This window comes from Mycobacterium sp. GA-1199, assembly GCF_001500045.1.
In the GTDB taxonomy this organism is placed as follows: domain Bacteria; phylum Actinomycetota; class Actinomycetes; order Mycobacteriales; family Mycobacteriaceae; genus Mycobacterium.
In genome coordinates this window covers 57,217-106,367 of sequence record NZ_LQIX01000014.1, presented here as the reverse complement: position 1 = coordinate 106,367, position 49,151 = coordinate 57,217, and the positions used below count along the sequence as shown (strand labels likewise).

At 67.2% G+C, this 49,151-nt stretch carries 45 protein-coding genes and 1 pseudogene; 13 read left to right on the top strand and 33 right to left on the bottom strand.

Annotated elements, in window-relative coordinates:
- Window positions 1-133: 133 nt before the first annotated feature.
- Both ilvA and AU198_RS12360 read right to left on the bottom strand, forming a co-directional pair.
- Window positions 134-1,414 carry a threonine ammonia-lyase IlvA gene (gene ilvA, locus AU198_RS12365; protein ID WP_064348421.1) on the bottom strand — a complete coding sequence of 427 codons (1,281 nt, stop codon included), beginning with the start codon at window positions 1,412-1,414 and terminating at the stop codon, window positions 134-136.
- Between the two features lie 29 nt (window positions 1,415-1,443).
- Window positions 1,444-1,881, bottom strand: a complete 438-nt coding sequence (locus AU198_RS12360) for a nitroreductase family deazaflavin-dependent oxidoreductase (RefSeq protein WP_064348420.1) — start codon at window positions 1,879-1,881, stop codon at window positions 1,444-1,446.
- An 88-nt stretch (window positions 1,882-1,969) separates the two neighbouring features.
- On the opposite strand from AU198_RS12360, the gene AU198_RS12355 reads away from it, so the two are divergent.
- Window positions 1,970-2,200 carry a hypothetical protein gene (locus tag AU198_RS12355; RefSeq protein WP_064348437.1) on the top strand — a complete coding sequence of 77 codons (231 nt, stop codon included), beginning with the start codon at window positions 1,970-1,972 and terminating at the stop codon, window positions 2,198-2,200.
- On the opposite strand, the gene AU198_RS12350 is transcribed toward AU198_RS12355, so the two are convergent.
- Window positions 2,197-2,610: an SRPBCC family protein gene (locus tag AU198_RS12350; protein ID WP_064348419.1), complete on the bottom strand. Its 414-nt coding sequence runs from the start codon at window positions 2,608-2,610 to the stop codon at window positions 2,197-2,199. The genes AU198_RS12355 and AU198_RS12350 overlap by 4 nt on opposite strands.
- A 30-nt stretch (window positions 2,611-2,640) precedes the next feature.
- On the opposite strand from AU198_RS12350, the gene AU198_RS12345 reads away from it, so the two are divergent.
- Window positions 2,641-3,324: a hypothetical protein gene (locus tag AU198_RS12345; protein WP_156431579.1), complete on the top strand. Its 684-nt coding sequence runs from the start codon at window positions 2,641-2,643 to the stop codon at window positions 3,322-3,324.
- A gap of 2 nt (window positions 3,325-3,326) precedes the next feature.
- Here the strand turns inward: AU198_RS12345 and dnaE are convergent, their stop codons facing one another.
- The 4 genes from dnaE to lspA form a co-directional block, all read right to left on the bottom strand.
- On the bottom strand, window positions 3,327-6,872 hold the full coding sequence (dnaE, locus tag AU198_RS12340) for a DNA polymerase III subunit alpha (RefSeq protein ID WP_064348417.1): 3,546 nt from the start codon (window positions 6,870-6,872) through the stop codon (window positions 3,327-3,329).
- A gap of 277 nt (window positions 6,873-7,149) precedes the next feature.
- Window positions 7,150-8,055, bottom strand: a complete 906-nt coding sequence (rarD, locus tag AU198_RS12335) for an EamA family transporter RarD (protein ID WP_064348416.1) — start codon at window positions 8,053-8,055, stop codon at window positions 7,150-7,152.
- Window positions 8,052-8,981 (bottom strand): RluA family pseudouridine synthase, encoded by a 930-nt coding sequence (locus AU198_RS12330; protein ID WP_064348415.1) that lies wholly within the window; start codon window positions 8,979-8,981, stop codon window positions 8,052-8,054. Before AU198_RS12330 ends, rarD begins: the two co-directional genes overlap by 4 nt.
- Window positions 8,982-9,578, bottom strand: a complete 597-nt coding sequence (gene lspA / locus AU198_RS12325) for a signal peptidase II (protein WP_502689285.1) — start codon at window positions 9,576-9,578, stop codon at window positions 8,982-8,984.
- Between lspA and AU198_RS12320 the strand changes: the two genes are divergently transcribed.
- Both AU198_RS12320 and AU198_RS12315 read left to right on the top strand, forming a co-directional pair.
- Window positions 9,577-10,512: an asparaginase gene (locus tag AU198_RS12320; protein ID WP_064348414.1), complete on the top strand. Its 936-nt coding sequence runs from the start codon at window positions 9,577-9,579 to the stop codon at window positions 10,510-10,512. The genes lspA and AU198_RS12320 overlap by 2 nt on opposite strands.
- A 36-nt stretch (window positions 10,513-10,548) precedes the next feature.
- Window positions 10,549-11,016 carry a hypothetical protein gene (locus AU198_RS12315; RefSeq protein WP_064348435.1) on the top strand — a complete coding sequence of 156 codons (468 nt, stop codon included), beginning with the start codon at window positions 10,549-10,551 and terminating at the stop codon, window positions 11,014-11,016.
- On the opposite strand, the gene AU198_RS12310 is transcribed toward AU198_RS12315, so the two are convergent.
- Window positions 10,998-12,368: a DNA polymerase IV gene (locus AU198_RS12310; protein WP_064348413.1), complete on the bottom strand. Its 1,371-nt coding sequence runs from the start codon at window positions 12,366-12,368 to the stop codon at window positions 10,998-11,000. The two genes, AU198_RS12315 and AU198_RS12310, sit on opposite strands and share 19 nt — an antisense overlap.
- Window positions 12,369-12,401: 33 nt before the next feature.
- Between AU198_RS12310 and AU198_RS12305 the strand changes: the two genes are divergently transcribed.
- Complete coding sequence (locus tag AU198_RS12305; protein WP_064348412.1) at window positions 12,402-12,635, top strand: RNA-binding S4 domain-containing protein; 234 nt, start codon at window positions 12,402-12,404, stop codon at window positions 12,633-12,635.
- Here AU198_RS12305 and ileS read toward each other — a convergent pair.
- Together ileS and AU198_RS12295 are read right to left on the bottom strand one after the other, a co-directional pair.
- Complete coding sequence (gene ileS, locus AU198_RS12300) at window positions 12,632-15,784, bottom strand: isoleucine--tRNA ligase (RefSeq protein ID WP_064348411.1); 3,153 nt, start codon at window positions 15,782-15,784, stop codon at window positions 12,632-12,634. The two genes, AU198_RS12305 and ileS, sit on opposite strands and share 4 nt — an antisense overlap.
- Window positions 15,785-16,057: 273 nt before the next feature.
- Window positions 16,058-16,702 carry a hypothetical protein gene (locus AU198_RS12295; protein ID WP_064348410.1) on the bottom strand — a complete coding sequence of 215 codons (645 nt, stop codon included), beginning with the start codon at window positions 16,700-16,702 and terminating at the stop codon, window positions 16,058-16,060.
- A gap of 136 nt (window positions 16,703-16,838) precedes the next feature.
- Between AU198_RS12295 and AU198_RS12290 the strand changes: the two genes are divergently transcribed.
- Both AU198_RS12290 and AU198_RS12285 read left to right on the top strand, forming a co-directional pair.
- Entirely contained in the window at window positions 16,839-17,210 is a 372-nt protein-coding gene (locus AU198_RS12290; RefSeq protein ID WP_064348409.1) for a hypothetical protein, read from the top strand.
- A 46-nt stretch (window positions 17,211-17,256) separates the two neighbouring features.
- Window positions 17,257-17,994, top strand: a complete 738-nt coding sequence (locus AU198_RS12285) for a hypothetical protein (protein ID WP_064348408.1) — start codon at window positions 17,257-17,259, stop codon at window positions 17,992-17,994.
- A 19-nt stretch (window positions 17,995-18,013) separates the two neighbouring features.
- On the opposite strand, the gene lipL is transcribed toward AU198_RS12285, so the two are convergent.
- The 4 genes from lipL to mutA are packed head-to-tail and all read right to left on the bottom strand — an operon-like array spanning window position 18,014 to window position 24,415.
- Window positions 18,014-19,288 carry an esterase/beta-lactamase LipL gene (gene lipL / locus AU198_RS12280; protein WP_064348407.1) on the bottom strand — a complete coding sequence of 425 codons (1,275 nt, stop codon included), beginning with the start codon at window positions 19,286-19,288 and terminating at the stop codon, window positions 18,014-18,016.
- Window positions 19,289-19,335: 47 nt separating this feature from the next.
- The gene (meaB, locus tag AU198_RS12275) at window positions 19,336-20,328 is read right to left on the bottom strand and encodes a methylmalonyl Co-A mutase-associated GTPase MeaB (RefSeq protein WP_064348406.1); all 993 of its coding nucleotides are present in this window, start codon (window positions 20,326-20,328) and stop codon (window positions 19,336-19,338) included.
- A complete protein-coding gene (scpA, locus tag AU198_RS12270; RefSeq protein ID WP_064348405.1) occupies window positions 20,329-22,596 on the bottom strand; it encodes a methylmalonyl-CoA mutase in 2,268 nt (755 codons plus the stop codon).
- Window position 22,597: 1 nt separating this feature from the next.
- Entirely contained in the window at window positions 22,598-24,415 is a 1,818-nt protein-coding gene (gene mutA / locus AU198_RS12265; protein WP_064348404.1) for a methylmalonyl-CoA mutase small subunit, read from the bottom strand.
- Window positions 24,416-24,514: 99 nt separating this feature from the next.
- On the opposite strand from mutA, the gene AU198_RS12260 reads away from it, so the two are divergent.
- Window positions 24,515-25,261: a TVP38/TMEM64 family protein gene (locus AU198_RS12260; protein WP_064348403.1), complete on the top strand. Its 747-nt coding sequence runs from the start codon at window positions 24,515-24,517 to the stop codon at window positions 25,259-25,261.
- Between the two features lie 48 nt (window positions 25,262-25,309).
- Window positions 25,310-26,506: a phytanoyl-CoA dioxygenase family protein gene (locus tag AU198_RS12255; protein WP_064348402.1), complete on the top strand. Its 1,197-nt coding sequence runs from the start codon at window positions 25,310-25,312 to the stop codon at window positions 26,504-26,506.
- 12 nt (window positions 26,507-26,518) lie between these two features.
- Here AU198_RS12255 and AU198_RS12250 read toward each other — a convergent pair whose 3' ends face one another.
- Window positions 26,519-27,727: an SPFH domain-containing protein gene (locus tag AU198_RS12250; protein WP_064348401.1), complete on the bottom strand. Its 1,209-nt coding sequence runs from the start codon at window positions 27,725-27,727 to the stop codon at window positions 26,519-26,521.
- Window positions 27,728-27,757: 30 nt separating this feature from the next.
- Window positions 27,758-28,189: an NfeD family protein gene (locus AU198_RS12245; protein ID WP_064348400.1), complete on the bottom strand. Its 432-nt coding sequence runs from the start codon at window positions 28,187-28,189 to the stop codon at window positions 27,758-27,760.
- A 60-nt stretch (window positions 28,190-28,249) separates the two neighbouring features.
- Here AU198_RS12245 and AU198_RS12240 point away from each other — a divergent pair, with 60 nt between their 5' ends.
- Window positions 28,250-29,098 carry an Rv1486c family protein gene (locus AU198_RS12240; RefSeq protein WP_064348399.1) on the top strand — a complete coding sequence of 283 codons (849 nt, stop codon included), beginning with the start codon at window positions 28,250-28,252 and terminating at the stop codon, window positions 29,096-29,098.
- On the opposite strand, the pseudogene AU198_RS12235 reads toward AU198_RS12240, so the two are convergent.
- The 10 genes and pseudogenes from AU198_RS12235 to AU198_RS12190 form a co-directional block, all read right to left on the bottom strand.
- Window positions 29,076-30,084: pseudogene (locus AU198_RS12235) on the bottom strand (ferrochelatase); the annotation flags it as partial. The gene AU198_RS12240 and the pseudogene AU198_RS12235 sit on opposite strands and share 23 nt — an antisense overlap.
- On the bottom strand, window positions 30,081-30,890 hold the full coding sequence (inhA, locus tag AU198_RS12230; RefSeq protein WP_064348397.1) for an NADH-dependent enoyl-ACP reductase InhA: 810 nt from the start codon (window positions 30,888-30,890) through the stop codon (window positions 30,081-30,083). The pseudogene AU198_RS12235 and the gene inhA, both read right to left, overlap by 4 nt.
- Before the next feature lie 29 nt (window positions 30,891-30,919).
- Complete coding sequence (fabG1, locus tag AU198_RS12225; protein WP_064348396.1) at window positions 30,920-31,699, bottom strand: 3-oxoacyl-ACP reductase FabG1; 780 nt, start codon at window positions 31,697-31,699, stop codon at window positions 30,920-30,922.
- A gap of 60 nt (window positions 31,700-31,759) precedes the next feature.
- Window positions 31,760-32,770 (bottom strand): VWA domain-containing protein, encoded by a 1,011-nt coding sequence (locus tag AU198_RS12220; RefSeq protein ID WP_064348395.1) that lies wholly within the window; start codon window positions 32,768-32,770, stop codon window positions 31,760-31,762.
- Between the two features lie 23 nt (window positions 32,771-32,793).
- On the bottom strand, window positions 32,794-33,801 hold the full coding sequence (locus AU198_RS12215; RefSeq protein WP_064348394.1) for a VWA domain-containing protein: 1,008 nt from the start codon (window positions 33,799-33,801) through the stop codon (window positions 32,794-32,796).
- A 21-nt stretch (window positions 33,802-33,822) separates the two neighbouring features.
- Window positions 33,823-34,770: a DUF58 domain-containing protein gene (locus tag AU198_RS12210; protein WP_064348393.1), complete on the bottom strand. Its 948-nt coding sequence runs from the start codon at window positions 34,768-34,770 to the stop codon at window positions 33,823-33,825.
- Window positions 34,767-35,915, bottom strand: a complete 1,149-nt coding sequence (gene moxR1, locus AU198_RS12205; protein WP_064348434.1) for a chaperone MoxR1 — start codon at window positions 35,913-35,915, stop codon at window positions 34,767-34,769. The genes AU198_RS12210 and moxR1 overlap by 4 nt, the downstream gene beginning before the upstream one ends.
- A 135-nt stretch (window positions 35,916-36,050) precedes the next feature.
- Complete coding sequence (ripB, locus tag AU198_RS12200; protein WP_082690990.1) at window positions 36,051-36,758, bottom strand: NlpC/P60 family peptidoglycan endopeptidase RipB; 708 nt, start codon at window positions 36,756-36,758, stop codon at window positions 36,051-36,053.
- Window positions 36,759-36,789: 31 nt separating this feature from the next.
- Window positions 36,790-38,214 carry an NlpC/P60 family peptidoglycan endopeptidase RipA gene (gene ripA / locus AU198_RS12195; RefSeq protein ID WP_064348392.1) on the bottom strand — a complete coding sequence of 475 codons (1,425 nt, stop codon included), beginning with the start codon at window positions 38,212-38,214 and terminating at the stop codon, window positions 36,790-36,792.
- A gap of 245 nt (window positions 38,215-38,459) precedes the next feature.
- Window positions 38,460-39,023 (bottom strand): Rv1476 family membrane protein, encoded by a 564-nt coding sequence (locus AU198_RS12190; protein ID WP_064348391.1) that lies wholly within the window; start codon window positions 39,021-39,023, stop codon window positions 38,460-38,462.
- Between the two features lie 160 nt (window positions 39,024-39,183).
- On the opposite strand from AU198_RS12190, the gene AU198_RS12185 reads away from it, so the two are divergent.
- Window positions 39,184-42,018: an aconitate hydratase gene (locus AU198_RS12185; RefSeq protein ID WP_064348390.1), complete on the top strand. Its 2,835-nt coding sequence runs from the start codon at window positions 39,184-39,186 to the stop codon at window positions 42,016-42,018.
- A gap of 20 nt (window positions 42,019-42,038) precedes the next feature.
- Window positions 42,039-42,632 (top strand): TetR/AcrR family transcriptional regulator, encoded by a 594-nt coding sequence (locus AU198_RS12180; protein WP_064348389.1) that lies wholly within the window; start codon window positions 42,039-42,041, stop codon window positions 42,630-42,632.
- Here the strand turns inward: AU198_RS12180 and AU198_RS12175 are convergent.
- From AU198_RS12175 to AU198_RS12150, 6 genes are all read right to left on the bottom strand, one after another.
- Window positions 42,629-42,820, bottom strand: coding sequence for a helix-turn-helix domain-containing protein (locus AU198_RS12175; protein WP_064348432.1), 192 nt, complete (start codon window positions 42,818-42,820; stop codon window positions 42,629-42,631). The two genes, AU198_RS12180 and AU198_RS12175, sit on opposite strands and share 4 nt — an antisense overlap.
- Window positions 42,821-42,914: 94 nt before the next feature.
- Window positions 42,915-44,543, bottom strand: coding sequence for an ABC-F family ATP-binding cassette domain-containing protein (locus AU198_RS12170; RefSeq protein WP_064348388.1), 1,629 nt, complete (start codon window positions 44,541-44,543; stop codon window positions 42,915-42,917).
- Between the two features lie 12 nt (window positions 44,544-44,555).
- Entirely contained in the window at window positions 44,556-45,392 is an 837-nt protein-coding gene (locus tag AU198_RS12165; protein ID WP_064348387.1) for an enoyl-CoA hydratase, read from the bottom strand.
- A gap of 26 nt (window positions 45,393-45,418) precedes the next feature.
- Window positions 45,419-45,784 (bottom strand): thioredoxin, encoded by a 366-nt coding sequence (gene trxA / locus AU198_RS12160; protein WP_064348386.1) that lies wholly within the window; start codon window positions 45,782-45,784, stop codon window positions 45,419-45,421.
- Window positions 45,785-45,824: 40 nt separating this feature from the next.
- Window positions 45,825-46,457, bottom strand: a complete 633-nt coding sequence (locus tag AU198_RS12155) for a hypothetical protein (protein ID WP_064348385.1) — start codon at window positions 46,455-46,457, stop codon at window positions 45,825-45,827.
- The gene (locus AU198_RS12150) at window positions 46,454-46,984 is read right to left on the bottom strand and encodes a hypothetical protein (protein ID WP_064348384.1); all 531 of its coding nucleotides are present in this window, start codon (window positions 46,982-46,984) and stop codon (window positions 46,454-46,456) included. The genes AU198_RS12155 and AU198_RS12150 overlap by 4 nt, the downstream gene beginning before the upstream one ends.
- Before the next feature lie 49 nt (window positions 46,985-47,033).
- Here AU198_RS12150 and AU198_RS12145 point away from each other — a divergent pair, with 49 nt between their 5' ends.
- Complete coding sequence (locus AU198_RS12145) at window positions 47,034-47,741, top strand: dienelactone hydrolase family protein (protein WP_064348383.1); 708 nt, start codon at window positions 47,034-47,036, stop codon at window positions 47,739-47,741.
- A 13-nt stretch (window positions 47,742-47,754) separates the two neighbouring features.
- Here AU198_RS12145 and AU198_RS12140 read toward each other — a convergent pair whose 3' ends face one another.
- Entirely contained in the window at window positions 47,755-49,047 is a 1,293-nt protein-coding gene (locus AU198_RS12140; RefSeq protein WP_064348431.1) for an MFS transporter, read from the bottom strand.
- Between the last annotated feature and the right edge of the window lie 104 nt (window positions 49,048-49,151).

Genomic DNA, 49,151 nt, shown 5'->3' with positions numbered 1-49,151 from the left:
CCCGGCAGAAGCGCTCGACGAACTACTCTCGAATCCGTCCAAACCACCCGCTATTGCATCGATCGCTTGAAACCGCCGGCGAAAAGTGCGACACAGCTTCAGTTTCGACGCAGGGCGCGCGACACCGACTGCATCAGAGCAGGTAGCGGTACGCCGGCGAGTCGGGTTCGAGCGCCTCGACGTGGATGTCCGATGCGCGCATGCGCTCGAGCAGGCCCTCGAAGTCGGTTGCCGAACCCAGCTCGATTCCGACCAGCGCCTCGCCGGTCTCACGGTTGTTGCGCTTGACGTACTCGAACAAGGTGATGTCGTCGTTCGGTCCCAGTATCTGGTCGAGGAACCGGCGCAGCGCGCCCGGTTCCTGCGGGAAGTCCACCAGAAAATAGTGCTTGAGGCCGAGATGCACCAGCGAACGCTCCAGTACCTCGCCATAGCGCGACACGTCGTTGTTGCCACCCGAAATCACGCACACCACAGTGGATCCCGGTGCGATGTCGGCCTCCATCAACGCGGCCACCGACAGCGCCCCCGCCGGCTCGGCGATGATGCCCTCGTTCTGGTACAGATCGAGCATCGCGGTGCACACGGCGCCCTCGTCGACGGTCGTCATCGACACCATGTCACCGGCGGCCGCCAGCACCTCGTACGGCAGCCGTCCCGCCCGGTTCACCGCCGCACCGTCGACGAACTGGTCGACGTCTTCGATGGTCACCGGCTCACCCGCCGCCAGCGCCGCGATCATCGCGGGCGCCCCTGCCGGCTCGGCGCCCAACACGGAGGTGCCGCCCGTCCGCTCGACCAGATACGTGGTGATGCCCGCGATGCATCCGCCGCCGCCGACCGGAACGACGACGAGGTCGGGCTCGGTGTTGAGTTGGTCGAGGATCTCCGCGGCGATCGTGCCCTGTCCGGCAATCGTGCGCAGATCGTCATACGGGTGAACCAGCGTCGCACCGGTGCGGGCGACGTCGTCGAGCGCGGCGGCCGCGGCGTCGTCGTAGGTTCTGCCGCCGACGATCAACTGGATGAACTCGCGGCCGTGGTACCGGATGCGGTCGCGCTTCTGCTTGGGCGTCTTGCCCGGCACATAGACCCGGCCGCGGACCCCCATCGAGCGGCACGCCATCGCGAAGCCCTGCGCGTGGTTGCCCGCCGACGAACACACGACGCCCGCGGCCAACTCGTCGGGGGACAACTGCATCAGCAGGTTGTGCGCGCCCCGCAGCTTGTAGGACCGCACGGGCTGCAGATCCTCGCGCTTCAGATATATTGCCGCGCCGGTGGCGTCCGAGAGCCTCTCGCTGAGCTCCAGCGGGCTGCGCAGTACGACGTCCGCAATTCGCTGAGCGGCCTCGTCGATATCCGTCGCACGAAGCGGCGACGTCCTCGGGCTTTGGCTCAGTTCAGCGGACACCGGTCAATGGTGCCACCAACCAGCGGTTTTCAAGAAATCGGGCTCAGCACGAACACCGGGATCTGGCGGTCGGTCTTCTTCTGGTACTCGGCGTAATCGGGCCATGCCGCCACGGCCCGCTCCCACCAGAGGGCCTTCTCCTCGCCGGTGACCTCGCGCGCGTCATATTCCCTGGTCACGGCCCCGTCCTGCAGTTCCACCCGCGGATGAGCCTTGATGTTGTGGTACCAGACCGGATGCTTGGGGGCGCCGCCCAACGAGGCCACGACCGCGTACTGACCGTCGTGTTCCACCCGCATCAACGGAGTCTTGCGGATCTTGCCCGTCTTTGCGCCGACGGTCGTCAGAAGGATGAGGGGTTTACCTTTCATGTCCACCCCCTCGGTGGTTCCGGACTCCGTGATGCGGTCGGCGTGTTCCCTCACCCAGTCCCACGGGCTGGGTTCGTACTCTCCGGGAAGTGGCATCTCATCAGCTTAGACGCGCTTGAGATCCGTCGACCGGATCCCGTGTTTCGGGTAGCCGAAAAATCGGTTACGAGTTATCGTGGACGTCATGACCACGGCAGGTAACTTCCGCACCGCTGCCGCACGCGCGACGTGCGACGTGTCGGTGGCGGGCGTGCCGTGGCCGGCGTACAAGCTGATCGCCCTCGTACTGGGCGCGGTCGTGGCGCTGGTGATCGGGATCGCAACCGGCACGGCGGCCACGGCGGTACTCGCGGGCGCCGCGGTGGGGACCGTCACCTGGGTGGCGTTCAGCGCGCTCTGCTCGGCGCGCCTCTAGTCCTCGATCAGCCTCTTCAGCGTCGCCAGGTCGGCGGCCACCGCTTCGCTATCGGCATCGAACTCCTCGTCGGTCATTCCCGGCCGCCGGCGCACGCTGAACACCACCTCGCTGCGCGCCTCGTCGGCGTCGGTCGGCACACTCCAGGGCTGCACCCGCATCGGGTTGTAGACCGCTTCCCCGGTGGGCAGCCGCACGATATGGTCGAGCACACCGAGGCCGTTGCGCGGCGAGAACTCGACGGTCACCTCCCCCATCGGTGAGTCGGCCACCCAGCCGCTCGGAGTCTGGCGGAGCCCGCCCTGCGCCAGACCGGCCGCCCAACGCGGCCACGTCTGCGGATCCGCGGCGAACTGGTAGACGGTCTCGGGTGGCGCGGCGATCCAGATGCTGACGTGTCGTGACTCCATCCGACCATCCTGGCGCATCAGAATGACGTGATGGAATCACCGCCGGAACAGCACCGCGCGCCGGCCTGGCTGCGGCGCGGCGATCCGGAGAGCACGCTGCCCGTGCTGATCGCGGTGGTGGCCGTCATGGGGTTGCAGCTCGCGATCCCCAAGGGCTACACGCTGGTCCCCCGCTGGCCGCTGGTGGTGTTGGAGGGACTCCTGCTGCTGGCGCTGCTGGCGATCAACCCGCGCGTCATGTCCCGGCGCACGCGGTTCGGCCGGTACACCACATGGGTTCTGCTGGCGGCGATCACCCTCGACAACACGCTCTCGGCGGTCGTGCTGGCGGTCGGCATTCTCAGCGGCGACGAAAGCAACGACGCGGCGGTGCTACTCGGCAGCGGCGCCTCGATCATCGTCACGAACGTAATCGTGTTCGGCATCTGGTACTGGGAGCTGGACCGGGGTGGGCCGTTCGCGCGGCACGCGGGAGAGCGGCCGTATCCCGATTTCCTGTTCCCGCAGATGACGACGCCGCATGTCGCCGAACCGGATTGGCGGCCGACCTTCGTCGATTACCTCTATGTCAGCGTGACGAACGTGATGGCGTTCTCCCCGACCGACACCATGCCGCTCGCCCGGTGGGCCAAGATGATGATGACGGTGCAGGCGATCGTCGCACTCGGCACCGCCGGGCTCGTCATTGCGCGGGCGGTGAATGTGCTGAACTGACGTCAGCCGCCCAGGCAGCCGGGCCCCAGCAGGGCCTTGAGGTCGCCCATCAGAGCCGACGACGGCGTGACACGCAGCGAGGTGTCCAGTTCCAGCGTGGTGATCCGCTCCCCGCTGATCAACCGCAGATGCACCTGCGACGTGCCGGGATGGCGGGCCAGCACCTGCTTGAGCGCGGTCACCTTGTCCACGGTGCACTGTCGGGTCGGCAGGCTCACCGCCAACGGGCGATCCAGTTGCGCGTTCGAAAAGTCGGGCACCACAAGGTCATTGGCGATCAACGAGATCCGATCGTCGCGGATCGCCACCTTCGCGCCGACGAGCACGACGGCGTCGTCGGCGATCTCGGCGCCGAACGTCGAGTAGGTCTGCGGGAAGAACAGCACCTCGATGCCGCCGGTCAGATCCTCCAATTGCGCAGAGGCCCACGGCAGCCCGTTCTTGTTGACCCTGCGGTTGACCGAGGCCAGGATGCCGCCGACACGCACCTGCGTGTCGTTGGGCAGGTCGCCGTCGAGAATGGCCGGGATCGCGGTGTCGACCTGGGCGGCCAGCAGGTGGGCGATGCCGTTGAGCGGATGACCGGACACGTAGAGGCCCAGCATCTCGCGTTCGAGCGCGAGTTTGTGCTTGTCCTCCCACTCCTCGTCGGGCACCTTGATGGTGAACACCGCGTCGGTGGCCGTGTCGGCGCCGCCGAACAGGTCGAACTGCCCCATCGCCTCGGCCTTCTTGGTGCCCAGAACTGAGTCGACGGCGTCGGTGTGAATCAGGAACAACCCCTTGCGCGGGTGCCCCAGCGAGTCGAACGCACCAGCCTTGATCAGCGACTCCGTGACCTTCTTGTTGCACGGGCCGATCTCGATCTTGTTGAGGTAGTCGGAGAAGTCGATGAACTTCCCCTTCTCGGTGCGCGTGTTGATCACCGAGGCAACCACATTGGCGCCGACGTTGCGCACTGCGCCCAGCCCGTAGCGGATGTCCTCGCCGACGGAGGCGAAATTCAGGTGCGACTCGTTGACGTCGGGCGGCAGCACCGTGATGCCGAGCCTGCGGCAGTCGGCCAGGTATACGGCGGCCTTGTCCTTGTCGTCACCGACCGACGTCAGCAACCCGGCCATGTACTCGGCCGGATAGTTGGCCTTGAGGTAGGCCGTCCAGTACGAGACGAGGCCGTACCCGGCGGCGTGCGACTTGTTGAACGCGTAGTCGGCGAACGGCAGCACGGTGTCCCACAGCGCCTTGATGGCGGCGGCGGAGAAGCCGTTGGTCTTCATGCCCTCGGAGAAGCCCTCGAACTCCTTTTCCAGAACTTCGCGCTTCTTCTTGCCCATGGCTTTTCGCAGAATGTCGGCTCGGGCCAGCGAGTACCCGGCAACCTTCTGCGCGATCCGCATGATCTGCTCTTGGTAGACGATCAGGCCGTAGGTCTCGGCGAGGATCTCGCGCAGCGGCTCTTCGAGTTCCGCGTGGATCGGCTTGATCGCCTGGCGGCCGTTCTTGCGGTCGGCGTAGTCGTTGTGGGCGTTCATGCCCATCGGGCCGGGGCGGTAGAGCGCGATCACCGCGACGACGTCCTCGAACCCCGTCGGCTGCATGCGCCGCAGCAGGTCGCGCATCGGCCCGCCGTCGAGCTGGAACACCCCCAGCGTGTCGCCGCGGCCCAACAGCTCGTAGGTCGCCTTGTCGTCGAGTGGAACGGATTCGAGGTCGAGCTCGATCCCGCGGTTGGCCCTGATGTTGTCCAGCGCGTCACCGATGATCGTCAGGTTGCGCAGCCCCAGGAAGTCCATCTTCAACAGGCCGATGGCCTCGCACGACGGGTAGTCCCAGCCGGTGATGATCGCGCCGTCCTGGGGCCGCTTCCACAGCGGGATCGCGTCGACGAGCGGCTCGGAGCTCATGATCACCGCGCAGGCGTGCACTCCGGCGTTGCGGACCAGGCCCTCGAGCCCGCGTGCGGTCTCGTAGATGGTGCGGACGTCGGGGTCGGTGTCGATCAGCCCCCGCACCTCGGCGGCTTCCTTGTACCGCTCGTGGTTGGGGTCGGTGATGCCCGACAGCGGGATGTCCTTGGCCATGATCGGCGGAGGCAACGCCTTGGTGATCCGGTCGGCGATCGCGAAGCCGGGCTGGCCGTAGTGTACGCGCGCCGAGTCCTTCAGCGCCGCTTTGGTTTTGATGGTGCCGAAGGTGATCACCTGGGCCACCCGGTCGCTGCCCCACTTGTTGGCGGCGTACCGCAGCATCTCACCACGGCGGCGGTCGTCGAAGTCGATGTCGATGTCGGGCATCGAGACCCGCTCGGGGTTGAGGAACCGCTCGAACAGCAGCCCGTACGGGATCGGGTCGATGTTGGTGATGCCCAGCGCGTACGCGACCAGCGACCCGGCGGCCGACCCGCGGCCGGGGCCGACCCGGATGTCGACCGAACGCGCGTAGTTGATCAGGTCGGCCACGATCAGGAAGTAGGACGGGTAGCCCTTGTCGCAGATGACCTTGATCTCGTAGTCGGCGCGATCGGTGTACTCCTGCGGTACGTCAGCGGAGGGGAAACGACGCTCGAGCCCGGCGCGGACCTCGTGGCGCAGCCAGGACTCCTGGGTGTGGCCCTCGGGCACGGGGAAGACCGGCATCCGGTCGCGCACCGTCCACACGTCCTCGTACGACGACACACGTTCGGCGATCAGCAGCGTCGAGTCGCACGCTCCGGGCACCTGGTCGTCCCACAGTGCCCGCATCTCGGCGGCCGTCTTGAGGAAGTAGCCGTCACCGTCGAACTTGAACCGGTTCGGGTCCGACAGCGTCTTGCCGGTCTGGATGCACAGCAGCGCCTCGTGATTCTGGGCGGCGTCGCGGGTGACGTAGTGGCAGTCGTTGGTGGCCAGCGGCGGGATGCCGAGCTTGCGCCCGATGTCGAGCAACCCCTCGCGCACACGGCGTTCGATGTCGAGGCCGTGATCCATCAGCTCGAGGAAGAAGTTGTCCGGTCCGAAGATGTCCCGCCACTTGGCGGCCGCGGCCACGGCCTCGTCATGGTGGCCGAGCCGCAGCCGGGTCTGCACCTCGCCCGACGGACAGCCCGTGGTGGCGATGATGCCTTCGGCGTGCTCGGCGATCAGCTCGGCGTCCATGCGCGACCACTTGCCGAGTTGCCCCTCGAACGAGGCGAGCGAGGACAACTTGAACAGGTTGCGCAACCCGGTGGCATTTTCGGCCACCATCGTCATATGGGTGTAGGACCCGCTGCCGGAAACGTCGTCGCCCTTCTGGCCCGGATCGCCCCACAGGATCCGCTTGGTGTCGAACCGCGAACCCGGCGCGATGTAGGCCTCGACACCGATGATCGGCTTGATCCCGGCGTCGGTGGCGGCGTTGTAGAACTCGCTGGCGCCGAACATGTTTCCGTGATCGGTCATCCCGATCGCGGGCATCTCCAGACGTTGCGCCTCGGCGAGCATCGGCTTGACCTTCGCGGCACCGTCCAGCATCGAGTACTCGGTGTGGTTATGCAGGTGCACGAACGACCGCGAATCCGAAGGGCTCATAGGAGGGCCAGTCTATGACCGCCTTCCGACAGTTCCCGGCGTGTCGGAAATGCGTGTCTTCGAGCCGCGGACAGAATTCCGGCTTCTCGCTAGACCGCGAGGCGCTTCGATGACTGGAGCAAGCCGCGGCGCAACAGTCTGTTCAGATGCTTGGCAACTGCAATTGCCGGTTCGGCATCCAGGTGTAGAAGTCGGCGACCACGGGGTGCCCCGCGAGCGCGGGCCAAGAGCCGGCTCCGCCCCGCCCGCCACGAGCAAACTTAAAGACATTGCTAGTTCAAGGTGAACCGGCAGTTTCGCAAAGTTGCCGATCGGCCCGCGACCGGCCGATGGTGTCGACGCTGAAAACCAGCAGCGCCATCCAGATCAACGTGAAGCCCACCCAGCGGGCCGGCGGCATCGGCTCCCGGCCGACGAACACGCCCCACGTCAGCTGCATCACCGGTGTCAGATAGAAAAGCAGGCCCATCGTCACCAGCGGCAACCGCTGCGCGGCCGCGGCGAACAGCAACAGCGGCACCGCCGTCAGGACGCCCGACAGCACCATCAGCGCGACGTGGTCACCGCCGTGGTCGGTGAACGTTGCGTGCCCGGTGGTCTGCAGCACGACGATGTACGCCGCCGCGAACGGCGTGGCGATACCGGCCTCCACCCCGACGCTGACCCGCGGGTCAGTCGTCACGACTTTCTTCACCGCGCTGTAGAGGCCGAACGACAACGCCAGACCCAGACCGATGTAGGGCGGTGCGTCCACTTCCACCGTCAGTACCACCACGCCGGTCGCCGCGACGGCCAAGGCCACGAACTGCGCGCGGTTGAGCCGATCCCGGAACACGATCAGCCCCAGCCCGACGACCACCAACGGGTTGATGAAGTAGCCGAGCGCCGCGTCCACCACGTGCCCGTTGTTGACGGCATAGACGTAGATCCCCCAGTTGATCGAGATCAACGCCGATGCGGCGGCCAGCAGCAGCCATGTGCGGCCGGTGATTCGCTTGAGGTCGCCGAGCCTGCGCACAACCGCGACCACGACGATCATCAGCAGGAAGTTCCACACGATGCGGTGCGCGAGCACCTCGAGGGCCGACGCGGGGTTCAGCAGCGGGAAGAACGCGGGAAACGTTCCCCAGCACACGTATGCGCCGACCCCGAACAGCAAACCGGGTCTGTGAGTGTCGCTCACAGTTCGTTGTTGCGCAGTGTGTCGAGGGCGTGTTGCAGATCGGCCGGATAGGGACTGGTGATCTCGACACGGCGCCCGTCGGCGGGATGCGCGAAGGCCAGCGATCGTGCGTGCAGCCACTGCCGTTCCAGCTTGAGCCGCTTGGCCAACGTGGGATCGGCGCCGTAGGTGAGATCACCGACGCACGGATGGTGCAGCGCGGCGAAATGCACCCGGATCTGGTGTGTACGACCGGTTTCGAGCTCGATGTCGAGCAGGCTGGCGGCGCGGTGCGCTTCGAGGGTGTCGTAGTGGGTGACGCTGTGCCTGCCGTTCTCGGTGACCGCGAACTTCCAGTCGTGTCCGCGGTGACGGCCGATCGGTGCGTCAATGGTGCCGCTCGACGGATCAGGATGTCCTTGCACCAGCGCGTGATAACGCTTCTCGACGGTGCGCTGTTTGAACGCACGCTTGAGCACCGTGTACGCGCGTTCCGAGAGGGCGACGACCATGACCCCCGAGGTGCCGACGTCGAGGCGGTGCACGATGCCCTGGCGCTCATGGATCCCCGAGGTGCTGATCCGGAAGCCCGCCGCGGCCAGGCCGCCCAGCACCGTCGGACCCGACCAGCCGACGGTCGCGTGCGCGGCGACCCCCGGCGGCTTGTCCACGGCCACCATGTCTTCGTCGGAGTACAGGATCGCCATCCCGTCGATCTCGACGGGCGTGTTCTCCACCGGCGCAGCCGCTTCGGGCAACCGCACGTCCAGCCAGGCGCCCGCGGTCAGTTTGTCCGATTTGCCCGCGGGCGCGCCGTCGATCTCGACACCGCCCCCTTCGGCCAGCGCCGCAGCTGCCGTGCGCGACAGTCCGAGCAGCCGAGCGAGGCCCGCGTCGACCCGCATGCCCGCCAGCCCCTCCGGGACCGGAAGCGACCGATCGGCCATCTATTCGTCCTCGGCGGCTTTCCGCCGCCCGACGGAGTCGTAGTCGAACCCGAACAGCGACAGCCCCACCAACAGGATCGCCCCGCCGACGACGCACGGATCGGCCACGTTGAAGACCGGCCACCACCCGATCGACAGGAAATCCACGACGTGGCCCTGCAGCGGGCCGGGCGAGCGGAAGAACCGGTCGATGAGGTTGCCGAGTGCGCCGCCGAGGATCATGCCCAACCCGACCGCCCACCACGGTGACACGAGCCGTCGACCCATCCACACGATCCCGATCACCACGCAGGTTGCGATCAACGTGAGCACCCACGTGTAGCCGGTGGCCATCGAGAACGCCGCACCCGAGTTGCGCACCAGAGTCCAGGTCACCGTGTCGCCGATGATGGAGACGGGCTGGCCCGGGGTGAGGAGTTTGACCGCGAGGACCTTGGTGACGATGTCGGCGACCAGCACCACGCCCGCAATGCCTAGCAGCAGGCCCAGCCGTCGCTTCGGCGGCACCGCCTCTCGGGTCGTCTCGTCGGCCACTTCCGGGTCGTCACTCACCGGACCATCATCCCAAAACGTTGGATGCGGAAGAATCTCGACCATGGGTCGCCTTGTCGTCGTCACCACTGGCGGCACGATCGCCAGCGGCACGGGCAAGGACGGCGTCAAGCGTCCGGCCCGCAGCGGGACCGAACTGACCTCGGGACTCCAGGCCGATCTCGACGTCGATGTGATCGACCTGATGGCGGTTGACAGCTCTCAACTGACTCCTGCCGGCTGGGATCGCATCGGGGCGGCGGTCGCGGCGGCAGCCGATGCCTATGGCGTCGTCGTCACACACGGCACCGACACGATGGAGGAGACGTCGCTGTGGCTCGAACTGACCTACCGCGGGACTGCACCAGTGGTGCTAACCGGCGGCCAGCGCAGCGCCGATGCTCCGGACGCCGACGGCTCAACAAACCTTCAAGATGCACTGACGGTCGCAAGCAGCCCCGCAGCTCAAGGCCTCGGAGTGATGGTCAGCCTCGCGGGCACGGTCTGGCAGCCGTTGGGCTTGCAGAAAGTGGCGACGGAGGATCTGCGGGGCTTCGCGGGCCCGGTGATCGGCGCCGTTTCGCGAGACGAGTTCGCCCGCCAAGCGCCGAAGGAGCGGCCGTTCTTCGGTTCGCTGGCGGCGGCCGCCGCGCCGAGGGTGGACATCGTCGCCGCCTATCCGGGCGCAGACGCGGTGGCGATGGAGGCGTGCGCCGCCGCGGGCGCACGCGGAATCGTTCTGGAGGCGGTGGGGTCGGGTAATGCCGGCCCGGCGGTGATCGACGGTGTACGCCGGCTCTGTGGCGCCGGTGTCGCTGTCGCGGTCACCACGCGCGTGCCGGGAGCACGGGTGAGCCCCGTGTACGGCCCGGGCCACGACCTGGTTGCTGCGGGCGCGATGCCGGTGCGGCGGTTGCGTTCGCCACAGGCGCGGGTGCTGCTGATGGCGGCGCTCGCGAGCGGTGTTCGCGTCGACGAAGCCGTCGACCGATGGGGTTGACGCGCATGGCACCGTGGATCCGTGCACTTCGAGAACATGGTTCGCCGAGGCGCCACGCTGATCGCCGTTCTGGCCCTGGCCCTGGCCGCCGGCGCAGTGGCCCGTGCCCAAGCGCCGCCGGGTGCGGACGCGGTCGACGACTACCCCGTCGCCGATGGCTTCTACCGACCCGGCCCACCGCCCAACTACCACGTGTTCTTCACGACACGCGACGGGCTGTCCTGCGGCATCGGCCCCAACGGCGGACCCATCGGCTGCGACGGTGTTCCGATGGATGCCCCGCCCGGAACAAACCAGACGTTCTTGACCAGCGGCGGCCCGGCCGAGTATCGCCACTCCCCCACACCGACGTTCACCCGCGAGGGCGTCGATGTCCTGCCTTCGGGGTACCGGCTCGAAAACTGGGGCGCGAGTTGCGGTGTCGGACATCAGGGCACCGTGACCTGTACCACGTACGGCGGTCACGGCTTCACGATCTCGAGCGTCTACGGGGTGCTCTGGTAACGCGCCAGTCCGGCGATGTAGTCCGGCCAGTCGAGGGAATCGACGGGGTTCGCGCGCTCGATACCGGGCGTGTCGACCGGGAACGTGCGGGCCTGGCCGGGTCCGCTGGTTCTCGTCTCAAAGCGGACCGTCATCACCCCGTGCCCGGCGCCCTGAATCCACCCGTGTCCGAAATCCGGATGGGTGACGTCGTCGCCGATGCGCCAAGCGGGTGCGGTCGCGGCGAGATCCGAAACGGTCGGCGGCGCCCCGGTGTGCGTCACGTCCTCGTCGTACGCCATCAGCTCCAAGTCCGGGAACAACGACTCCTGTCGAACATCGGAGAGCCCCGAAAAGCCAACGCCCAGAAGGCGAATCGGACCGACCTCGACGGGGTCCAGCAGCAGCCGGCGCGCGGTGGCGATCAAGGTGGCCGCATCGGCGGTGGCATAGGGCAGGGTCGCCGATCGGGTGAGGGTACTCATATCGGACTTCTTCAGCTTCACGGTGACGGTGCGCGCACCGCGGCCGTCCTTCTCCAAGCGCCGGTGGGCGTGCTCACCGATCGGGCCCATCGCTTCGCGAAGCTGGTCGAGGGTGGTCAGGTCCTCGGGGAAGGTGGACTCCGCGCTGATCTGTTTGGCGGGCGCGTTCTCGGCCACCGGCCGGTCGTCGATACCGCGGGCGAGGCGGTGCAGCGCCGGGCCCACGGTGCCGCCGAGGATGTCGGCGGCTTCGGCCTCACTCAGCGCGGCGAACGCGCCGATGGTCTCGATGCCGAGCCTGTGCAGCTTCTCCCCGGCGACGGGTCCGATCCCCCACAGCCGCCGCACCGGCAGGCCGTCGAGCAACGCCCGTTCCTCGTCGCGGCGCACCACCCGCATACCGTCGGGTTTCGCCAGCCCCGATGCGATCTTGGCGAGCTGCTTACCCGAACCCGCCCCGATCGACGCGATGAGCCCGGTCTCGGCGAGCACCCGGGCACGCAGCGTCCGACAGAAGTCCTCGACGTCGGCCGCCGACGCGCCGGCGAGTTCGGCGGGCTCGCCGAAAGCCTCGTCGTACGAGAGCTGCTCGAGAACCGGCACCATCGCGCGCACCGTCTCGAACACCCGGCGGCTGGCCACGCCGTAGACGACTCCGCGCGGCGGAAGAACCACCGCCGCGGCGCCGACCAGCCTGCGGGCCTGGTGCATGGGCATCGCCGACTTGGCGCCGTACACCCGCGACTCGTAGCTCGCTCCGGCCACCACACCGCGCCCGCCGAGCCCACCGACCAGCACCGGGCGTCCCCGCAGCGTCGGACGGGTCAGCTGCTCGACGGACGCGAAGAAGGCGTCCATGTCGAGGTGCAGAACCCAGCGCGCGTCCATTGCTGCAGATGCTAAGGCGCTAACCTGACCCACATGGCACACCCGGGCGCCGAACCCCTCGATGTCGTCATCTCCGACGACTCGATCCGGTTGGGTCAGTTCCTCAAACTGGCCGGGCTCATCGACTCGGGCGCCGACGCGAAGTCGGTGATCGCCGACGGGCTGGTCACCGTCAACGGCGAAGTCGAGCACCGACGGGGCAGGCAGCTACGCCGCGCCGATGTCGTGGTGTTCGCCGGCCGCGGCGCCCGCGTCGCGGATGGTTAGCGGTCGACCTTCGCGATCGCGACCTTCACACCGTCGCCGATCTCGCTGCCGTCCGCCGGCTCGCCGAAATCGAATGTCGTGGCGAGGATTTCGCGCGCGATCAGGTCGCGGTGCGTGCGCGCCCAGGCCTCCCGTTCCTGCGGAACCGAGATCACGACGCTGATGCGGTCGGATACGTCCAGACCGGTCGACTTGCGCAGATCCTGCAGTTCGCGGATGCGGTCTTTCGCCCAGCCCTCGGCCTGCAACTCCTCGGTGATCGTACCGTCGAGCACCACCAACCCGGCCCCGTCGGACAGCGCAGCGGTGTACTCCGGATCGGCGGCGACCAGCCGCGAACTGTACTCGTCGGGCTGCAACACGGCCGGTCCGGCGGTCAGCGTGCCGTCGGCGTTGACGACGGCCTCTCCCGCCTTGACCGCCTTGATGGCCGCCTGTACGTCCTTGCCCAGCCGCGGACCCGCGACCCGAGCGTTGACCGTGAGCTCGAACCGGCCGTAGGTGTCGATGTCATCGGTGAGCTCGACGGCCTTGACGTTGAGCTCGTCGGCGATCAGGTCGCTGAACGGCTCGAGTCGCTGCGGGTTGTCAACGGCGACAGTGAGTTTCGGCAACGGCAGCCGCACCCGCAGCTTCTTGGCCTTGCGCAGCGACGACGCCGCCGATGCCACCTCCCGCACCAGATCCATCGTCGCGACCAACTCGGGGTCGGTGGGCAGCAGGTTCTCCTCGGGCCAGTCGGTCAGGTGCACCGACCGCTCACCGGTCACGCCCCGCCAGATGACCTCGGTGATCAACGGCAACAGCGGTGCGGCCAACCGGGCGGTCACCTCCAGCACGGTGTGCAGGGTGTCGATCGCGTCCCGATCCTCGTCCCAGAACCGGGAACGAGACCGTCGCACATACCAATTCGTCAGCGCCTCGGTGAACTGCCGCAGCTCGTCACACGCCCCGGAGATGTCACAGACATCCAGCGACGCGGTGAGGTCGTCGCGCAGCACAGCGAGCTTGGCAAGGATGTAGCGGTCCAGCACGTGCGTGGAGTCGGTGCGCCACGTGCCCTTCTTCGGCGCGTACAGCGCCAGGAAGGTGTAGGCGTTCCACAGCGGCAGCAGCACCTGCCGGACGCCTTCGCGGATGCCCTGTTCGGTGACGATCAGGTTGCCACCCCGCAGGATCGGCGAGGCCATCAGGAACCACCGCATGGCATCGGAACCGTCGCGGTCGAACACCTCGGTCACATCCGGGTAGTTGCGCAGCGACTTGCTCATCTTCTGGCCGTCGTTGCCGAGCACGATCCCGTGCGCCACACAGGTTTTGAATGCCGGTTTGTCGAACAGCGCGGTGGCCAGGATGTGCAGCGTGTAGAACCAGCCGCGGGTCTGCCCGATGTACTCGACGATGAAATCACCCGGGAAGTGCCCGACGACCTGCTCCTCGGGGTCGTCGGAATCGGTCCCGGCGAACCAGTCCTGATTCTCGAACGGGTAGTGCACCTGCGCGTACGGCATGGAACCGGAGTCGAACCAGACGTCGAAGACGTCTTCGATGCGGCGCATCGTCGAGCGGCCCGTCGGATCGTCGGGATTGGGCCGGGTCAGCTTGTCGATGTAGGGCCGGTGCAGATCGGTGGGCCGCACCCCGAAGTCACGCTCGAGCTCGTCGAGGCTGCCGTAGACGTCGATGCGCGGATACGCCGGATCGTCGGACCTCCACACCGGAATCGGCGTGCCCCAGTACCGATTTCGCGATATCGACCAGTCCCGGGCACCGGCCAGCCATTTGCCGAACTGACCGTCCTTGACGTGTTCGGGGTACCAGGTGATCTCCTGGTTGAGCTCCACCATGCGGTCGCGGAATTCGGTGACTTTGATGAACCACGACGACACGGCACGGTAAATCAGGGGATTGCGGCACCGCCAACAGTGTGGGTAGGAGTGCTCGTAGGTCTCGTGGCGCAACAGCACCGCACCGTGCGGGGCCGCCGGCCCGGTCTGGTTCTTCAGGTCGCGGATGATCTGCGGGTTGGCGTCGAAGACGTGCTGTCCGGCGTAGTCGGGGACGGTGGCGTCGAACCGCCCCTTGGAATCGACCGGTGTGACGGCCTCGATGCCTGCGGCCTGCGCGGTGAGCATGTCGTCTTCGCCGTAGGCGGGCGACATGTGCACGATTCCGGTGCCGTCATCGGTGCTGACGAAGTCGGCGGGCAGCACGCGGAACGATCGGGGCGCATCGGCGAAATAGGCAAACGGCGGCAGGTAGCGGGTCTCGAGCAGCTCGCGCCCGGAGAAGGTGGCCAGGACCTCCGGCTCTTCGCCCAGTTCCCGCGCATACCCGCCGACCCGGGCCTCGGCCAACACGAAGCTGCGCCCGTCGGGCGCCTTCACCTGCACGTAGGTGACGTCGGGGTGGACCGCGACCGCCTGGTTGGACGGCAGAGTCCATGGCGTCGTCGTCCAGATCAGCAGATACGCGCCTGCCAGATCCCCCTCGGCGACCCGGAAGCCCACGGTGATCGCGGGGTCCTGGCGGCTTTGGTAGACGTCGTCGTCCATGCGCAGTTCGTGGCTGGACAACGGTGTCTCGTCGTTCCAGCAGTACGGCAGCACACGATTGCCCTCGTAGGCAAGGCCCTTGTCCCACAACTGTTTGAAGGCCCAGATCACCGACTCCATGAACTCGGGTTCAAGGGTCTTGTAGTCGTTGTCGAAGTCCACCCAGCGGGCCTGCCGGGTCACGTAGGCACGCCATTCGTCGGTGTACTTGAGCACCGAGGCCCGGCAGGCGTCGTTGAACTTCTCGATGCCCATCTCTTCGATCTGCGCCTTGTCGGTGATGCCGAGTTGGCGCTGGACCTCGAGTTCGGCGGGCAGCCCATGGGTGTCCCAGCCGAAGCGGCGCTCCACTTTGTAGCCGCACATGGTGCGATACCGGGGGACGATGTCCTTGACGTAGCCGGTGAGCAGGTGCCCGTAGTGCGGCAACCCGTTGGCGAACGGTGGGCCGTCGTAGAAGACGTACTCCGGGGCGTCGTCGCGGCGGGCGATGCTGGCGCGGAAGGTGTCGTCGCGGTCCCAGTATTCGAGGACCTCGGCTTCCAGCGCGGGGAATTTGGGCGCCCCGGCCGCCGGCTTCGGGTAGGCGGTCATAGCTCCTGTGCCTCGTTCGGCTTCCGGGTTCGGAAGCCTCAGGTGTTCGTCCAAGGCACGGGGACGACGTCGCGCTGGTGCGCGAGTGCCGCGGTACCACCCCGCTTGCGCACCCCTACCTCACGAGGTGCGCCGCTCGCTTAGGGCGTTGACGGGCCCACCCGTTCGGTTCTACTGGGCTCATGCACCCTCGAAGAAGGAGGCGCCGAACTGTTCTTCCGAAGGCTCCCCGGTGATGGCCGGATCCAAGCCGTTGATGCCGATCTTACCGAGTCAGTTCGGGGGCAGCGCGTCCGATGTCATCTCGACGAGGGCGAGCGGGAACTGCTCGGACAACTCCTCGACGGTGTACTGCTCGAAGCGGCTGGTGTCGTACCACCAGTCGACCCGCACCTCACCAGCGGCGCGGTAGACCCGCACCTCCAACGCGTGGCCGAGGCCGGGCGGCGTCTCTTGCACCGGCACGGTGTCCGACGGCAAGTCGCCGATGTAGTTGAAGTACACCTCTGGCGAAGCGGCCACCTCGCGCTCCGAAGCGGCGGCCAGCGTCTGGTGCACGGAGGCCAGCACCTCGGTGGCGCTCGCGTGCTGCCCCGTCACACACACCAGCGGTACGGCATCGAGTAGAGACCCGCGCTCGCTGGCGATGTCGACACGGACAAGGCCCTCGCCGAGTGTGCGGGCGATGGCCCTGCTCAGCGCTGCGAGCAGGATCTCGTCAGCCGGCAGCCCGAGCCATTCGGCGGCCCCGTCGAGCTCGGCCGTCAGCTCCTCGCTCGCGGGGGTCGAAACCTTCACCATGCCGGCGGAGGCGCCGGCGTCCGCAGCGTCGTAATCCGTGCTGCGGACCGTTGCCGTAGCAAACTCGCCGAGTGGGCGCAGAACCTCGGTCGGCGAAGCCAGGTAGGGAGCAACCATGCGACCAAAGATAGTCCAGGTGTCCCAGAAATGGGAGACACCTCCCAAAACTGTGACGCCAGTGTCAATTAAGGCAAACTCCTCCAGTTTGCGGACCGCACTGCCCAAACCCGGGACGTTGGTTTAGAGTGGACAAGTGCCTCGGACAGACGAGAACGGCAGACAACTCAAGGCGCTGCTCGACTACCTGCTCGACGGGGATATCGAGGCCAAGGACATCTACGACGCGCTGGGCACGTCCAGCAGCACGTACTACCGTCGGATCAAAGAGCCGGACTATCCAGACGCCGAGGAGTTGCGGCGCGTCGCCGACCGATTCGGTTTGAACTATCCCGACCTGCAGATCAGATTCGGCCTGATGACCAGGCAAGAAGTGCTCAGTTACGTCGAATACCTCGAACGCACGGGCGGTTCGGGTCAGACGGCCGTGCGAGAGACCACCAAGGCGCGCACCCGGGTTCCTCGACTCTCCGAACTGCGACCGCGGAGTGACGCTCCGCCCCTTTAGCCGTAGACTTTGCGCCAGTACTGCAGCAGCTCCGAAGGCAACCTCTATGGCTTTGGCGACCCTGATCGCGATCACGCTTTGCTGTATCGCGTGGAGCCTGTGGATTCGCCGGGTCACCTGGTCCTCGCGGTGGGAGGTCGCCGCCACCCTCAACATCGCCCTGCAGGGCATGGCCGTGCTGTTGATGTCCCCCTGGGCCTCGGAAACGCTCGGGGTCGCGCTGCACGCGCTGACCGGCAAATGGAACCTCGAGGACTTCATCGGCCACGACTGCTACATCGTCGCCGCATCGGCCGTCGTCTACAACGCCCTCGGGCGCCTGCAGGACGACCACTCGCTCCAGAGGTCGTTCAAGCAGTACGTCGAGATTCCGGCCACGCTGTGCATCCCGCTGCTGCTGGTCACGTTCTCCCTCGGTAACGGTGCGCGCATCTTCAAGCGGGACTTCTTCCAGGTGCCCACCGATTTCTGGCTGAACACCTACTGGCTGATCCTGTGCGGCATCCTGATCTACCTCCTCGGGTACGGCAGCCGAGCTCTGTTGGTGCTGCGCAGGGATCCGCGCTCGCGCAAGATCGCCAACGTCTACCTGATCTCGTCTGCCGCCGGTATCGCCGCGTGCATCGTGCGCCTGCTGACGGCTTACATCCCCGCGCTGCAACAGCACGACGGCGGCGCAACCCTGGTCTGGGTGTTCGCGTGTATGTGCGGCGCCGGTTTCGCGCTGACCTCCGCGGAGTCCTGGCGGCAGAAGACGAAGTGGTTCAGCAGCGCGTCCCAGTGACTCAGCCCGCGATCGAGCGCTACAACGCGACCGGCCGCGACACGCTGTAGAACGGCGCGCCCAGATCGGGCACCGTCTGATAGCCGCGCCTGCGCGCCCGCGCCGCGTCGCGCCGGATCAACACGCCCAGCCCGGCGAACGTCGCCTGATCGAGCACCATCCGCGTGAGCAGCCGGTTGTGCACGAAGCCGAACGCCAACCCGCTGCTCGGATCGGCCCACCCGACCGAACCGGCCAGCCCGGCGTGGCCGAATCCGGGCATCACGCCGGGCGGCAGCGGGAGCGAGTGGTAGCCCAGATTGAAGCTCAACGGCACGAAGATGTTGCGGTCGGGCCAGTAGCTCGCGCGGCCGGTCAGCGCCGCGACCCGCTCCTCGGACAGGAACTGTTTGCCCTCGATGCGGCCGCCGTTGGCTATTGCGCCGTACATCTTGGCCAGGCTCCTGGCGGTGGCGACACCGTTGGCGGCGGGGATCTCGGAGTCCAGGAACGGGGTGTCGCCCTGGACCACGGACTTCATGCCGGGGAAATACATCGAACCGAACATCCCCGACACACCGAGCGCCGCGACGCGCGGCGCGACGAAGTTGAAGACGGGGTTGGCGAGGGCGCCCTGCGGGGCGAGGATCTGTGCGGCACGCGTCGGCGCGTCGGCCGGCGGGCGGCCCAGGTGCAACCCGTCGGTGTCGAGCGGCTCGGCCAGCTCCTCACGGATCAGGTCGCGCATGCCCTTCCCGGTGACCGCTCGGCCCAACCCGGACATCAGCCAGCCGTAGGTCAGCGCGTGGTAAGCCTGGTGGCCGAACAGCAGCTTGTTGACCGGCGCGGCCGCGACGCGCTCCTCCATCACCCGATGGTCGAGCAGCTGCGCCTTGGTGCATCCGTTGAGGTGCGACAGCCCGGCCCGGTGCTGCATCAGCTCGCGCACCGTGATCGCGGCCTTGCCTTTCGCGCCGAACTCCGGCCAGTACTCGGCCACCGGCGTGTCGTAGTCGATCAGCCCGCGATCGGCGAGTCGGTGGATGACCGTCGACGCCATGCCCTTGGTGACCGAGAAAACCATCGCACCGGTGTCAGCGTTCCAGTACTGCGTGCCGCGGCGGTCCGAATAGCCGGTCCACACGTCGACGACGGGCTGACCGTGCAGGTAGATCGACAGGGCGCCGCCACCGTAGCGAGGGCCGGGGAACAGGCGGGAGAAACCACGCACGGTGCAGGCGAAGTTGGAATCGGCAGCGCCCTGGACACCGTGCGGGAGCGCGGCGCTGCGCTCCCGTTTGTTGACACCCGTCACAATTTATTTAATTTACTCGTAAGCCCGGCAAATAAACCTGCCGTTACCTATTCGTTAGGTTCGCGCATGTCAGAGGCGTCGAGCAGGTGTTGCGCAGCAAGCGCGGGGGTTAACTCCCCGTCCCGCACCTGACGTTCGATCTCGGCGCGCACGCGCTTCACGTTCGGGCTGGACAACACCCGGTCGAGCACCGCGTCCCGCACCATCGACCAGGTCCACTCGACTTGCTGAGCGCGGCGTCGGCTCTCGAACTCCCCCGCCTCGGTGAGCACGTCGCGGTGTTTGAGCACGGTCGTCCACAGCTCCTCGAGGCCCGTGCCCTCCAGCGCGCTCATCGTGAGAACCGGTGGGCGCCAGAGAGTTTCGCGGGGATAGATGAGCCGGATGGCGCCGGAGAGCTCGCGGGCTGCCCGTTTGGCCTCGATCGCGTGCTCACCGTCGGCCTTGTTCACCACGACGATGTCGGCGAGCTCGAGAACACCCTTCTTGATGCCCTGCAGCTGATCGCCGGTGCGCGCGAGCGTCAGGAACACGAACGTGTCGACCATGTTGGCGACCGTCACCTCGGACTGTCCCACGCCGACCGTCTCGACCAGGACCACGTCAAAACCGGCCGCCTCCAACAACACGATCGTTTCGCGGGTCGCCTTGGCGACGCCGCCGAGTGTGCCCGAGGTGGGCGATGGGCGGATGTAGGCGTCGGGGTGCACCGCCAGCTGTGCCATGCGGGTCTTGTCGCCCAGGATCGAGCCCCGAGTCCTGGTCGAGGACGGGTCGACGGCCAGCACCGCGACGCGGTGTCCTTGGTTGATCAGGTACATGCCGAGCGCCTCGATCGTCGTCGACTTGCCGACGCCGGGCACCCCGGTGATCCCCACGTGTAGCGAGCTGCCCGCGTGCGGGGTCAGCTTCAGCAGCAGTTCCTGGGCCTGCTCGCGATGGTCGACACGCGTCGACTCCACCAGCGTGATGGCTCTGGCCAGAGCGGCGCGGTCGCCGTCCGCCACGGCGGCCGCAAGGTCGGCGGTCGGATCGGCCATCTAGTCGAGGCGGTAGCCCAGCCGCTCGGCGAGCTTGTGCAGGAGGCCGACCGCCGCGTCGGCGATCACCGTGCCGGGCGGGAAGATCGCGGTGGCCCCTGCCGCGTAGAGCTCGCCGAAGTCGCCGGGCGGGATGACCCCGCCGACCACGATCATGATGTCGGGCCGACCGACCTCGGCGAGCGCTTCGCGTAGCGCGGGCACCAAGGTCAGGTGCCCGGCGGCGAGCGACGAGACACCGACCACGTGCACGTCGTTGTCGGCGGCCTGCCGCGCGACCTCCTCGGGGGTGGAGAACAGTGAGCCGACGTCGACGTCGAAGCCGATGTCGGCGAAGGCGGTCGCGATCACCTTCTGCCCGCGGTCGTGGCCGTCCTGGCCCATCTTGGCGATGAGGATGCGCGGTTGGCGACCGTCGGCTTCGGCGAACTTCTGCACGAGGTCGGTGGCTTGCGTGATGTTGCTGACCCCTTTACCCCCCATCTCATCTCGGTAGACGCCGGCGATCGTACGGATCTCGGCGACGTGGCGCCCGTAGACCCGCTCGAGCGCATCGGAGATCTCGCCGACGGTCGCCTTGGCCCGCGCGGCGTTGATTGCCAGGGCCAGCAGGTTGTTGCCGAGCCCATCGGAGCCCGCCGGCTCGCGGGTGCCGGCCGCCCGGCTCAGCTCGGCCAGCGCGGCGTCCACCTCGGCCTGGTCGCGATCGGCCCGCAACTGCTGCAGTTTGGCGAGCTGCTCGGCGCGCACGCGGCTGTTCTCGACCTTGAGGACCTCGACCTCGTGATCCTCGTCGACCTGGTACTTGTTCACGCCGATCACCGTCTGCTGGCCGGAGTCGATGCGCGCCTGCGTGCGCGCGGCGGCCTCCTCGATGCGCAGTTTCGGGATGCCGTCGGAGATCGCCTGGGCCATCCCGCCGTGCTCGACGACCTCGCCGATGTGCATCCGCGCCGCGGTGGCCAGCTGGTGGGTCAGCCATTCGACGTAATACGAGCCGCCCCACGGGTCGATCGGGCGCGTGGTGCCCGACTCCTGTTGCAGCACCAATTGGGTGTTGCGCGCGATGCGTGCCGAGAAGTCCGTCGGCAACGCCAGCGCTTCGTCGAGGGCGTTGGTGTGCAACGACTGGGTGTGCCCCTGCGTGGCGGCCATCGCCTCGATGCAGGTGCGCGCGACGTTGTTGAACGGGTCCTGGGCGGTCAACGACCACCCCGACGTCTGCGAATGTGTGCGCAGCGACAGCGATTTGGGATTCTTCGGGTTGAACTCGGCGACCAGCTCGCTCCACAGCAGCCGGCCCGCCCGCAGCTTGGCGACCTCCATGAAGAAGTTCATGCCGATGCCCCAGAAGAAGGACAGCCGCGGCGCGAACTTGTCGACGTCGAGCCCGGCGTCCAGACCCGCCTTGATGTACTCGACACCGTCGGCCAGGGTGTATGCCAGCTCGAGATCGGCTGTGGCACCGGCCTCCTGGATGTGGTAGCCCGAGATCGAGATCGAGTTGAACTTCGGCATCTTGACGCTGGTGTAACCGAAGATGTCTGAGATGATCCGCATCGACGCCTGCGGCGGGTAGATGTAGGTGTTGCGGACCATGAACTCTTTGAGGATGTCGTTCTGGATGGTCCCAGCCAACTTCTCCGGCGGCACGCCCTGCTCTTCCGCGGCGACCACGTACAGCGCGAGGATCGGCAGAACGGCGCCGTTCATCGTCATCGACACCGACACCGTCGACAGGTCGATGCCGTCGAACAGCTGGCGCATGTCGAGGATGGAATCGATTGCCACGCCTGCCATTCCGACGTCACCCTGAACGCGTGGATGGTCGGAGTCGTAACCGCGGTGCGTGGCCAGGTCGAACGCCACCGAGAGGCCCTTCTGACCCGCGGCGAGGTTGCGCCGGTAGAACGCGTTGGACTCCGCGGCGGTGGAGAAACCCGCGTATTGCCGGATGGTCCACGGCTGGTTGACGTACATCGTGGGGTACGGGCCCCGTACGAACGGCGGTTCACCCGGGAAGGTGTCGAGCGGATAGCCGGCGGCCACGGCGGCGTCGCGGTCGGCGCCGATGTAGACGGGCTTGACGTCGATGCCCTCCGGCGTCACCCAGTCCACCTGATCGGCGCCGTAGCCGTGCGTCGCGGCCGCCGCTTCCACATGTGCGGTGACCTTGGCTTCGGTCGGCGCTTCGGCACGCTTCTCGCCGTGCAGCGGGACGTCGGCGAAGCTCCCGATGGTCTTTCCGATCCCGGCTGTGGCAGTCATCTCAGGCCCCCAATCTGGTGAGCAGGTCCGACAACGTGGCGACCGCGTCGATTTTCGCGGTCAGGTAGCCGTCCGGCTTGGAATCGGTTTCCGCGACGGCCTTTTCCGGGCCCGCGAGCAGCACATGCGTCACGCCGGCCGCGCGTGCCTCTTCGACCGCGGTCGAGGCTTCCTCCGCGTAGCGGGCGTCGGTGCCGCAGATCACGGCGATCGGCGGTGTCTGATCCGCGTCGGTCACCGCTTCGATGCCGCCCGACGCAAGCAGGTTGGTCGCGAACGTGGTCCGCACGTTGTGTTCGGCGAGCGGACCGAGCGGAAGCAGCAGCACCTTCGGCCGGGCCCCGGTCTTCTCGAGGAAGGCGTCGGAGCGGTCCCGCAGTTCCTCGAAGCCCGCCGCATAGCGGGCCACACCGGGCAGCGAATCACCCTGCGGCAGAGCCGGATCGGCGATGTTGGGGAATTCGTTCACCCCCGTCAGTGCGGTGCGCCGGTGTGCGATGTCCTCGGCGCGCCGCTCGGCCACCTCGGCGATTTGGGCTGCGATGTGGTCACGGGCCTGTTCGAAGCCGCCGCGGGACTCGATGTCCTGGAAGTGTTTCCACGCCTGCTCGGCCAGTTGCTCGGTGAGGTCCTCGACGTGCCAGGAGCCCGCCGCCGGGTCGAGCACGCGGCCCAGGTGCGACTCCTCGAGCAACAGCAGTTGGGTGTTGCGCGCCATCCGGCGCGCGAAGCTTGGGGCCGTCCCCGGAAAGCCACCGGGAATCGCGACGTCGAACGGTTGGACCTGGACGGTGTCCGCTCCGCCGACACCGGCCGAGAAGGCGGCCACCGTTGTGCGCAGCATGTTCACCCATGGATCGCGCTTGGACATCATCGGCAGCGACGTCGTGGCGTGCAACCGGACCGCTCCGTGCTCGGGCGCCCCGACGACCTCGGCGACCCTGGCCCACAGCAGGCGCGCGGCCCGCAGTTTGGCGATCGTCATGAACTGGTCGTCGTCGGCGGCGATGCGGAAACTGATCTGCCGCAGCGCATCCGCGACAACGACGCCGCCCTCTTCGAGCTGCCGCAGGTAGCTCACGCCCGCGGACACGAGGCCCGCCAGCTCCCACGATGCGTTGGCGCCGAGGTTGTGGAAGGCGGGTCCGTCGACGGTGATGGCGCGAACGCCGCCGCCGTAGTCGCCGAGTTTGGCGGCGGTGGCCACGACGTCGGCGGTCTCGGGAGCCACGCGTCCGCTCAGCGGTGCGGTCAACGGGTCGGCGCCGAGGTCCACCGAGAGCCGGGAACGCTGATCGTCGTCCAGGTCGCTCAACAGGCCGAGCACCGCGTCGGCGACCCGCACGTAATCCGGCCCTGCGACCTCGAAGAGGACCGGGACGAGGTCGAGGAAGACGCCGTCGAACAGCCGGTCCAGCTCGGCGGCCGCGACGCCGGCGGGCGCACCGACGCGGATGACGAGCGCGCTGACCCCTTCGGTGAGGCTGAGCAACACCGCGCCGTTGTGTTCGGACACGTTGCCGGGCCCGTTCGCCGGAAACGCCTCGGCGACTTTCCAGCCGGCCTTGACGTCGCGCAGTGCGTCACCACCACGCACGAACGGCCACTGCCCGGGCAGCGGGGGTTCGGGTAACGCATCGGCGCTCGTGTACAGCGGGCGGATCGCGAAGCCGTCGTAGGTGGGCGAATCCAGCAGTCGCTCGGGTTCGGCCGGTAGATCGGCGGGATCCCGCCGGGTGCTCTTTGCCAGCACCGCGGCAACCGCTGAGCGCCAGCGCTCGCGATCGGCCTCGACCACAGTGGGTTTCTGCACGATCATCAGGCTAAATGATCGCAGTCACAGCGGTGTCTGCCGGTCGGCCGACTCACGGGCGCGTGAACAGGTGACTCCGGCCGCGGTTCCGTAGTCTTGGTAGACGTGAACTCCGTCGTCAGCACCCTGCGCGCGGTCCGCGGCGCGGTGATCACGACGCTTTCGAGCGTCTCCCGGACGCGTCTGGTCGGGTCCCTGGCGGCGATTGTGATTCTCGTCGCAGTTGCGTTGCTGGTCCCGATGCCGACCGCCGTCCAGTTGCGTGACTGGGCCACCTCGGTCGGGCCGTGGTTTCCGCTGGCGTTTTTGGCCGCCCACATCGTGGTGACGGTGTTCCCGTTCCCGCGTACGGCATTCACGCTCGGCGCAGGCCTGCTCTTCGGGCCGGTGCTGGGGATTCCGCTGGCGGTGACGGCGGCGACGATCAGCGCGGTCATCGCGGTGCTGCTCGTGCGCGCGGTGGGCCTTCGACTGGACCGGGCGGTGCGCCATCCGCGAATCGAGTCCCTCAACGCACGGCTACGCGAACGCGGTTGGCCCACGGTGCTGTCGATGCGGCTGATTCCCGCCGTGCCGTTCGCCGTGCTCAACTACGCGGCCGGCGTGTCGTCGGTGCGCGTGCTGCCCTACGCGCTGGCGACCTTGGCGGGCCTGGTGCCGGGCACCGCGGCGGTGGTGATCCTCGGCGACGCGCTGACCGGCAACGTCAGCCCGCTGCTCGTGCTGATCTCGTTCTGTACGGCCTGTTTGGGCGTGGCAGGGCTGGTCTACGAGGTCCGCGTGCACCGGCGTCATCAGCGCGAGCGGACCATCGCACCCGAGGCCGAAGAGGCGCTCCGCCTGACGCGGTGAGGTGCACTTGATAGGGAGGGTCTGAACTTCCTACGCTGTTTCGCACACATGAGTGTCGACGTACGAACGAGGGTCGACGGCGAGCCCGCGCTTATTGAGCCCGCCGAATTCTTCGAGGCCACACTCCCGCGACTGTTCGTCGACTCGAACGAACGGCTCGCGCCATCGCTTCAGCAGCGGGCGCCGCGACCGCTGACCGTTTCGGTAGACGATCAACGCTGGACTCTCGGCGTCGACGAGCGGCGCATGACATGCGTGAGAGGGGCGGCGACCGGGACAGTATTGCGAATCGACGCAGAGCAGCTGACGGCGCTGGTCTCCGACCAGGTCACCCCGATGGGATGGCTGGCCACCGGCACCCTGCAGATCGCCGGGCAACTGTCCGACGTCTTGGACTGGTGGCTTTTCCTGCGAGCCGCACTCGACGGCACGACGCCTCATGTCAACGGCGCCGTCGTCTTCAAGGATCACGACGGCGAGCAACTGGACCTGAAACACTGCTACGCCCCGGACGATCCAGCCGACGAGATGGCTTGGTTCCTCGAACAAGCCGGCTACCTGCACATCAGGGGCATGTTCAGCCAAGCGGAGATGGCCGCCGTCTCGACCGAAATGGATCTTGCCGCACCGCGATACTTCGAAGGCGACGGGCGTTCGTGGTGGGCCACCCTGGAGGACGGGAGCAGCGCCCTGGTCCGGATGCAGGGATTCGATGCGGAGTCTCGAACAGCCGCTGCGCTCGTCGCTGACGAACGCCTCTTGCAAATCGGTGGGTTGACCGGCGACGGCCACGTCGTCAGCGGGTGGGAAGGCAAACGCGTTGAGGCCCTTTTCAAGCCGCTCGGCGTCACACGGGGAATCTCAGATGTTCCCTGGCACAAGGATTGTGCCCTCGGCCGGCACAGTTATGACTGCTGTGGGCTGACGGTCGGCATCTCAGTGACCGCAGGGGGTCCCACGTCGGGTCAGCTGCGCGTCGTCGCCGGTTCGCATCGAGCCCTCGTGTGGCCGGCACCCAGCCTCCAACCGGGTCTCGACCTTCCCGTCGTCGATGTCGCCACCGAGGCCGGCGATGTCACCGTCCACCTGTCGTGCACGTTGCACATGGCCCAGCCACCGGTAGAACGGGACCGGCGGGTGATGTACACCAGCTTCAGCCTTCCGACAATCGACACCCACGCCCAGGTGGGCCGTCAGCAGCTGAAGCGGATGGCCGACGCGGCGCCGCTGAACACGAGCCAGTGAGCACCCGCCCGGTCAGCGGGAGTGCGCCCCGCCGCCGGATTCGCGTTCCTGCGGCGCGGGATTGGTCTGCTGGCCGATTCCGGGGAACGACGGCGGCGCGTTGATGGGCGCGGGGGCATCCACCGAAGTGCGCGCCTCCGCTTCGGCCTTCGCCACGGCACGGGCGATCTCGGGATCGGTCTCGGTGTTGAACCAGTCGGCGACCTCGTCGTCATCCTCGGTCTTGACCGGCGTGTCGTCGACCGGCGACGGGGTGTAGCGGAACACGCCGTCCTCCCCCGGCGCGCCGAGCAGCTTGGTGAAACCCTGTAGCGCCGAACCGAAGTCGCTGGGCACCAACCACACCTTGTTCGCCTCGCCCTTGGCCATCTGTGGCAGGGTCTGCAGGTACTGGTAGGCCAGCATCTCCGGCGTGGGCCGGCCCGCCTTGATGGCCGCGAACGTCTTCTCGATGGCCTTGGCCTGACCCTGGGCTTGCAGGTAGGCCGCGGCGCGTTCGCCCTGGGCGCGCAACATGCGCGACTGGCGGTCGGCCTCGGCGGCCAGGATCGCGGCCTGCTTGGCACCCTCGGCGGCCAGGATCTGGGCCTGCTTCTGGCCCTCGGCCTGTTTGATGGCCGATTCGCGGTTGCCTTCCGCGGTCAGGATCATCGCGCGTTTCTCGCGGTCGGCGCGCATCTGTTTTTCCATCGAATCCTGGATCGACGGGGGCGGGTCGATGCTGCGCAGTTCGACGCGCGCCACCCGCAACCCCCAGCGGTTGGTGGCCTCGTCGAGCACGCCGCGCAACGCCGTGTTGATCTGGTCGCGCGAGGTCAGCGTCTGCTCCAGCGTCATGCCGCCGACGAGGTTGCGCAGCGTGGTCGTGGTCAGCTGCTCGACGCCGACGATGTAGTTGCTGATCTGGTAGACGGCGGCCTGCGGATTGGTCACCTGAAAGTAGACCACCGTGTCGATCTGCACGGTCAGGTTGTCCTCGGTGATCACCGGCTGCGGCGGGAAGGACACCACCCGCTCGCGCAGGTCCACCCGGGCGCGGATCCGGTCGACGAACGGCAGCAGCAGCGTCAGCTGACCGGACACGGTCTTGCTGTAGCGGCCCAGCCGCTCGATGACCGCGGCCTCGGCCTGCGGTATCAGCGCGATCGACTTCGCGACGATGATGGCGGCGAACACCACCAGCACGCCGACGAGCACCAGGCCCGCGACGGCACCATCCATGACGATTCCTTCCCTCGTACCCCGTAAGTCCTAGGCGAGCTTCTGGACGACGGCGGTGGCACCGTCGATCTGCACGACGGTCACCTGGTCCCCCGGTTCGTAGACGTCGTTCTCGTTGAGCGGGCGCGCCGTCCAGACCTCGCCGTCGAGTTTCACCTGTCCTTCGTGCTGGGCCACCCGGTCGAGCACCAGCGCACTCTTGCCCTCGAGCGCCTTGGCCGGGTCGGGCAGACCGCCGCCGGCCTGGAAGTGCCTGCGCAGCGCGGGCCGTACCAACACCAGCAACAGGATCGACACGACGGCGAACACCGCGCCGTGGACCCACAGGTCGTCGAAGATCAGGCTCGACCCGGCGGCGGCCAACGCCCCGCCGCCGAGCATGAGCAGGAACAGGTCGCCGGTCAGTGCCTCGGCACCGGCGAGCGCCAACGCGGCAATCAACCAAATCAGCGCAGCAGGCATGACACCACCCTAACGTCGTGCCCGACCGGCTGCGGGCGTAACAACTACACTTCGAACATCATGTGGTGTCCCAGTGTTTCGCTGTCGGTGTGGGCTAATGCCTGGTTAGCGGGCATGGCCGCCCCCGACGATGTGCTCGATGCGCTATCACATTGGGCACCAAAGCATTCCGTAACCGCCTACGATTCGGTGGCAGCCGGTGCGACGGGCTTGCCCTGGCCCGATCTGGTCGATACGGGCGCCGTGTCCCTGTTACAGACGCTGCGCACGGCCGCCGGTCCCGGTCTGACCCAACCGCCGATCGGCCTGGCGCTGCCGGTCCCCGGCGACGTCCGGGGGCTACCCGCAGGCACCCAGTTCCAGCGCGACGCGATCACCGCGGGCGAGGCCATCGTCGTCTCCGGTGCGGGGTCGATCGGCCTCGTGCCCGACTTCGAGTACGACGAATACGAAGACGAGGACGACTTCGACCGCGACCCGTGCGGGCTGTCGTGGACGGTGTACTCGATACCCGAAGCGTCCACGTCCGCCGGATACGGCGATCTGGCCGAGGCGGAGTACGCGCTACGGTCAGCGGTCCGCTCGGCGGCCGACGCGCTCGGGGCACTGCGTGCCGGCGCGGCCGAGATCGACGTGGAGGATCCCCGCGGACTCGTCGAGCAGGTGCTGGAATCCACCCGCATGCACCGCCTTCCCGACCACGCGCCGCACCGGGCCGCACGCGTGCTCGGGAACGCCGCGCACGTCGACGCGATCATCTCGGTCAGCGCCGGGCTCCTACCGATCGGGCTGCACAGCTCCGCTGAGGTGCAGATCGCCAACGACGCGCTGCGGCCGTTGTCGACGGTGGTGCGCTCGGCGCGACTGGCCGCGATCGACGCGGTTCTGCACTCGGCCTGGCAGGCCTAACCACAGGCCGGCGTGCAGACCACGCCGTCGATCGAGTACCCCTGCAGCGGCGGTGGATTCGCTCCGGGTACCCGTACGGGGTCCCGGCCGTCGCGCAACTCGGCGAGCAGCTCGGCGGCGACGCGCGCGAGATCCGCGTTCGGCGTCGCCACCCTCGCGAAGGCCACTCCGGCTGCATCGGCCTGTTCGCGCAGTTCGTGGTCGAGGTCCCACACCACCTCGATGTGGTCGGCGACGAAACCGATCGGGCAGACGATGACGGCTGTGGTGCCGCTCTCGGCCAGGGACGAAAGATGGTCGCCCACATCGGGTTCCAGCCACGGCACCTGAGGCGGCCCGGAGCGCGACTGCCACACCTGGTCGTAGTCGTCGTAGCCGGCCGCGGCCGCCACCAGCGCCGAGGCATACCCGACCTGTCGCTCGTAAAGCTCTGTGCCACAGCGTGACCGCGCAGCCAGCGGAATCGAGTGTGCGGTGAACACCAGGCGTGCGTCGTCCGGTACCGTCCCCGCCGCAGCCGTGATCGCGTCGGCGAACATCTCGACGAACAACGGATGGTCGAAGTACTGACGCAATTTGATCAATTGCGGGGCCGAGGCACCCGCCGCCTGCCGCCCCCGGGCGATGTCCTCGACGTACTGCGTGCAACTCGAGTAGCCGCCCCACGCGGACGTGGTGAACACCGCCGCACGGCGCACCCCGTCGTCGCGCATGGCGGTCACGGAGTCCTCGACGTAGGGCTCCCAGTTGCGGTTGCCGAAGTACACCGGAACGTCGACATAGGTGCGCAGCCGCTCGATCACGGCCCGGTTGATGCCGTTGATCGGTGAGACGCCGCCGAAATGCAGGTAGTGCTCGGCGACGGCCGCCAACCGCTCCGGCGGGATGCCACGGCCGCGAGTGACGTTCTCCAGGAATGGAATCACGTCTTCGGGCCGCTCCGGCCCGCCGAAGGAGAGCAGCAGGACGGCGTCGAACTCCGTCACAACAACTGCGTGCTGGCGCCGCCGTCGGCGTAGATGACGGTGCCGGTGGTGGCCGGCAGCCAGTCCGACAGCAGGGCGCACACGGTCTTGGCGACCGGCGTCGGGTCCTTCATGTCCCAGCCGACCGGTGCGCGCTGATCCCAACCCTCCTCGAGCAGCCGCATTTGATCCTTGACTTCGTCGCCGAGCACTCCGCCGACGATCGCACTCATGGCCAGCGTGCGGATCGGTCCGGCCGCGACGAGATTGGAGCGCACACCGTACGGTCCGGCCTCGCGCGCGACGAAGCGGTTCACCGACTCGAGCGCGCTTTTGGCCACCGTCATCCAGTTGTAGGCCGGCATCGCGCGGGTCGGGTCGAAGTCCATGCCGACGATGCTGCCGCCGCGGTTCATGATGGGCAGCGTCGCCTTGGCCAGCGAGGCGTACGAAAAGGCCGAGATGTGAATGCCTTTGGAGACATCCTCGTAGGGGGCATCGAAGAACGGGTTGATGCCCATGCCCGACTGCGGCATGAAACCGATCGAATGCACCACGCCATCGATCTTGTTGCCCTCGCCGATCACCTCGGTGATGCGGTCGGCCAACGTGTCGAGGTGCTCGTCGTTCTGCACGTCGAGTTCCAGCAGCGGCGCCGGATTGGGCAGTCGGTCGGCGATCCGCTGGATCAGCTTCAGCCGGTCGAATCCGGTCAGCACCAACTCCGCGCCCGACTCCTGGGCGACCTTGGCGATGTGGAACGCGATCGACGAGTCGGTGATGATCCCCGTGACGAGGATGCGCTTGCCTTCGAGCAAACCGGTCATGTGAAAGTCCCTCTCCTTCGCGAAAAGATCTAGTGGCCCATACCCATGCCGCCGTCGACGGGGATCACCGCGCCGGCGATGTAGGTCGCATCCTCGGACGCCAGGAAGCTGACCGCGCCGGCCACCTCCTCGGCGGTGCCCACCCGCTTGGCGGGGATGAAATCGAGCGCCCCGGCCTGGATCCGCTCGTCGAGGGCCCGGGTCATCTCGGTGTCGATGTAGCCGGGCGCGACGACGTTGGCGGTGACGTTGGCCTTGGACAGCTCGCGGGAGATCGAGCGGGCCATGCCGATCAGGCCGGCCTTGGCAGCCGCGTAGTTGGCCTGGTTGCCGATGCCCCACATGCCCGACACCGAGCCGATGAAGATGATCCGGCCGAAGCGCTTGCGCTGCATGGTGCGGGATGCCCGCTGCGCCACCCGGAACGCTCCCGTGAGGTTGGCGTCGATGACCTCGGTGAACCGCTCCTCGGTCATGCGCATGAGGAACGCGTCCTTGGAGATGCCGGCGTTGGACACCAGCACCTCTACCGGCCCCTGATGCTCCTCAACCTCTTTGAATGCGCGGTCGACGGCGGCGTTGTCGGTGACGTCGCACACGACCCCGAATAGTCCTTCGGGGGCTCCGGAACCGCGGTGGGTGACGGCGACCTTGTGGCCGTCGGCCGCCAGCCGCTGCGCGATGGCCAGGCCGATGCCACGGTTACCGCCGGTCACCAGCACCGAGCGGGAGACGAAAGGCGGACGACCACCGGCCGATTCGGATTCGGCGGTCGCTCCTGTGTCATTGCTCGTCGCGTGCGCAGTCATGCCCGCCAACCTATCGCCTGCCCGCCATTCCTAAGAAATCGCCTTAGTGAACGGGCGCGCTCACAGCGGAAGCCGGCGGTTGATCAGCAGGGCGGCCACCGCCGCCACGGCCGCGAACAGGGCACCGAGCCGGAGCCAGCCGGTGGTCGCCTCACCTCGCACGGTCTCGTATCCGATCTGGTCCTGAAGGGTGTCGTAGACCTTGTTCAGCTCGTCGAGGTTGGACGCGGTGTAGGCCTCGCCGCCGGAGAGCTGGGCGATCTTCTCCATGCCCTCGTCGTCGACGGGGACCGGGACCCGCTCGTTGTTCACCTCGACCGAGCCGTTCGGCGTGCCGAACGAGATCGTCGAGACCGGCACACCCTGATCCTTGGCGGCCCGCGCCGCGGTGAACGCGCCCTTGGGGTTGTCGGGGTTGTTCGGCACCGTCTCCTTGCCGTCGGAGAACAGCACGATGTGCGCGGGCGGTGGCGTATCGCCGCCACCGATGACGGCGCCGACGGTGGAGATCGACGACAGAGCGGTGAAGATGGCTTCACCGGTCGCGGTTTTGTCGGCGACCTGCAGATTCTCGATGGCGCGCCGGCTCGCGTCCCGATTGGTGGTCGGCGAGACCAGAACATTGGCGGTTCCGGCGTAGGCGATGACTCCGAGGTTGATACCCGGCGTGAGCTCGTCGACGAACCTCTTCGACGCCTCCTGGGCGGCGGCCAGACGGCTCGGCTCGACGTCGGTCGCGCGCATCGATTGGGAGACGTCGATGGCCAGCACCACCACCGCGCGGTTGCGGGGAAGGCGCTGGTCGTGGGTGGGCCCGGCCAGCGCGATCGTGCACAGCAGCAGCGAGATCGCCAGCAGCGCCGCGGGAACGTGGCGCAGCGGACTGGGCCGATGGGGCGCGACGCTGTCGAGCAGTTCGGTGTTGGCGAAGCGCTGCAACCGCTTTCGCCGGGCGATCTGGGCTGCGGCGTACAACCCGGCCAGCACCAGCAGGACCACCAGGAACAGGAGGAACCACCAGATGTGCTGAAAACCGGTGAGCGACAGCGGTCCCAGCAGTGGAATCGTCATGTCAGATCGTCATCCCTTGCGAATCAGTTCGGCAGACGACGGTTGATGAACAGGGCCGCCAGCGTCGCCATGGCGAGCGCCAGCGTTCCCAGCCGCAGCCACCCCACGCTCGCATCGCCACGGATCGTCTCGTAGCCGATCTGCTGCTGAAGGTTCGCGTAGACCTCTCGCAGCTGCTGAAGGCTCGACGCGGTGAACGCCTCACCGCCGGACAGATCGGCGATCTTCTTGAGCATCTCGTCGTCGACCGGCACAGGCTGGCGCTGGTCGTTGATCTCGACATAGCCGTACGGCGTGCCGAACGAGATCGTCGAGATCGGCACCCCCTGGTCCTTGGCGGTGCGGGCCGCGGTGTAGGCGCCCTTGGGATTGTCCGGGTTCGACGGCACGGTCTCCTTGCCGTCGGAGAACAACACGATTCGCGCAGGCGGGGGTTCGTCGCCACCGCCGATCACCGCTCCCACGGTGGCGATCGCCTGCAGCGCCGTGAAGATGCCCTCACCGGTCGCCGTGCGGTCGGCGAACTGCAGTTTGTCGATCGCGGCCTTGGTGGCCTCCCGGCCCGTGGTCGGCGACACCAGGACGGTCGCCGTGCCGGCATAGGAGATCAAGCCCAGGTTGATGCCCGCGGTGAGTTCGTCGGCGAACTGCTTGGACGCCTCCTGCGCGGCGGCCATCCGGTTCGGGGCGACGTCGGTGGCGCGCATCGACTGCGAGACGTCCATCACGAGCATCACCACCGCGCGGTTGCGCGGGATGCGGACGTCGTGCGTCGGCCCGGCCATCGCCACCGTCAGCAACACCAGGCCGATGACGAGCAGTATCGCGGGCACATGCCGCCACCGCGAAGGACGTTTGGGCGCAACGCTTTCCAACAGCTCCATGTTGGCGAACCGCAGCATCCGCCGATGCCGGGCCAGCTGAACCACCATGTAGAGCCCGACGATTCCGAGCACCGCGAGCAGGAACAGGAAGAACCAGGCGTTTTCGAAACCCGACAGCGTCATGGGTCCGAGCAACGGCAATGTCATGTGCGCCTAATCATCTCGATATCAGGCGTGGCCCGCCAGCGCGCCACGCCTGCGGTTGGCGACGAACCGGACGACGTCGGCGATCCAATCGCGGTCGGTGCGCAGCGTCAGCAGCGGTGCATCGCATCGCCGCAACGTCCTGGCCACCTCCGCGCGGTGCGCCGCGGCAGCCCGCTCGAAGTCGTCGCGCAACTGCTCGTCGATGGTGAACTCACGGGTCAGCCCCGTCTCGGCATCCTGCAGCACGACTTCGCCGACCGCGGGCAGTTCGACGTCGCGCGGGTCGAGCACTTCGATTCCGAGCACCTCATGGCGCCCCGCGATCGCCCGCAGCGGACGCATCCAGTTGATCGGGCCGAGGAAGTCGCTGATGATCACCGCCATGCCGCGGCGCCGCTCGGGCCTGCGCAGAGCGTCGATCGCGGCGGCAAGGTCGCCGCGGACACCGGCGGGCGCCTTGGGCATCGTGGCGATGGCGCGCAGCATCTCCTGCTCGTGCATCCGGCCCGACAGCGCGGGCACCCGCCGCACGGTGTCGCCGTTGGCGATGATCGCGCCGATCCGGTTACCGCCCCCGCTGTTGAGGAACGTGATCGCCGCCGCGGCGGCCACCGCGAGATCGCGCTTCTCACAACCGGTTGTGCCGAAGTCGAGGCTGGCCGACATGTCGATCACGAGCCAGGTCTCGAGTTCGCGGTCGGCGATCATCTGCCGCACGTGTGGATGCGTGGTGCGCGCCGTGACCGACCAGTCCATCCGGCGCACATCGTCACCGGGCTGGTAGAGCCGCGACTCCCCCGGTTCCGATCCCGGGCCGGGCAGCAGGCCGAGGTGGTCGCCGTGCAGCACGCCGTCGAGCTTGCGCCGCACCGTCAACTCGAGCTTGCGCAGCGCCGCGCTCAGTGCGGGGTCACGGATCTCGCCGCGCTTCAGCGACGGCAGATCAACGGAGCGCCGGGAACTGGTCACCGATTGCTGGCCGCACCAGCGGCGGCGGGCACGACGGGCGGCACCGAATGACCTTGCTGCGGAATGGCGTTCACCTGCGGCAGGGCCACGGTCTGCAGAATGCGGTTGATCACCGTCTCGGCCGAGATCTCGTCGGCCAGCGCGTCATAGGTCAACACCAGCCGGTGCCGCAGCACATCGGGGATGACCTCGACGACGTCCTGCGGGATCACGTAGTCGCGGCCCCGCACGAGCGCCAGCGCGCGCGACGCCGCGATGATGCCGAGCGATGCACGCGGTGATGCGCCGTAGGCGATCCACGCCTTGGCGTCGGGCATGCCGAACTTCTCGGGCTGACGGGTCGCGGTCACCACCCGGACGACGTAGTCGACCAACGCGTGGTGCACGAAGTTGTTGGCCGCCACGTCCTGCAGGCGCAGCAGGTCACCGGGCGCGAGGATCTGCTTGGGCTCCGGCGGCTTGACGCCCATCCGGTAGATGATCTCGCGCTCTTCTTCGGGCGACGGGTAGTCGATGTTCAGCTTGAACAGGAAGCGGTCGCGCTGGGCCTCGGGCAGCGCGTACACGCCCTCCTGCTCGATCGGGTTCTGCGTGGCCATCACCAGGAACGGCTGGGGCAGCGGGAACGTCTTGCCGCCGATGGAGATCTTGCGCTCGGCCATGACCTCCAGCAGAGCCGACTGCACCTTGGCCGGGGCGCGGTTGATCTCGTCGGCGAGCAGGAAGTTGACGACGACGGGTCCGAGTTCGATGTCGAACTCCTCCTTACCCACCCGGTAGATGCGGGTGCCGACGATGTCGGTCGGCACCAGGTCCGGGGTGAACTGGATGCGCGCGAAGGTGCCGCCCACCACCTTGGCGAAGGTCTCGACGGCCAGCGTCTTGGCCACGCCGGGCACACCCTCGAGCAGTACGTGGCCCTTGGCGAGCAGGCCGACCAGCATGCGTTCGACCAGTTGGTCCTGTCCGACGATGATCCGCTTCACCTCGAAGACGGCCCGCTCGAGCGTGTGGACCTCCTGCTGCAGACCGCCATTCTGGGAAGCCGGGCTCGACGGTGCGGCGTGTGAGCCCTGGTATCCCTGTGCCGGTGCCTGGCCGGGGTAGCCTCCAGGCCCCTGCGACGGCCCGCTCGGTGAGGTCATCAACATTCCTTCCACATAACTCGCTGGTCAAAGCGGCGCAGGCCGGTCTGGGCCGCACGCTCGACGTCAACTATTCCAGGCACGACAGAATCCGTCGACGTTGCCCGATACGTTCAGGTTCGGCTCAGGTTGCGCTCAGGATTCGATGATGCGCGCCACATACGGCTGCAGGCCGGAATGACGCACCGGGCCCACCGTGACCTTGCCGGCACTGCCCGAGGACTCGAGCATCTGACCGCCACCCAGATAGATAGCCACGTGCTGGCTTCCGCCGGGACCCCAGAACAGGAGGTCGCCGCGCTTGGCCTGCGATGTCGGCACCTTGCGGCCGGTGTCGTACTGGTCGCCGGAGTACTTGGGGATCAGCACCCCCACCCCCGCGAACGAGAACTGGGTGAAGCCCGAGCAGTCGAACCCGACGATGTTGGCCCCCGAGTCGATGCCTCGGCTCGGCCCGTTCGGCTTTCCGCCGCCCCACGAGTACGGCACGCCCATCTGCGAGGCGCCGCGACGGATCACGTACTCGATCGCCTGCGGTCCACGCACCCGGCCCGGCGCGACGCTCGCCGTCGCCGCCTCCGGCGGCGCGAGACCCAAGGTGGTCAGAAATTTGCGGCCCAGGCTCATCGTGACCTCGGTGGCCTGGGCGGTCGCCGCGAGCGACGCGTTGGCGATCGCCAGAGGATCACCCGGTGCGCCGGCGCTGATCAGTTTGGGCAGCGTCGGATCCCACTGGCCGTCTTCGGGCGCCGACGCCGCCGGCGTCGCCAGCCCGACCGTGAGCGCGACGGTCGCCAGCAACAGCGCACAACCGCCCAGGAACCGAATCAGCTTGAAACGCAAAGTTTTCCTAACGTCTGTCGCGTGTGACCTCTCACCATTCGATGAGACGGGTCGCGTACGGGGTCATGCCGCTGGTACGCACCGGCGAGATCTTCACCACCGAACCCGTGTAGGGCGCTTCGATCATCTGTCCGTCGCCGAGGTACAGCGCGACGTGCTGGCTGGCGTTGGGACCCCAGAACAACATGTCGCCGCGCCGCATCTGTGAGGTCGGAACCTTGCGCCCGGCGTTGTACTGCGAGCCCGAATAGTGGTCTAGCTTGATGCCGACGCCGGCGAACGCGTAGAGCATCAGGCCCGAGCAGTCGAATCCGACTGTGCCCGCCCCGGAGTCGATACCGCGGCTGGGTCCGGCGGCGTTGCCGCCGCCCCACGAGTACGGCACACCCATCTGCGACATGGCCCGTTTGATCACGAACTCGGTCGCCTGCCTGCCGTAGACGCGGGGAATCGCGCCGTTGTTGAACGCCGGCGCGGCAGCCGGTTTCGGGAGGATCCCCACCGACTGCAGGAACTTGCGACCGAGGTCCTGGGTCACCTGCGCCGAGGTCGAAGCGATGCCGAGAACCGCGTTGATGATCGCGATCGGGTCACCGCTGACGAAGGCGCTGGGGATCGCGGGCAGCGTCGGATCCCACGGCGTGGCCCAGTTTCCGGTGCCGGGGTCGACGCCTTGCGGCGCGCGGTCCCAGTCTGGGCTTCCCGGCGTCGCGGCGGCCGCCGGTTGCGCCGGCGCGCCGGCCGGTTGCCCCGGCGCGGCCTGAGTACGCGCCTCGGCGAGCTTGGCCTGCGCGGCCTTGCGCTCGGCGGCCAGCTTGTCGAGTTGGGCCTGCTGGGACTTGAAGGTCTCCTGCGCGTTGGTCAGGGCCGCAACCGCGGACTGCTGGCTGGCTTCGGCGTCGGAAACGGCCTTGTCCGCGTTCTGTTTCGCCAGCCGCGCCGCGGACTCGCGGTTGACCTGCTCGGTGCGGGCCCGCTGCAGATCGGCGATCACCTGCTGCGAGCTGATGGCCAGTGTCTGCCCCGCCGCGGCGGTCTTGATGACCTCGGCGGGATCGCCCGCGGTCAGGTACGAGTCCGAGGGGCCGTTGACGTACGTGGCGGCGGCAAACGAGTTGAACCGCTTCTGCGCCTGCTCGATAGCGATGTTGGCGTCCTCGACGCGCTGCCGGCTCGCGTCGACCTCACGCTGCGCGGCGGCGGCGTTGTCCCGCGCGGTCTGCACATCGAGGATCGCCTTGTTGACGCTTTCCTGCTGCTGCTGGATCTCGGCACCCAGATCCTGCAGCCTCTGGTCGGCGTCGGCGACGGCGGCGACCAGCGCCGCGAGGCTGTCGGGACTGCTGGGTTGAGCGAGGGCCAGGCCGGGCGTCGTGGCCAACATGGTGGCCACGACCAGGGCCGCGCAGAACCGTCCACACGGCCGCGTAGCGGATGCGCCAGGTGTGCGTCTCATCCGACTCAGTTCTCCTATGGCTTCAGGCGAACGTGCGGACACATTCGTCGCGGTGACTGTGCTCATTTGTCACAACATGCACATCTACAACACAGCTACCGATTGCACCGTACGTCACATCTGACGCCAAAGAAACTTAAGTCGCGAATTACAGCTTTGTAATTGAAAGAAGTGTTATCGCGTCGTGACTTCGCCAATACCCAGGCGGTGTCTGGTCACGCCAAAACCGTTGCCGCAGTGCGCTTTCAGGCGTCCTCGCGCGACGCGATACGCTTGGCGCGAACCTGCAAAAGTCGCGTACCGATAACGGCGGCAACCACTCCCAAGACCACCACAATCGTCAATGCGGTCCACGGAAAGTGCGATGCCGTCAACTCGCTGAGGAAATTCTGCGAACCCTGCACCGGACCGCGCCCTTCGGCGACGTCCTGACCCGCCTCCAACGTCATGCGGTCGAACGTCGTGCTGAAGGTGCCCGAATCCGTGGGACTGAGCACCAGCACCGTCGACCCCGGGAACGCCTCCCCCACCTCGGTGGCGATATCGCGCAGTGGCGTGTCAATCGGCGGGTTCTGGTCCACGACGACGATCTTCAGGTCGATGCCCTGCTGCTGGGCCTCGGCGACCACCTCGGGCAGGCCCTCGTTCTCCGGACTGGGCGAGGCGCTCACCCCGTCGTCGCGAACGTCCTCGATGACCAGGTTCAGGCACGTGTCGACCGGCGTGGTCGCGGGGTCCATGCCCACCGGCCCGCAGACGTCGGGCGGGATGTAGGCCGGCAGAAACGGAATCACATGCGGTCCGAACACAGAAGAACCGTACGTGATGGGTACTCAGCGGGGTGACAGCACGCGCGGTCCGGCACGGGACTGTGAACCGACCCCGACCGTCTTGCAGGACAAGCGTACTGTTAGAGTTGTAACGCGGCCGTCACAGCCCGTCGGCTGCGAGAACTAGCCGGGAGTTGATGTGAGCAAAGGTAATACGGAAAATTCTTCCCCCAATTCATTTGACGCCCGCGACACCCTGAAAGTCGGAGACAAGAGCTACGAGATCTACCGCCTCGACGCGGTGCCGGGTACCGACAAGTTGCCCTACAGCCTGAAGGTGCTTGCCGAGAACCTGCTGCGCAACGAGGACGGCGCCAACATCACCAAGGACCACATCGAGGCCATCGCCAACTGGGATCCCGAGGCCGACCCCAGCGTGGAGATTCAGTTCACCCCGGCGCGCGTGGTGATGCAGGACTTCACCGGCGTGCCGTGCATCGTCGACCTGGCCACCATGCGGGAGGCGATCGCCGACCTCGGCGGCGACCCCGAGAAGGTCAATCCGCTCGCTCCGGCCGACCTGGTGATCGACCACTCGGTGATCGCCGACCTGTTCGGCCGCGCCGACGCATTCGAGCGCAACGTCGAGATCGAGTACGAGCGCAACGGCGAGCGCTACCAGTTCCTGCGCTGGGGCCAGGGCGCCTTCGACGACTTCAAGGTGGTGCCGCCCGGCACCGGGATCGTGCACCAGGTCAACATCGAGTACCTGGCGTCGGTGGTGATGGACCGGGACGGAACCGCCTACCCGGACACCTGTGTGGGCACCGACAGCCACACGACCATGGTCAACGGTCTCGGCGTGCTCGGCTGGGGCGTCGGCGGTATCGAGGCCGAGGCCGCGATGCTCGGCCAGCCCGTGTCGATGCTCATCCCCCGTGTCGTCGGGTTCAAGCTGACCGGCGAGCGCCAGCCCGGAGTGACGGCCACCGACGTCGTGCTCACGGTCACCGAGATGCTGCGCCAGCACGGTGTGGTCGGCAAGTTCGTCGAGTTCTACGGCGACGGTGTGGCCGAAGTGCCGCTGGCCAACCGGGCCACGCTGGGCAACATGAGCCCCGAGTTCGGTTCCACCGCGGCGATCTTCCCCATCGACGAGGAGACAATCAGCTATCTGCGCTTCACCGGGCGCAGCGAGGAACAACTGGCGCTGGTCGAGGCCTACGCCAAGGAACAGGGCATCTGGCACGACCCCCAGCGCGAGCCCAAGTTCTCCGAGTACATCGAGCTGGACCTGTCAGACGTCGTCCCGTCGATCGCCGGACCGAAGCGCCCACAGGACCGCATCGCGCTCAACGAGGCCAAGGCGGCCTTCCGTCAGGACATCACCGACTACGTCGAAGACGGCGAATTCAACGGGGAGTACTCAGAACTCGACGAGGCCATCGACGAGACTTTCCCGGCGAGCGATCCGGTGCGCAACACGTCATTTCTGTCCAACCGCAAGCCTCCGGCCCACGTCGAGAGCGCCGCGATCGAACCCAATGGCCGGCCGAGCAAGCCGGTGACCGTCAGATCCGACGAGCTCGGCGAATTCGTGCTCGACCACGGCGCGGTGGTGATCGCCGCGATCACGTCGTGCACCAACACCTCCAACCCCGAGGTGATGCTCGGCGCGGCGCTGCTGGCCAAGAACGCCGTCGAGAAGGGCCTGGCCACCAAGCCGTGGGTGAAGACGACGATGGCGCCGGGCTCGCAGGTGGTGACCGACTACTACGAGAAGGCCGGGCTGTGGCCGTATCTGGAGAAGCTGGGCTTCTTCCTCGTCGGCTACGGCTGCACGACCTGCATCGGCAACAGCGGCCCGCTGCCCGAGGAGATCAGCAAGGCCGTCAACGACAACGACCTCGCGGTGGCCGCGGTGCTGTCGGGCAACCGCAACTTCGAGGGCCGGATCAACCCGGACACCAAGATGAACTACCTGGCGTCGCCGCCGTTGGTGATCTCCTATGCGCTCGCCGGCACGATGGACTTCGACTTCGACTCGATGCCGCTGGGCCAGGACAAGGACGGAAACGACGTCTATCTGCGTGACATCTGGCCGTCGCAGTCCGACATCAACGACACGATCGCCAACGCGATCAGCCAGGAGATGTTCACCAAGAACTACGCCGACGTCTTCAAGGGTGACGAGCGCTGGCGCAACCTGCCGACCCCGGAGGGCAACACCTTCGAATGGGCCGAGGACTCGACCTACGTGCGCAAGCCCCCGTACTTCGACGGGATGTCGGCCGAACCGGAGCCGGTGACCGACATCAAGGGCGCGAGAGTACTGGCGCTGCTGGGCGATTCGGTGACCACCGACCACATCTCACCCGCCGGAGCGATCAAGCCGGGCACACCGGCTGCCGAGTACCTGGAGTCCAACGGCGTCGAGCGGGCGGACTACAACTCCTACGGCTCCCGGCGCGGAAACCACGAGGTGATGATCCGCGGCACGTTCGCCAACATCCGGCTGCGCAACCAATTGCTCGACGACGTCTCGGGTGGCTACACCCGCGACTTCACCAAGGACGGCGAGCAGGCGTTCATCTACGACGCCGCGCAAAACTATGCGGCGCAGGATATTCCGCTCGTCGTTCTCGGCGGCAAAGAGTACGGTTCGGGTTCGTCGCGTGACTGGGCGGCCAAGGGCACGCGGCTGCTGGGTGTGCGCGCGGTGATCACCGAGTCGTTCGAGCGGATCCACCGGTCGAACCTGATCGGCATGGGCGTGATCCCGTTGCAGTTCCCCGAGGGCGAGTCGGCGGAGTCGCTGGGCCTCGACGGCACGGAGACGTTCGACATCACCGGCATCGAGGAGCTCAACGAGGGCAAGACGCCGAAGACGGTGCACGTCACTGCGGAAAAGGAAGATGGCTCCAAGGTCGAGTTCGACGCGGTGGTGCGCATCGACACCCCGGGCGAGGCGGACTACTACCGCAACGGCGGCATCCTGCAGTACGTGCTGCGCAACATGCTCGAGTCGCAGTAACCGAAGAAGGGACAACCGCGTTGCCCCGGGTCACCGACGACCACCTGGCGGCGCGTCGTCGGCAGATTCTCGACGGCGCCCGCCGGTGCTTCGCGGAGTACGGCTACGACAAGGCGACCGTGCGGCGGCTCGAGCAGACGATCGGGCTGTCGCGCGGCGCCATCTTCCACCACTTCCGGGACAAGGACACGCTGTTCTTCGAACTGGCCCGCGAGGACGCCGAGCGCATGGCCGATGTCGCCGCGCGCGAGGGGCTGGTCCAGGTCATGCGCGACATGCTGGCCGCGCCGGATCAGTTCGACTGGCTGGCCACCAGGCTCGAGATCGCGCGAAAGCTGCGAAACGATCCCGACTTTCACCGGGGCTGGGCGGAGCGGTCCGCTGAACTGTCGGTTGCCACGACCCAGCGGCTGCGCATGCAGAAGCAGGCCGGGCGGCTGCGCGACGACGTTCCCAGCGCCGTGCTGCAGACCTATCTAGACCTCGTCCTCGACGGCCTGGTCGCGCGTTTGGCGTCGGGCGACGATCCCCAAAAGCTCAGTGCCGTACTGGACCTGGTCGAGGCGTCACTGCGGCAGCGACGCGACCAAGAGACCGTGCCGCAGGGCGACTAGCGGCGCCTGCTGCGGTGGTTCGGACCCCCACGGCTGCGCATCGTCGTACCCGACTCACGCAGCATGCTGTGGATGGAACCGTACGAGCGTCCCGTGGACGCGACCAGAGTACGGATACTTGCCCCACCCTCGTAAGCACTCCGCAACTCGTTCAGCAACTGGTCTCTCGACTTGTCCAGCTTCTTCATCAGCACCTCCCCGCTTCGATGCCCCGACGGATACCCAGCGTAGGAAGCGGTTACACACGACGCTTGAAAATGACCAAACGCTTCGCGTTCTGGATCAAGCCAACTCGATGAGGTCGCGATACTCCTCGGACCAGTAGTCTTCGGTGCCGTCGGGAAGCAGGACCACGCGTTGCGGTTCGAGTGCCTCGGCGGCGCCGGGATCGTGGGTCACCAACACCACCGCGCCGACGTAGCTGCGCAGCGCATCGAGCACCTGCTCGCGCGAGGCCGGGTCGAGGTTGTTCGTCGGTTCGTCGAGCAACAGCACGTTCGCGGTCGACGCGACCAGGCCGGCCAGCGCCAGCCGGGTCTTCTCGCCGCCGGACAACGTGCCCGCCGGCTGATCGAGTTGCGGTCCGCTGAACATGAAGGCGCCCAACAGCCCGCGCAGGTCCTGCTCGCCGGTGTCGGGTGCGGCGTGGCGGATGTTCTCCCACACCGTCGCGTTGTTGTCCAGGGTGTCGTGTTCCTGGGCGAAGTAGCCGAGCTTGAGGCCGTGACCCGGTTCGAGGCGCCCGGCGTCGGGCGTCTCGGCGCCCGCCAGCAAACGCAACAGGGTGGTCTTGCCTGCACCGTTGAGCCCGAGCACCACCACCCGCGACCCTCGGTCGATCGCCAGGTCGACGCCCGTGAAGACCTCGAGCGAGCCGTAGTTCTTGGTCAGCCCCTTGGCGACGAGCGGGGTGCGCCCACACGGCGCGGGGGTGGGGAACTTGATTCGGGCCACCTTGTCGGCGACACGTTCCTCGTCGAGTGCGGCCATCATCCGGTCGGCACGACGCAACATGTTCTGCGCGGCAACGGCTTTGGTGGCCTTGGCCCCCATCTTGGCCGCTTGGGTGCGCAACGCGGACGCCTTGCGTTCGGCGTTGGCGCGTTCGCGGCGGCGCCGGGCTTCGTCGGTAGCGCGCGCGTCGAGATATTTCTGCCAGCCCATGTTGTAGACGTCGACCTCGCTGCGTACGGCGTCGAGGAACCACACCCGGTTCACCACGTCGGCGAGTAGGTCGACGTTGTGGCTGATGACCACCAATCCCCCGGGATGGTTCTGCAGAAAGTCACGCAGCCAGCCGATGGAGTCGGCGTCGAGGTGGTTGGTCGGTTCGTCGAGCAGCAGCGTCGTGCTCGAGCCCGCGCCGCTGTCGGAGGCCGCGAACAGAATCCGGGCCAGTTCCACGCGGCGGCGCTGACCGCCGGACAGTGTGCGCAGCGGTTGGGTGAGGACCCGCTCCGGCAACCCGAGGCTCGCGCAGATACGGCCCGCCTCGCTCTCGGCGGCGTAACCGCCCAGCGCGGCGAAGCGCTCCTCGAGCTGACCGTACTTGCGCACGGCCTTGTCGCGGGCGGCGTCGTCGGCGACTTCGGCCATCAGCACCTGCTGCTTTTCGAGGTCGGCGAGCAGGGTGTCCAGGCCACGCGCCGAGAGCACCCGGTCGCGGGCGAGCACATCCAGGTCGCCTTCTCTGGGATCCTGTGGCAGGTAACCGATTTCGCCGTTACGGATGATGTCGCCCGCATACGGTTCACCCTCGCCGGCGAGGATGCGCATCGTGGTGGTCTTACCCGCGCCGTTACGGCCGACCAGTCCGATCCGGTCGCCGGGCTGTACGCGAAGCGCGGTTCCGTCGGTGGACAGCAACGTGCGCGCCCCGGCGCGGACCTCCAGGTCCGTTGCGGTGATCACGCTGGGCGGTCCTTACTTGTCATCGGTGAATTCGGGGTCTCGTTTTTCGGCGCGCGCTGCCACCGCTTCTTCGAAGTTGGCGGTGAGCAAACGGACGAACAGTTGTCCGAGGCCCTCGGCTTGCATGTGCCCTTCCAGGCTACCGGCGTCCAGTCCACTCCAAAGTGTGCGCTTGGTCAACTCGATTCCGGGCCGGGAGAACGCCGCGATGCGCTCCCCCATCTGGTAGCAAACCTCGAGTAGCTGGTCGTCGGGCAGGGCGCGCGACACCAGGCCGATGCGTTCGGCTTCTGCGGCGGCGACGTCGCGGCCGGTCAGCATCAGCTCGAACGCCCGTGACGTGCCGATGGCGCGCGGAAGCAGATAGGACAGTCCGAGCTCGCTGGCGGTCAGGCCGTTGTTGATGCCGGCCGCGCGGAAGTAGGCACCGTCGGCCGCTACGCGGATATCGCAGGCCAACGCCAGGCACAGGCCCCCGCCGATCGCGGCACCGTTGACCGCCGCGATGACCGGCTGGTGCATTTTGCGCAGGGCGAGGATGACGTCGTCGAGCACTTCCATCGAGCGCAGCGCGAACGTCGGCCGGGTCAAACCGTCGATGTGCGGCACCGAACCGGCCGACTTGTGGTCGGCGCCCGACGAGAATCCGCGGCCGGCGCCAGTGAGCACGACCGCCCGCACGGAGTTGTCGTAGGTCAGCTCGTCGAGCACCTTCTTGAGCGGAACCATGACGTCGAACGCCATGGAGTTCATTCGCTCGGGGCGGTTCAACGTCACCAGTGCGACGCCGGGTCGCGGCCGGTCGACCAGGACGAAGTTGCTCTGCTCGGTCTCTGCGTGCTCGCTCACGCATGCACGCTATCGCGTGCGGAGGTTCACTCCGGCTGGCCGTTGTCCTGCGCGGCGATCGCCGCGTCGATGTCGAACTCCTTGACGCGCTGGACCAGTTCCTCCAGGGCCGCGGGCGGCAACGCGCCTGCCTGGTTGAACACCAGCTTGCCCTGCTTGAACGCCATCAGCGTGGGGATGGACCGGATGTCGGCCGCGGCGGCCAGCGCCTGCTCCGCCTCGGTGTCGACCTTGGCGTACACGACGTCGGGGTGTTGTTCGGAGGACGCTGCGAATGTGGGGGCGAACGCCTTACACGGGCCACACCACGACGCCCAGAAGTCCACCAGCACGATCTCGTTGTCGTTGATGGTGTCGTTGAATTGTTCGGCGGTGATGTCTTGGGTAGCCACGTTGATTCCTAACGCTGATGGTCAGCTCTGTGTTCCCAGCCTACGGGCGGATACCCAGTTCAGTACGGCCGCGCTCGAAGAACTCGGTGACCAGGGCGGCCAATGTGTCGACATCGTGAGCCGCGTCCAGTGGGTAGAGAGCTCCGAACGGCGCATTCCAGAACGGTCCCCTCCGCTTCTGCCACGGCCCGACGTAGGCGTACGGCGTCGGGTGGGTTTCGTCACCGGCCGAGACCCCGTAGTTCACCTCGTCCTCGACAGCGGCGACGTCGAAATGCTCCGGCCACAGTGTCGGATGCTGCTGCGGCAGAACATGTTTGAGGGCATATCCGCCCGCGTAGTGGGCGCGCTGGAGCCACGCCGCGGCATCGGGATCGAGTGTGAGCTCGGCGTGGGCGGGCAACGGGTCGACGATCCGGTAGACGCCCTCCGGTGGTCCGGCCACCACGCCGGCCGCCTCGGCGATGGCCGCGACGCGGCCGGCCAGCGCAACGCTGCCGTCCTGGAAGACCAGGTCGGTGCCGTGCACGGACAGGGGTAACGCGACGGCGGCGAAGCCGTCGGGGCGCACCGCGAGCCTGATTGTGCCCGCGGACCGGTATTGGGGGCCCGCGATCAGGCTTTCTGCCACACCACGCAGTTGACGGCGGGTGGCGACGTAAGGATGGCTCATACCGCATCGAGGCTACGGGCGCGGGCCAGCAGTTGGGATTGCCGTCGCGGCCACCAGAACAGCTCAACGAGCAGTGCGACCAGGTAGATGGCGGATGCGACCGCGTTACCCCAGGATCCGAAAAAGGCGTCCCAGACCGCCGCACCCAGCGCGACGACGAGTGCGATGACCAACACCCACCGCAGTGGACGGGCCTCTTCCGCTGCGGCGCACAACCCCCTCGCGTAATCGACTTCTGGCCCCGCCAGCCGGGAATCGGTCAGGTGGACCCCGCTTCGTACCGCGCGCACGACCGCGACCCGCTCCTGACCCGAGAGCTCTCTCGAACCCGGCCAGTACCGGTTCATCCGGCGCGCCATCCAGATGCCGTAGAACGTGCCGACGACCACCGTGACGATGACAGCGCTGAGGAGGAAGCCGGAATCGAGCCATGCGAGGACGCCGAGGCAGAGCCCGACGCAACCGCCGATCAACAGCGCGCGCCGTCCGAACCCGCCCCGCCAGACGAACGCCGGGACCGTGACCACGAGATCATTCTGAGCTCTTCGTCCATGTCTTCGTACGACAATGTCGGCAATGCCGAATACCAACACCACCTTCCCCGCTCCGGCAGGCCCAGTGCCGGCGTATCTCGCCACACCGCTCGGCCTCGGCCCGTGGCCGGGCGTCGTCGTCTTGCACGAGGGGTTCGGCATGACCCGCGATATCGTGCGAATCACCGACCGCTTTGCCTCCAACGGATACCTGTCGATAGCGCCGTGGCTGTTCCATCGAGGCAACAAGATCGTCTGCATCGTGCGTACGTTTCAGGCGCTGCGAAACGGTGAAGGGGAGGCGGTCGACGACATCATCGCAGCCCGCCACCGCTTGGTCTCCGATGACCAGTGCACAGGGAAAGTGGGGGTCGTCGGGTTCTGCATGGGCGGGGGATTCTGCCTGGTGCTTGCTCCGCGCGAATTGTTCGCTGCCTCCGCACCGAATTACGGCGATTGGCCGAAAGACGTGTCGAATCTAGCGAAGTCGTGCCCGACTGTGGCCAGCTATGGCGCCCGTGACTTGATGCTCAAAGGAGCAGCGGCCAAACTCGATGCTCTTCTCGCCGACGGCGATGTGCCACGAGATATCAAGGAGTATCGCGACGTCGGCCACTGCTTCATGAACGATCTCGAAACTCGAGGTCCGTTGAAGGTGATTCAATCGATCGCCAGAATGTCCTACTCGGCGCCCGAGGCGGAAGACGCGTGGCAGCGCATCTTCGCGTTTTTCGGTGAGCATCTGCGGTGAATGCTCAGCCGTCTCAGATCTCCGTCAATGCCTTCGGGCGCAGCAGCAATGTGGCCACCACGCTGATCGCGGCTGTCACCACGAGGTAGGTGCACGCCAACCACGGCGACTGATTCGTGGCGGCGATCAACGCGGTCAGGATCAGCGGGGTCAGACCCGACGCGTAGACGCCCGAGAGCTGATACACCGTCGACAGCCCGGTGTAGCGGATACGTGCCGGATACAGCGACGCGTAGAGCGTGCCCTGGGCGCCGTAGAACCACGCGTGGATCACGCCGAACACCACCAACATTCCGAGCGCGTAGGCGGTCATGCTGCCGGTGTTGAACAACGCGAACACCGGGAAAACCGCGACGGCGTAGGCAACGAGTCCGCTCGCGTACACGGCTCGCGCCCCGAACCGGTCGGTCAGCAATCCCGAGACGGGCAGCAGCGCGGCCATCAGCAGCGCCGCAACCGTGACGGCGATGAGCACCGGAACCCGCTCCAGCTTCAGTGTTCCGGTCGCATACGAGATCGCGAATACACCCCATGTATTGAAAGCCGCGCCCTCGCCCCACCGCGACAACAGTCCCAGCACCGTATTGCGCAGCGCGGGACGACGGAACACGTCACGCAGCGGCGCTGCCGAGCGGTCGTCCTCGTCGCGCACCTTCTCGAAGGCCGGTGTCTCGGTCGCCTTCCATCGCACGATGAAACCGAAGACCACCAGCACGATGCTGAACAAGAACGCGATCCGCCAGCCGTATGACTCGAAGGCATCCTCGGGCAGGGCGATTTGGAGCAGCGCGAACACGCCGGTGCCCAGTGCGAGCCCAAGCGCAAGACCGACTTGAGGCACGCTGCCCGCGAAGCCACGCCGATGCGCCGGACTGTGTTCGACGGCGAGCAAGATTGCCCCGGCCCATTCGCCGCCGAGCGCGAAACCTTGTACGACGCGCAGGAGTACCAGCAGGATGGGCGCGAGCACCCCGATCTGGGCGGCGGTGGGCAGCACCCCCATCAGAGCGGTCGCACCGCCCATCAGGACCATGGTGAGCGCCAGTGTCTTCTTCCGGCCGATCCGGTCGCCGACGTGGCCGAACACGAACCCGCCGATCGGGCGCACGATGAACCCGACCGCGAACGTCGCGAAGGACAACAGCGTCCCGACCAGAGAGCTCTGATCGGGGAAGAATGCTTGGTTGAACACCAGGCTCGCCGCGGTCGCATAGAGAAAGAAGTCGTACCACTCGATCGTGGTTCCGACGAGGCTGGCGACCAGCGCGGTGCGGACCCTCGACGCGTCCGCCGTCGAATCGATCAGCGCGCGTGCGGGTTCGGGTGAGACATCTGTCGCCGAAGACACGAGATTCGACAATTGTCGATTCGGCGACGGCGGCACAGATTTGTGCCCGCCGTGATTCAAAG

Coding starts and splice junctions, on each gene's coding strand:
- dnaE (WP_064348417.1), bottom strand. CDS start 6,872: ATGAGCCCTTCGGATTCGCGGTCGTTCGTGCACCTGCATAACCACACC.
- AU198_RS12305 (WP_064348412.1), top strand. CDS start 12,402: ATGGCACACCCGGGCGCCGAACCCCTCGATGTCGTCATCTCCGACGAC.
- AU198_RS12215 (WP_064348394.1), bottom strand. CDS start 33,801: ATGACATTGCCGTTGCTCGGACCCATGACGCTGTCGGGTTTCGAAAAC.
- AU198_RS12155 (WP_064348385.1), bottom strand. CDS start 46,457: ATGAGCCATCCTTACGTCGCCACCCGCCGTCAACTGCGTGGTGTGGCA.
- AU198_RS12220 (WP_064348395.1), bottom strand. CDS start 32,770: ATGACGATTCCACTGCTGGGACCGCTGTCGCTCACCGGTTTTCAGCAC.
- fabG1 (WP_064348396.1), bottom strand. CDS start 31,699: ATGACTGCGCACGCGACGAGCAATGACACAGGAGCGACCGCCGAATCC.
- AU198_RS12345 (WP_156431579.1), top strand. CDS start 2,641: ATGGAATCACCGCCGGAACAGCACCGCGCGCCGGCCTGGCTGCGGCGC.
- ripA (WP_064348392.1), bottom strand. CDS start 38,214: ATGAGACGCACACCTGGCGCATCCGCTACGCGGCCGTGTGGACGGTTC.
- AU198_RS12245 (WP_064348400.1), bottom strand. CDS start 28,189: ATGCCTGCTGCGCTGATTTGGTTGATTGCCGCGTTGGCGCTCGCCGGT.
- AU198_RS12250 (WP_064348401.1), bottom strand. CDS start 27,727: ATGGATGGTGCCGTCGCGGGCCTGGTGCTCGTCGGCGTGCTGGTGGTG.
- AU198_RS12330 (WP_064348415.1), bottom strand. CDS start 8,981: ATGGCCGATCGGTCGCTTCCGGTCCCGGAGGGGCTGGCGGGCATGCGG.
- AU198_RS12355 (WP_064348437.1), top strand. CDS start 1,970: ATGACCACGGCAGGTAACTTCCGCACCGCTGCCGCACGCGCGACGTGC.
- AU198_RS12360 (WP_064348420.1), bottom strand. CDS start 1,881: ATGCCACTTCCCGGAGAGTACGAACCCAGCCCGTGGGACTGGGTGAGG.
- AU198_RS12240 (WP_064348399.1), top strand. CDS start 28,250: ATGTGGTGTCCCAGTGTTTCGCTGTCGGTGTGGGCTAATGCCTGGTTA.
- AU198_RS12175 (WP_064348432.1), bottom strand. CDS start 42,820: ATGAAGAAGCTGGACAAGTCGAGAGACCAGTTGCTGAACGAGTTGCGG.
- meaB (WP_064348406.1), bottom strand. CDS start 20,328: ATGGCCGATCCGACCGCCGACCTTGCGGCCGCCGTGGCGGACGGCGAC.
- AU198_RS12315 (WP_064348435.1), top strand. CDS start 10,549: ATGGTTCGCCGAGGCGCCACGCTGATCGCCGTTCTGGCCCTGGCCCTG.
- lspA (WP_502689285.1), bottom strand. CDS start 9,578: ATGGTCGAGATTCTTCCGCATCCAACGTTTTGGGATGATGGTCCGGTG.
- mutA (WP_064348404.1), bottom strand. CDS start 24,415: ATGATCGTGCAGAAACCCACTGTGGTCGAGGCCGATCGCGAGCGCTGG.
- AU198_RS12310 (WP_064348413.1), bottom strand. CDS start 12,368: ATGGACGCGCGCTGGGTTCTGCACCTCGACATGGACGCCTTCTTCGCG.
- AU198_RS12145 (WP_064348383.1), top strand. CDS start 47,034: ATGCCGAATACCAACACCACCTTCCCCGCTCCGGCAGGCCCAGTGCCG.
- AU198_RS12295 (WP_064348410.1), bottom strand. CDS start 16,702: ATGGTTGCTCCCTACCTGGCTTCGCCGACCGAGGTTCTGCGCCCACTC.
- AU198_RS12255 (WP_064348402.1), top strand. CDS start 25,310: ATGAGTGTCGACGTACGAACGAGGGTCGACGGCGAGCCCGCGCTTATT.
- AU198_RS12285 (WP_064348408.1), top strand. CDS start 17,257: ATGGCTTTGGCGACCCTGATCGCGATCACGCTTTGCTGTATCGCGTGG.
- moxR1 (WP_064348434.1), bottom strand. CDS start 35,915: ATGACCTCACCGAGCGGGCCGTCGCAGGGGCCTGGAGGCTACCCCGGC.
- AU198_RS12320 (WP_064348414.1), top strand. CDS start 9,577: ATGGGTCGCCTTGTCGTCGTCACCACTGGCGGCACGATCGCCAGCGGC.
- inhA (WP_064348397.1), bottom strand. CDS start 30,890: ATGACCGGTTTGCTCGAAGGCAAGCGCATCCTCGTCACGGGGATCATC.
- AU198_RS12350 (WP_064348419.1), bottom strand. CDS start 2,610: ATGGAGTCACGACACGTCAGCATCTGGATCGCCGCGCCACCCGAGACC.
- scpA (WP_064348405.1), bottom strand. CDS start 22,596: ATGACTGCCACAGCCGGGATCGGAAAGACCATCGGGAGCTTCGCCGAC.
- ileS (WP_064348411.1), bottom strand. CDS start 15,784: ATGACCGCCTACCCGAAGCCGGCGGCCGGGGCGCCCAAATTCCCCGCG.